Genomic DNA, 57,462 nt, shown 5'->3' on the forward strand with positions numbered 1-57,462 from the left:
TCCATCAAGTGCTCCGGTGCCACTCCGAGTCGTTCGGCGGTACCGGGCTTCTGCAGTGGTTCGGTGCGCAGCCGGCCGGTGCGATTCATCCGCAACAACTGATTGCGGGCGCGGGTACACATCCCGCACTTGCCGTCGAAGAACAGCACACCGTCCATGACTTCATCATGCGCCGCCAGGCGCGGCCGGAAACCGTGAGTCGCCACACATCAGGGCTAGTTGCGCATGATTCGCGGGCGCGATCCCTCGTCGATGATCGCGAGATGGACCCTGCGGGTCAGGATTTGCAGTCCTGTCGGCATCGGCGGCGCGGCGGAGGTGTAGACCGCACCGGTAGGTGTGGTCAGTGTGACGGTGTGGCGGCCGTGCCGGTCGTAGGTTGTGGCCGCGTGCCAGCCGGGTTCTTCTTTGACGTAGTTGCAGTGCGCACATTGGCCTTGACCGTTGTGCACGCTGGTCGGGCCATGCTGCGCGCGCGGCCAGATGTGGTCGGTGTGCCGAATCCTGGCGTTGCAGTACGGGGTCCGGCAGATCTGATCCCGCAACGCGATGAACCGGGCCAGGGCTTTCGGGAACGCCCGGGATTTCGACTCCATCGCCACCAGCTTGTCGGTACCCGGCTGGGCGTACAGGCGCCGCACCGCGGCCGCGCCCTGCGCATCGAGCGCGCCGACCACGACGAGATCCCGCGCTATTTCGGCCGGGATCGGCCCGTACCCCTCCAGATGCGCCGGTTCTGAGCCACCGCCGAGCAGGGTCTCATCCGAGAGCACCAGGTTCGCCGTCACCGGCACCGGCGACTGCACCGGGTTGCGGCCCGTGACCCGCTGCACCATCACGTCGGCCATGATCTGGTCGTGGGTGCGGCCCAACCCGGCCGGTACCGTCCTGCCCGGCAGTGTCGAGGCCAGCGTGCTCGCCGCCTCATCGGACAGCGCGGTATGCATGGCGCGGCCTTCGGCAGCCGGCAGCCGCACGCTCACGGTGGCCATGCCGTCACCAGCAGGCCGGAACCGGACATGACGCCCGGCCGGCGCGCGGCGCACCCGCTGCACGATCGCCTCCTGATCGAGCCGGTAGGCGATCCGCTTGGCCTCGGCGGTGATCTCGGCATCACCCTTACCGTCGAGGGTGGCAGGGTCCGAGCACAATTCGGCATCCAGCAGCCGGCGACCCAACACCGACAGGCACTCGGCCTCTTTGGTGATCAGCTCGGCCCGGTGCTCGGAGAGGACACCCGACTCCAACGCGGCCAGCGTGCGCGGCATGTCCGCGACCAGGATGCGGGCCATCGCCATCAACCGCTCACCCCGATGCGGCGACTCGCGCCGCGCCAACCCGATCTCCGAACCCAGCGCGGCCCGCGACACCCGTGGCCCACCCGCCGCGGCCGCCGCCACCCGCCGCGCCTCAAGTGCGGCCGCCAGCCGCGCCTGCTGGGCCGCCGCACGCGCTTTGACCCGTTCGAGCTCCGCCATACGACCCGACAACGCCGCCTCATCGGCCTCAGGGTCCATCAACGGCGTTTCGAACATATGTGCGATTCTATCGGATACCTGTGATGCACGCCAGACCCCAGATAAATGAATTTGCCCCGCTGTAACACGAGGAAATCTGCCCGTACCCTGCAGATTCGATGATGTCTATGTGTTGATGCATCAGGGAATCGGTCTCGACGCGTTCAACGCCATGCCGAAGCAGCGGGCGGTGCACGCACTGTACGAATGCTGCTACAGCGTGCCCCTGGCCGGCAGCCTCGCCGACGGACGCGCCTACAAAGACCACGACCACCTGTTCCGGCGGGCGGACGACCTCCTCTTCGCGCTCGGCGACTCCTCGGTGGACGCGATCCTGCAGGCCTATCCGCAGCTCGGCCGCCGCCCCGGCAGCGCCCGCTCACAGTTCGAACAGTGCGCGGTGTGCGACCGCGACCCCGATCTCATGGCAACCCTGACCGCGCACGCCGCGACCTACCGTGACCACTTCGGCTTCGACTTCGTGATGTTCGTCGGCGCCATGAGCGCCAACGAAGTGCTGACCCACATGGCCGACCGCATGCACAACGACCACGAGACCGAGCGCAAGGTGGTCCGCAACGAGCTGGCCCGCATCAACCGGACGCGACTGGAGCGCATGCTCGGGCCTGAAGGCGGCTACAACAACTGGTAACGAAGCCGCCACGGCATGCCCGCCGCCAGGAAGCGTTCGCCAAGCCTTAGTAGTTTGTACCCGTGCATCAGGAGATCCCCCCGCAGTACGTGCGTTCGGCGAACGCACCGCAGGCCCGGACCCTCATCGACATCCTCTACGCCACGGCCGACCAATATCCCGATGCACCCGCCATCGACGACGGCACCGTCCAGCTCACCTATGCCGAGCTGATCGCCGACGTCGAGGAGAGCGTCGCCTGGCTGGCCGCGCGCGGCATCGGCCGAGGTGACCGCATCGGCATCCGCATGCCGTCGGGCAGCTACGCGCTGTACGTGTCGATCCTGGCGACCCTCGCCACCGGCGCCGCATACGTCCCCGTCGACGCCGACGATCCCGAGGAACGCGCCGCGCTGGTCTTCGGCGAGGCCGGCGTCGTCGGCATCATCACCGAGGCGGGCCTGGTCCGCGGGCCCGGCTCGACCCGCGGCTGGCAGGCCGGCCGCCCGCTGACCCGCGACGACGCCTGGATCATCTTCACCTCCGGCTCCACCGGCACCCCGAAGGGCGTCGCGGTGACGCACCGCAACGCCGCCGCGTTCGTCGACGCCGAGGCCGAAATCTTCCTGAAGGACAACCCGCTGGGCCCGGGCGACCGGGTGCTGGCCGGGCTGTCGGTGGCCTTCGACGCGTCCTGCGAAGAGATGTGGCTGGCCTGGCGCCACGGCGCCTGCCTCGTCCCGGCCCCGCGCTCGCTGGTGCGCAGCGGCATGGACCTGGGCCCGTGGCTGGTATCCCGCGACATCACCGTCGTCTCGACGGTCCCGACGCTGGCCTCGCTGTGGCCCGCCGAGGCCCTGGAGGCCGTGCGCCTGCTGATCTTCGGCGGCGAGGCCTGCCCACCCGAGCTCGCCGAGCGCCTGGCGGTCGAGGGCCGCGAGGTGTGGAACACCTACGGACCGACCGAGGCCACGGTCGTCGCGTGCCTCGCGCCACTCGGCGGCGGCCCGGTCAGCATCGGCCTGCCGCTGCCCGGCTGGGATCTGGCGGTCGTCGACAAGGACGGCCTGCAGGTCGGCTACGGCGACGTCGGCGAGCTGGTGATCGGCGGCGTCGGCCTGGCCCGCTACCTGGATCCGGAAAAGGACGCCGAGAAGTACGCGCCGATGGAGACCCTCGGTTGGGGCCGCGCGTACCGCAGCGGTGACCTGGTCCGGCTCGAGGCGGACGGCCTCTACTTCCAGGGCCGCGCCGACGATCAGGTCAAGGTCGGCGGCCGCCGCATCGAGCTCGGCGAGGTCGACGCCGCACTGGTCAACCTGCCCGGTGTCAGCGGTGGTGCCGCCGCGGTGCGCAAGACCGCCACCGGCACTCCCCTGCTGGTCGGCTACATCGCCAGCGCCGACCCCGAATTCGATATCACCAAGGCCCGCAAGACACTTGCCGAGTCGCTGCCCGCCGCGCTGGTGCCGCGCCTCGTCCTGGTCGACGAATTGCCCACGCGCACATCAGGAAAAGTCGACCGCAACGCACTGCCGTGGCCCATCGAAGGGGCGGGCGCGGCGGGCGACGACAGTCCCGACCTCGACGGCACCATGGGCTGGCTCGCCGGGCTGTGGCGCGACGTGCTGGCCTCCCCGATCGACGGACCCGGCGCCGACTTCTTCGCACTCGGCGGCGGCTCACTGTCCGCCGCGCAGCTCGTCTCGCTACTGCGGGAGAAGTACCCACAGGTCACCGTCGCCGACCTGTACGACCACCCGCGCCTGGGCTCTCTGGCCGGCTACCTCGATGAACTCGACCCGCCGCCGCTCGTCGAAACCCGAAGCGTCACACCGGTTCCGCTGACGACGCAGCTCATCCAGACCGCTGCCGCGATCCCGCTCGCGACGCTGGCCGGCATGCAGTGGGTCGTGTGGCTGGCCATCCTGAACAACGTCGCCGCGGCGCTGCACCTGCTGCCCTGGGCCCACACCGTGAACTGGTGGGTGGTCCTCGTCGGATTCCTGGTGTTCGTCACGCCGATCGGCCGCATGGGTATCGCCGTGTTCGCCGCCCGCGCCCTGCTGTCCGGCCTGGAACCGGGCACCTACAAACGCGGCGGCTCCGAGCACCTGCGGGTCTGGCTCGCCGAACGGCTCGGCGAGGCCAGCGGCGCCGAAAACCAGGCCGGTGCACCGTGGTTGGTGTACTACGCCCGCGCACTGGGCAACCGCGTCGGCGAGGGCGTCGACCTGCACTCGACGCCACCGGTCACCGGCATGCTCACGCTCGGTGACCGCTGCTCGGTCGAGCCGGAGGTCGACCTCACCGGCCACTGGATCGACGGCGACCTGTTCCACGTCGGCCCCATCAGCATCGGCAACGACGCCACCATCGGTGCCCGGACGACGCTGCTGCCGGGTGCGGTGGTCGGCAAGAACGCCGACGTCGCACCGGGTTCCGGCGTGATCGGCAAGGTCAAGGCCAAGCAATACTGGAAGGGTTCGCCGGCGGTGAAGTCGGGCAAGGCCCACCACCCGTGGCCCGACGAGAGGCCGGGCCGCGCGCCCATCTGGGTCGCGATGTACGGACTGACGTCGGTGCTGCTCGGCGGACTGCCGATCCTGGCCCTCGCGGCCGGGCTCGCGGTGCTGATTCCGCCGGTGCGCCATACGGATTCGCTGCCGGAGGCGGTCCTGCCGGTCGCGTTGTGGACGCCCGTCGCCGCGGTGGTCGCCATGGCGGTGTACGCCGCGCTGACCGTGATCGGGGTGCGCCTGCTGGCCCTCGGCCTGACCGAGGGCTACCACCCGGTGCGCAGCCGGGTGGGCTGGCAGCTGTGGGCCACCGAGCGCCTGATGGACGCCGCCCGCAACTACCTGTTCCCCATCTACGCCAGCCTGCTGACGCCGTGGTGGCTGCGAATCCTCGGCGCGAAAGTCGGTAAGGACACCGAGATTTCGACGGCCCTGCTGACCCCGAAATTCACCGAGGTGCTCGACGGCGCGTTTCTGGCCGACGACACCATGGTGGCGTCGTACGAGCTCGGCGGCGGCTGGATTCACGTGGCGAAGGCGACCGTCGGCCGGCGCGCGTTCCTCGGCAACTCGGGCATCACCCAGCCCGGCCGCCGCGTCCCCGACGACGGTCTGGTCGCCGTGCTGTCGGCGACGCCGCACAAGGCCAAGGCCGGTTCGTCGTGGCTGGGCAGTCCGCCGATCCGGTTGCGCCGCCAGCCAACCGAAGCCGACGCGGTGCGCACCTTCCATCCGTCGCTGCGCCTGAAGGTGATGCGGTCGACGGTCGAGACCCTGCGGATCGTCCCGGTGATGGTGACGTTCGGCATCGGCGTGGCGGTCCTCGGCGTCCTGCAGGCCCTGGCCGGCGAATTGGGCTGGGTGTGGGCGGCATTGGGCGCCGGCCTGGTCCTGCTGAACGCGGGCGCCATCGCCGGTGCCATCGCCGTGGTCGCGAAATGGTTGATGGTCGGACGCATCCGGGCCGTCGAGCACCCCCTGTGGTCGCCGTTCGTGTGGCGTAACGAGGTGTCCGACACATTCGTCGAGACCGTCGCCGGCCCGTGGTTCGCCCGCGCGGCCAGCGGCACCCCGGTGATGAACCTGTGGCTGCGGGCCCTCGGCGCGGCGATCGGTCGCGGCGTGTGGTGCGAAACCTATTGGCTGCCAGAGGCCGACCTGGTGACGCTGGGCCGGGGTGCGACGGTGAACCGGGGCTGCGTGGTGCAGACCCACCTGTTCCACGACCGCATCATGCAGCTCGACACCGTGGTGCTGGAGGCGGGCGCGACGCTCGGTACCCACTGCGTCGCGCTGCCCGCGGCCAGCATCGGCGCGGGCGCGACCGTCGGCCCGGCCTCCCTGGTGATGCGCGGCGACGCGGTGCCGGCCTCGACGCGCTGGCAGGGCAATCCGATTGCCCCGTGGGTCGGCAAGAAGCGCAAGTCCGGCAACCGACATAAGGCGCAGGCCGCGTGACCCGGACAAACAAGAAGGACCGCAAAAGCGTTGCACCGGTGATCGATCCGTACCTGCCCAACAACGGCAACTTCGGTTTCCGGGTGTCCCGCTACGAGCTGAGCCTCGAATACAAGGTCGAGAGCAACCGGCTGACGGGCATCGCCCACATCACCGCAGTCACCCTGGCGTCGCTGAACTGGTTCACCCTGGACCTGTCCGACGACCTGTCGGTGGCCAAGGTCGAGGTCAACGGACGGCGACCGGCCAAGTTCCGCACCGTCAACGGCAAGCTGCACATCACGCTGGCCGACCAGCTGCCCGCCGGCGCCGCGATGAAGGTGACGGTGCGCTACGGCGGTAACCCGCGGCCCATCAAATCCATCTGGGGCGCAGTCGGTTTCGAGGAACTGACCGAAGGGGCCCTGGTTGCCGGGCAACCGAACGGCGCGGCGTCCTGGTTCCCGTGCGACGACCACCCGAGCAGCAAGGCCAGCTACCGCATCGCGATCAGCACCGACAGCCCGTACCGGGTGGTCGCCAACGGTGAGCTGGTGAGCCGGAAAACCCGTGCGGCACAGACGTTGTGGGTGTACGAGCTCGCCGAGCCGACGTCGACCTATCTGATCACGCTGCAGATCGGCCGCTACGAGACGGTGCGCCTGGCCAAATCGCCGGTGCCGATGTCCGCCGCCCTGCCGCAGCGGCTGATCCGCAACTTCGAATACGACTTCGGCCGCCAGCCCCAGATGATGCAGCTGTTCACCCGGCTGTTCGGGCCGTATCCGCTGTCGACCGGCTACACCGTCGTCGTCACCGACGACGACCTGGAGATCCCGCTGGAGGCGCAAGGTATCTCGATCTTCGGCGCCAACCACTGCGACGGTCGCCGCAGCGCCGAGCGGCTCATCGCGCACGAGATGGCGCACCAGTGGTTCGGCAACTCCGTGACGGTACGACGCTGGCGCGACATCTGGCTGCACGAGGGATTTGCCTGTTACGCGGAGTGGCTGTGGGCCGAGGAGTCGGGCTGGCGCACCGCCGACCAGCTGGCCGCCCACAATCTGCAGAAACTCCGGGGCCTGCCGCAGAACCTCCTGCTGGCCGATCCCGGACCCGAGGACATGTTCGACGACCGCGTCTACAAGCGCGGCGCACTGACCCTGCACGCCCTGCGGCGCACCATCGGCGACGCGAATTTCTTTGCGCTACTGCGTGATTGGACCACCCGGTACCGGCACTCGACCGCGCTGACCGACGACTTCACCGGCCTGGCCGCCAACTACACCGACCAGTCCCTGCGTGGACTGTGGACCGCGTGGCTCTACACGACGGAGCTGCCGGCACTGTGAAACCCAGCGGTGTGGCGCGGGTCGCCGTCGCGACGGTGCTCAGCGCGCTCTGCGGCTACGCGATCCTGTACCTCGCCGCGCGCGATCTGGCCCCCGCCGGGTTCTCGGTGTTCAGCGTCTTCTGGGGCGCATTCGGGTTGTTCACCGGCGCGGCCAACGGACTGCTGCAGGAGGCCACCCGTGAGGTCCGCGTCGCGCGCATCGCCGAGCCCCAGCCGGGACCGCACCTGCAGCCGCTCCGGGTGGCCGCGCTCGTAGCCGTCGCCGCGGGCCTGCTGATCGCCGGCACCGCCCCACTGTGGGCGGCACACGTGTTCGTCGAATCCACCCCGCTGAGCGTGACACTGCTGAGCGTCGGCCTCGCCGGCTTCTGCCTGCACGCCACGCTCCTGGGCGTGCTGGCCGGGGCGGACGGTTGGACCCAGTACGGCACGCTCATGGTCACCGACGCGGGTATCCGGGTCGCCGTCGCGGTCGCGGCGTTCATCCTGGGCTGGGGCCTGGACGGCTACCTGTGGGCCACCGTCGCCGGGTCGATGTCGTGGCTGATCCTGCTGCTGGCCTCCCACGTCGCCCGGTCCGCCGCCGCCATCCCCACGCCCGGCACCCCGCGGACGTTCCTGACGGGGTCGGCGCACTCGATCGCCGCGGCGGGCGCCAGCGCCGTGCTGGTGATGGGTTTCCCGGTGCTGCTGCAGGCCACGTCCCGCGACCTAGGGGCCACCGGCGGCGTCATCATCCTGGCGGTGACGCTGACCCGCGCCCCGCTGCTGGTCCCGCTGACCGCCATGCAGGGCAACCTCATCGCGCATTTCGTCGACAACCGCAGGCTGCGCGCGCTACTCACGCCGACCCTGGTGCTCGCCGGACTGGGCGCCCTGGCAGTGGTGGCGGCCGGGCTGCTCGGGCCGTGGCTGCTGCGCACGCTGTTCGGGCCCGAGTACGCCGCGAGCGGCGCGCTGCTGGCCTGGCTGACGGCCGGCGCCGTCGCCATCGCCTTCCTGACCCTGACCGGGGCCGCGACCGTCGCCGCCGCGCTGCACCGCGCCTACGCGATCGGCTGGGTGAGCGCCACCGTGGCCGCGGCACTGTTGTTGCTGCTGCCGCTGGACCTCCAGACCCGCACCATCGTCGCGCTGATGTGCGGACCGCTGGTCGGAATCGTCGTCCACCTCGCCGCGCTGAGCGCGATCAGGCGCCCCTGAGCGTGTAGTTTCGGCAGCAACATGTCCTTCTATCACGACGTCTGGATCGTCATCCCCGCGTACAACGAGGCGAGCGTCATTGCCGACGTCGTCACGGATGTGCGCGCCGTCTTCCCCAATGTCGTCGTCGTCGACGACGGCGGCCGGGACGACACCGGCGACCGCGCCTTTGCCGCCGGCGCCCACGTGGTGCGTCATCCGGTGAACCTCGGTCAGGGGGCGGCCATCCAGACCGGCGTCGAATACGCCCGATCCCGGCCCGGGGCACAGTTTTTCGCCACGTTCGACGCCGACGGCCAGCACCAGGTCAAGGACGTCGTGCGGATGCTCGACCGGCTGCGGGCCGAGGATCTGGACATCGTCATAGGCACGCGGTTCGCCGACCGGCCGCCCGACCGCATGCCGATGCTCAAGCGGCTGCTGCTGCCGATCGTCGCCAAACTCAGCCGGTCCAGCCGCCAGCTGCACCTGACCGATGCGCACAACGGGCTGCGGGTGTTCAACAAGACGGTGGCCGACGGACTGAACCTGACCATGAACGGCATGAGCCACGCCAGCGAATTCGTCGCGCTGATCGTGGAGAACCAGTGGCGGATCGCCGAACAACCGGTGCACATCCTGTACACCGACTATTCGATGTCCAAGGGTCAGCCGCTGGTCAACGGCGTCAACATCATCGTCGACGGGTTGCTGCGCGGGAGGTTGCGCCGATGATCTGGACCAAGGCATTACTGATCGGCGCGGTGGTCCTGCTGCTGGCCTACCTGTTCTCGTCGCGGCGCAACGCGCAATCCCGGGCCTGGGTCAAGGTCGGCTACGTGTTCTTCGTGCTCGGCGCCATCTACGCGATCCTGCGCCCCAACGACACCACGGTGGTGGCGCACTGGCTCGGCATCGGCCGCGGCGCCGACCTGCTGTTGTACGCGCTGGTCATCGCGTTCCTGTTCACGACCATCAGCGCCTACATGCGGTTCAAGGACCTCGAACTGCGCTACGCCCAACTGGCCCGCGCGGTGGCGCTGGAAGGCGCGCGGGTGCCCGATCCCGAGCCGCCGATCCGTCAGGTCTGAACGCCCAGACTCCCCAGCATCGTGGCCAGCAGTTGGATGCGGCCATCCTCGAGTTCCGGCTGCGGCAGCACGGCGCGGATCAGCGCCGCGCCGTCGAACGTATTGACCATGACGGCGACGATCAGCATGAGCAGTTCCGGCGGCAACTGATCGGCGCCGGGCATCTCCTGCGCGGTCTCGTAGATGTTGCGGCCGTATTCCACGAGGGCGCCCTGCAGCGTCGTCCGCAGCTTCTCGTCGGTGCGCGCCGCCACCATGAGCTCGTACATCACGGCGTTGGTGGCGTTGCCGCTGATGTCGCGCAGCGCGATCAACGCGCCCTCCAGAGCCGGCCGGTCCGAAGGGATTTCGGCGATCTGCTTACTGAACTGCTCCAGCTGCCGGCGCATGACCTCCAGCGCCGTGGCGGCCATGAAATCACCCATGGTGGCGAAATGCTTGAACAGCGCGCCGTCGGAGACCTCGGCCCGGCGCGCGATCACCGCCGCCGAGGCGCGGGCATAGCCCACCTCGACGATGGTGGCGATCGCGGCGTCGAGAAGCCGGGCCCGGGTCTCCTCCCGGCGCTGCTGTTGCGTTCTGGCCACGTCAGACCGCTTGTGCCACCGGCAGTTTCGCGCCGCGCGCTGGCAGGTAGTGGCCGGACTTCACGGTCTGCCCATAGCCCTCGACGAATTCGCCGTCGCGGAACACCACCTGGCCACCCACACCGGTCGCCACCACGGCGGCGTCACTGCGGTTGACCATGCGGCTCAGGCCGCCGTAGAACTCCACCGAATCCTCGTGGTACGCCTCGAGTCCGGCGTCGAGGCCGGCAGGATCGATCACCACGAAGTCGGCGCGCTCACCCTGACGCAGCGTGCCGGCCTCGAGACCGAACCAGTCGGCGACCTCACCAGTGAGCCGGTGCACGGCGTGCTCGGTGGTCATGAACGGGCGGCCGGCCTTGTCGGCGTCCTGCACGCGGCGCAGCATCCGCAGCGCGTAGTTGTAGAACGCCATGTTCCGAAGGTGCGCACCGGCATCCGAGAAGCCCATGTGCACCGACGGTTCGACGGCCAGCTTGTCGAGCTGCTTGGGACGGTGGTTGGCCACGATCGTGGTCCAGCGGGTGTTGCGTTCGCCGTGCTCGACCAGGACGTCGAGGAACGCGTCGAGCGGGTGGATGCCGCGCTCGTCGGCGATCTGGCCAAAGCTCTTGCCGATCAACGACTTATCGGGGCATTCGACGATGGTCGAGTCGTGGAAGTCACGGTGCCACAGGGTCGGGCCCAGCACCTTCTTGTCGAACGACTTACGGAACCGGCGCCGGTACTCCGGGTCGGCCATCAGCTTGTTGCGCTCCAGCTGGTCACGCAGATGCAGCGCGGCGGTGCCCGCACCGAACTCCTCGAAAACCGGGAGATCGATTCCGTCCGAATACAATTCGAACGGCACTGGCAGGTGCTGGAAGCGGACCTTCGAGTTCAGTACCTTGTTGGCCAGGCGGGTCACCGGGCCCAGCAGGTACACCGCGCCGGGCGACGACTTGGCGTCGGCGGCCACCAGGAGGCTCATCCGCACGCCGCGGCGACGGCCGAACCAGCCGCTGCTCTCGAGGAAGAAGTTCAGTGCCTCTTGCAGTTTGGCGACGTTGGGCGCGCTCTGCAGGATGCGGCCGCGCTTGCGCAGCACCTTGATCAGGCGGCGGCGCTCCCGCCAGGTGGCGAAGGTCGACGGCAGGGCGCGGGACCGGAAGCGGTCACCGTCGAGCTTGTCGATGGCGGCGTCCATGCCGGACATGCCGAGCATGCCGGCGTCCAGGGCCGCCTCGAGCCGCGACGCCATAGTCTCGAGCTCGGCGTTGGTCGGGGTGACGTTCGGGGTCGTCGCGCGGTCCAGGCCCAGCACCGAGGTGCGCAGATCGGAGTGACCCAGCAGCGAGCTGACATTCGGGCCGAGCGGCAGCGCCTCGAGCGCCTGCACATACTCGGCGGGACCGGACCACGACCGGTTCTGCTCGAGCGCACCGACGACGAACTTGCGCGGCACTGCCTCGACGCGGCTGAACAGATCGGCGGCGTCGTCGTTCTCGGCGTAGACGGTCGACAGCGAACACATGCCCAGCAGCACCGTCGTCACGCCGTGGCGGACGGACTCCCGCAGGCCCGGATCGAGGAGCACCTCGGCGTCGTAGTGGGTGTGCACGTCGATGAAGCCCGGCGTCACCCACTTGCCCTTGGCGTCGATGACGTCGGGGCAGCCCGTCTCATCAAGTGGTTGTGCCGACACCGTCGCGACGACGCCGTCGCGGATACCCAGGTTGCGCAGTTGCGGCGTGCGGCCGGTGCCGTCGAACCACAAGCCGTCTTTGACGATCACGTCGTAGGTCATGACGTGAGACTAGGACAGAAAGTGAGTGCTTACAATCTTTTTCTGCGTAATCGCAGGTCAGGGGCGGAAGAAGTCCACCGTCCGGGCCACGCCCTCGGCCAGCGCCACCTTGGGACTCCACCCCAGCACGGCACCGGCGCGGCTGATGTCCAGGCACGATTTCCGCAGGTCACCCAGGCGCGGCGGGTGGAACTCAGGAGCGTCCGGCACGCCGACGGCCGCGGCGATCGCGGTATGCAGCTGCGCCACCGACGTCTCGACCCCGGTACCGACGTTGAACCGCTGCCCGCCGCCGGCTTCCCCGCCGGCGCGGACGAAGGCGTCCACGACGTCGTCGACGAAGACGTAGTCGCGGGTGTCGGTGCCGTCACCGAAGATCTTGGTGGGCCGCCCGGCCAGCAGCGCCTGGCTGAAGATCGCGACCACGCCGGCTTCACCGTGCGGGTCCTGGCGCGGGCCGTAGACGTTGGCGGGCGCGATGTGCGAGCAGTCCAGCCCGTACAGGTTGCGGAACATGTTGAGGTAGACCTCGCCGCACACCTTGCTGGCCGCGTACGGGGACGACGGATCGACCGGCATGTCCTCGTTGGTCGGGTAGCCCGGCGGGACGCCGTAGATCGACCCGCCCGACGAGGTGTGGACGACCTTGCGCACGCCGTTGCTGCGCGCCGCCTCGGCCAGCCGCACGGTGCCGACGACGTTGACCCCGGCGTCGAACGGCGAGTCGGTCACCGACCGTGCGACGGAGATCTGCGCGGCCAGGTGGAAGATCACCTCGGGCTGCTCTTCGGCCACGATGGCGTGCAGATCGGCGTCGACGATGTCGGCCTTCACGAACTCGAATCGCTCGTTCTGCTCGGCCTGGGCGAGGTTGTCGACCTTGCCGCTGCTCAAGTCGTCGAGCCCGACGACGTCGTGTCCTTCGGACAGGAGCCGGTCGACGAGCGTCGATCCGATGAACCCGGCAGCACCAGTGACAAGTGTTCGCACGGCGCAACCATACCGACGGTTGCTGCGTGACGCCCCGTACAGTCGACAAGAGTGAACTGGGTCGCCCGAACCGCCGCCGCGCTGGTGGCGCTGCAGCTGATACTGCGGGCGGTCCTCGCATTCGGCGGCTACTTCTACTGGGACGACCTGATCCTGATCGGCCAGGCCGGCACCCATTCGCTCCTGTCGCCGGACTTCCTCTTCAATGACCACGACGGGCACGTAATGCCCGCCGGATTCCTGCTCGCCGGGGTGCTGACACGACTGGCCCCGCTGACGTGGTTCTGGCCGGCCGTGAGCCTGGTGGTGCTGCAACTCGTCGCGTCCGTGGCGCTGCTGCGCGCCCTGCGCGTCATCCTCGGGTGGCGGCCGGTACTGCTGGTGCCACTGACGTTCGCACTGTTCACGCCGCTGGGGGTGCCGGCGTTCGCCTGGTGGTCGGCGGGGCTCAACGCGCTACCGATGGCGGCGGCCATGGCCTGGGTCTGCGCCGACGCCATTCTCCTGGTCCGCACCGGAAATCCGCGGTATGTGTGGACCGGCTGCCTGGCCTACTTGGGCGGGCTGCTGTTCTTCGAGAAGTCCGCGGTGATCCCGTTCACCGCGTTCGCGGTGTGCTGGCTGCTGATGTACGTGACGGGGGCCGGCTCGCTCAAGACGGTGTGGCGTACCGGCCTGCGGCTGTGGCTGGGGCTGCTGACCATCACGATCGGCTGGGTCAGCGTCTACCTGCTGGTGGTCAACCAGAAACGCTGGACGCTGGACCTGGCGATGACGTGGGAACTGCTGGCGCGGTCCGTCACGCACGGCCTGGTGCCCACGCTGGCCGGTGGTCCGTGGGACTGGCAGCGCTGGGCGCCGGCGTCCCCGTGGGCGACGCCCGGCCCGGTAGTAATGGTCCTCGGCTGGCTGGTTCTCGCCGCCGTGGTTGCGGTGTCGCTGCTGCGGAAGCGGCGACTGGGCCCGGTGTGGCTGGCGGCCGTGGGCTACGTGGTGGCGTGCCAGGTACCGATCTATCTGATGCGGTCGTCGAAGTTCACCGCCCTCGAGCTGGCACAGACGCTGCGTTATCTGTCCGATCTCGTCGTGGTGCTGGCGCTGCTGGCCGCCGTCGCGTTCTGCGCACCCAACCGGAGTACGCGGTTCGACGACTCCCCGCGGCGCCGCGTCGTTGTCGCTTGTGCCGCAACAGCATTCGTGGCCAGCAGCCTGTACTCGTGGGCGACGTTCCTGCCCAGCTGGCGCGACAACCCGACGCGCGCCTACCTCGTCAACGCCGAGGCAGCGCTGGGCCATGCGCCCCGCGGCGTGCCACTGCTGGACCAGGAGGTCGATCCCCTGGTGCTGCAACGCGTGGCATGGCCGCAGAACCTGGCCAGCCACATGTTCGCCTTGCTGCGCGACCGCCCCGAATTCGCTTCCAGCACAACCTCTTTACAGATGTTCACCGCGACCGGCCAGCTGGTACCGGCCCAGGTGACCTGGACCCGCACGATCGCCCCGGGACCGGCACCGAACTGCGGCTACCTGGTGCAGACCGACGCGCCGGTCACCATGCCGCTCGACGGCCCGCTGCTGCCGGCCGACTGGACCGCCGAGATCAACTACCTCGCCAACAGCGACGGGTCCCTGACCATGTCCCTGCCCGAGGGCCGCGAGGCCCGGGTGCCGGTACACCCCGGCCTGAACCGGGTGTTCGTCCGGCTACCCGGCGCCGGGGCCGCGATCCAGGTGAAGGCCAACACGTCGGCGCTGTCGGTGTGCGTCGCCTCCGGGCCGGTGGGATTCCTGGCGCCCAAATAGCCGCGCAAAAAACTGTCCCCTTCCGGGACGGTGCCCACTCCTACCTGTGTCAGCAAGTCCACAAGGGCCTGTGACCACAGGAAAAGGAGAACTCCCATGACCACCACCACCGGGACCGCAAACGGCAAGCGCATCGCACTGGCCGCGCTCATCGGCACGGCTGCGCTGTACGTGGCCCCGCTGGCGCTGACGACGCCCATCGCAAGCGCAGATTCCCTGGCCGAGCGCTGCACAAAAGGCAACGGCACCTTCGCCCTCGGGACGCGGTCGGACGGGTCGATCGTCGCGAGCTGCACCACGACCAACTCGGACGGCGTCAAAACCCAGTGCTCCGAAATCAATCACAAACCGCAGGGCTGCATCACCGTGCCGCGGACGGCTGTGAAAGGCCCCCACATCCCGACCGGTGACCTCGTCCCGGTTCAGGTCGATCGCTCCTGACCCCCGTCGTCCACCACCCCGAAAAGGAATCCAGCAATGAACACGAACTCGATGATCAAGCCGACATTGGCCGCCCTGCTGAGTGCTGCCGCGCTGTACGCCGTTCCGGCGATCCTGTCCGCGCCCGGCGCCAACGCCACGGTCGGCAGCGATTGCATGGGTTCGAACCAGACCTACGAATCCAAAGTCGCGGGCGGGCACTCCTACGAGGCCTGCACGACGACCGACAAGAACGGCGACAAGACGAAGTGCTCGTACGTCGACGGAAAAGCTCAGGGCTGCATCGCCGTCCCGATGCGCAAGCCGAAGTTCAACCTGGACCCGAGCGTGTTGACGCCGGTTACGGAGACGCCGTCCGCGGGCCCGCACGTGCAGCCCGAACAGCGCCGGTAGCGCAAAAAGTTGTGGAGCCACCCAGGGGAATCGAACCCCTGACCTATTCATTACGAGTGAATTGCTCTACCGACTGAGCTAGGGTGGCGCGCCCCACCGAGGCGGGGCGGGACGAGTCTACGGGACGCGTCCGGCGCAACCAAAGTCAGTTCCGTTGTCCGGCCCGCAGAGCCTGACCCATGGTCGCCACCATGGCGTCGACGGCGAACTTCGGCTTGACGTTGGTGGCCAGTGCCTCGCGGCAGGCCAGCACCGCCTCGATGCACCGCAGCAGCTGGTCGGCGGGCACGTGAGCGGCCATCGCGGCGGCCTTGTCACTCATGTCCGGATGGTTGGCGGCGGCCACGCCCGTCGCGCCCGACGACACCAGCAGCGCATCACGGAAATAGGTGGCCAGGTCGATCAGCGCGCGGTCCAGCGCGTCGCGCGACGCCCGGGTCTGCCGCGACTTCTGCCGCTTCTCGAGGTCCTTCAGAGCGCCCGCGGCGCCCCGCAGTGCCCCCGCCGCGCCCTTACCGGTACCACCGGCGCCCAGCGCGGTCTTGAGCTCCTCGGTCTCGGCCTCGTTGCGGCCGGCCGTCAACGCGACGGCCTCGGTCTCGGCGGCCGCGACCAGCTCCTCCACGGCCGCGTACGCGCGCGCCGGCGTCGCGGCATCGCGGGCGAGGCCCAGGGCCCGCTCCCGGCGTGATCGCGCGTCCGGATCGGTCGCAAGGCGGCGCGCCCGGCCGACGTGTCCCCCGCTGACCGACGCCGCCCAGCGCGCGTCGGCCTCGGACAGCCCGTCGTTGTCCATGAGTACCTGCGCGATGGCGTCGGCCCGCGGCGTCGTCAACGCCACGTGCCGGCACCGCGACCGCAGCGTCACCGCGATGTCCTCGGGATCGACCGACGGCGCGCACAGCAGGAACACCGTCGACGGCGGCGGCTCCTCGACGACCTTCAGCAGCGCGTTGGCGGCGCCCTCGGTGAGCCGGTCGGCGTCTTCGACGACGACGATCTGCCAGCGGCCGGTGCCGGGCCGCCGGGACGCGGTCTGCACGATGGCGCGCATCTCGTCGACACCGATCGACAGCCCCTCGGGAATCACGCGCCGGACGTCGGCGTGCGTGCCCGCCATGGTCGTCGTACACGCGCGGCAGGCGCCGCACCCCGGACCGCCTTCGGCGGCCTCCGCAGTGCACTGCAGCGCCGCCGCAAAGCACACCGCGGCGATGGACCGGCCCGAACCGGGCGGCCCCGTGATCAACCACGCATGCGTCATGCTGCCGGTTGTGAGCCCGCTGTGAGCCGAATCACCCCGGGCCGCCCGCGCTGCGGCCACCAACTCGGCTTCCACGGCATCCTGGCCGACCAAACGCGAGAAAACTCCGCTCATCGCGCCCCACAGTAACCGGCGCGGACGACACGAACCTGCGCGCAGCGGCAATATCCGTCGCCCTGGCCGGATACGGTTAGCGGGTGGCCACCGATGTAGAGCGCATCGGGCGAATCAGGGGGTTCGTCCGATGGGTGGCGCGCACCCCGTGGCCGGTGTTCACGCTGAGCCTGCTGCAGGCCGACATCATCGGCGCCCTGTTCGTTCTGGGCTTCCTGCGGTTCGGTCTGCCGGCCGAAGATCGCATCCAGCTGCAGGACCTGCCGGCGGTGAACCTGGCGGTGTTCCTGGCCGTCCTGTTCGTCTCGTTCGTGGTGGCGGCCTGGCTGAGTCTGCGGCTGCTGATCCCCGTGATCCGCTGGCAACGGCGCGACACGCTGCACGGCGACGCCGACGACCCCGCATTCACCGAGCTGGCCCGCACCCGGGCGCTCAAGATGCCGTACTACCGGACGCTGATCAGCGTCGGGAACTGGTTCCTCGGCTCGGTGGTGTTCATCATCGCCAGCTGGCCGGTGGCGAGCCGCTCGGCGCCGTTCGTCGCCGTGGCCAGCGCGCTCGGCGCCACCGCCACCGCGATCATCGGCTACCTGCAGTCCGAGCGCGTGCTGCGCCCCGTCGCGGTCGCGGCGCTGCGCGACGGCGTGCCCGAGAACTTCCGGGCCCCCGGCGTCATCCAGCGCCAGGTCCTGACCTGGGTGCTGTCGACGGGCGTGCCGCTGCTGGCCATCATCGTGGCCCGGCTGGCCGGCCAGTACACGACCTTCATCGCCCAGAACGACCAGCTCAACACCCCCATCCTGCTGCTGGCGATCACCGCGCTGGCCGTCGGCCTGGCCGGCAACGTCCTGGTCGCCATGTCCATCGCCGACCCGCTGCGCCAGCTGCGCTGGGCCCTGGGTGAGGTGCAGCGCGGTAACTACAACGCGCACATGCAGATCTACGACGCCAGCGAGCTGGGCCTGCTGCAGGCCGGGTTCAACGACATGGTGCGCGACCTGTCCGAGCGGCAGCGCCTGCGCGACCTGTTCGGCCGCTACGTCGGCGAGGACGTCGCGCGCCGCGCCCTGGAGCGCGGCACCGAGCTGGGCGGCCAGGAACGCGACGTCGCGGTGCTGTTCATCGACCTGATCGGGTCGACGCAGCTGGCGTCGACGCGGCCCGCCGCCGAGGTGGTGTCGATCCTCAACGAGTTCTTCCGGATCATCGTCGACACCGTGAACCGGCACGGCGGGTTCGTCAACAAGTTCCAGGGTGACGCGGCGCTGGCCATCTTCGGCGCCCCCATCGAGCACCCGGACGCCTCCGGTGCCGCGCTGGCCGCGTCCCGTGATCTGCACGACGAACTGGTGACGGTGCTGGGCACCACGGAGTTCGGTATCGGCGTATCGGCGGGCCGCGCCATCGCCGGCCACATCGGCGCGCTGGCCCGCTTCGAGTACACCGTGATCGGCGACCCGGTGAACGAGGCCGCCCGCCTGACCGAGCTCGCCAAGCTCGAAGAGGGCCACGTGTTGGCATCGGCGATCGCGGTCAGCGGTGCGCTGGACGCCGAGGCACTGTGCTGGGACGTCGGCGAGACCGTCGAGCTGCGCGGCCGGTCCGCGCCCACACAGCTGGCGCGGCCGCTGTCGCTGGCGTCGCCGCGGCCGGCTCCCGAAACCGAAGCCGCCAGCTAGGCCGGACGCCGATCAAGCAGCGAGGTACGAGCTGCGTTGAGAAGTCCGGCAAATGTGCCTAGGCCTTCTTCGCGGCGGCCTTCTTCGCCGGCGCCTTCTTGGCGGCCGTCTTCTTCGCCGCCGTCTTCTTGGCAGCGGTCTTCTTCGCCGCCTTCTTCACCGGACCACGAGCGCGCCTGTCCGACAACAACTCCGAGGCCCGCTCGTCGGTGATCGACATGACGTCGTCGCCCTTGCGCAGGCTGGCGTTGGTCTCACCGTCGGTGACGTACGGACCGAAGCGGCCGTCCTTGATGACCATCGGCTTGCCCGACACCGGATCGGTGCCCAGCTCACGCAGCGGCGGCGTGGCAGCGCCCTGGCGCCCACGGCGTTTCGGCTCGGCGTAGATCTTCAGCGCCTCTTCGAGCGTGACGGTGAACATCTGCTCTTCGGTGGCCAGTGAGCGAGAATCGCTGCCGCGCTTGAGGTATGGGCCGTAGCGGCCGTTCTGCGCGGTGATCTCCTCGTTGCTCTCCGGATCGACACCGACGACGCGAGGCAACGACAGCAGCTTCAGCGCGTCCTCGAGCGTGACGGTCTCCAGATCCATTGAGCGCAACAGAGATCCGGTCCGCGGCTTGGGGCCGACGGGCTTCTTGGTCTTCTTCGCACCGGTGCCGGCATCCGGCTCCTCCGGCGGCGCCGGCAGCACCTCGGTGACGTACGGGCCGTAACGCCCGTCCTTGGCGACGATCTCGTGCCCGGTCTCCGGGTCGACACCGAGCACCCGGCCCTCTTGCGGTGTGGCGAAGAGCTTTTCGGCCAGCTCGAGGGTCAGCTCGTCGGGCGTCAGATCGTCATTGAGGTTGGCGCGCTGCGGTTTCAGCTCACCGGGGTTCTCCTCATCGGCGATCATGCGCTCGAGGTACGGCCCGTTGCGACCGACGCGGACGTTGATGGCTCGGCCTTCGGCGTCGTCGAACAGCTTGATGGAGTTGACTTCTCGCGCGTCGATGCCTTCGAGGTTGACGCCGACGAGCTTCTTCAGGCCACCCTCGCGGGCCACCGAGCCCTCGACGCCGTGGTCGCCGCCGAAGTAGAAGTTGGTCAGCCAGTTGGTGCGCTGCTCGTTGCCGGCGGCGATCTCGTCGAGTTCGTCCTCCATGGCGGCGGTGAAGTCGTAGTCGACCAGGCGCCCGAAGTGCTGCTCGAGCAGCCCGACGACCGCGAACGCCACCCAGGCCGGCACCAGGGCGCTGCCCTTCTTATAGATATAGCCGCGGTCCTGGATGGTCTTGATGATCGACGAGTACGTCGACGGGCGACCGATGCCCAGGTCTTCCAGCGCCTTGATCAGCGAGGCCTCGGTGTACCGGGCCGGCGGATTGGTGGTGTGCCCGTCGGCGGTGAGCTCGGCGGCATCCACGCGCTGACCCTGGGTCAGATTGGGCAGGCGGCTCTCGGCGTCGTCGGCCTCGCCCCCGGCCTGTTCGTCGAGGCTCTCGACGTAGGCCTTGAGGAAGCCGGCGAAGGTGATGGTGCGGCCGGAAGCGCTGAACACCACCTGTTCGCCCGTGCGGGCCTGGCCGGAAATACGGAGAGAAAGCGTCGTGCCGCGGGCGTCGGCCATCTGTGAGGCGACGGTGCGCTGCCAGATCAGCTCGTACAGCCGGAACTCGTCGGTGTCCAGGGCGCCGTGCAACTGGCCCGGCGTCTGGAACACGTCACCGGCGGGCCGGATGGCCTCGTGTGCCTCTTGGGCGTTCTTGACCTTGCGGGTGTACTGCCGCGGCGTCGGATGCACGTACTCGGGGCCGTACAGCTGCCCGGCCTGGGTGCGCGCGGCGTTGATCGCCGACTCCGACAACGTCGTGGAGTCGGTACGCATGTAGGTGATGTAGCCGTTCTCGTACAGCCGCTGCGCGATGCTCATGGTGCGCTCGGAGGAGAACCGCAGCTTGCGGCCGGCTTCCTGCTGCAGCGTCGAGGTCATGAACGGGGCGTAGGGCTTGCGCGTGTACGGCTTCTGCTCCACCGAGCTGACGGTCAGCGACTCGCCGCGCAGTCCGGCGGCCAGGGCGCCCGCCGCGGCCTCGTCGAGCACCAGCACCTCGTCGGGCTTCTTGACCGCGCCGAGCGAGTCGAAATCGCGGCCCGTGGCGACGCGCCGGCCGTCGACGGTGTTGAGCTTGGCGGTGAACTTGGGCGGGGACGCCTCGGGGTCGGAGACGCTGGCGTCCAGTTCCGCCGTGACGTCCCAGTAGCCGGCGCTGCGGAACGCCATACGTTCCCGCTCGCGCTGCACGATGATCCGGGTCGCGACCGACTGCACACGGCCGGCCGACAGCTTCGGCGCGACCTTCTTCCACAGCACGGGACTGACCTCGTAGCCGTAGAGCCGGTCGAGGATACGACGGGTCTCCTGCGCGTCGACCAGGGCGATGTCCAGGTCGCGCGGGTTCTCGGCGGCGGCCAGGATGGCGGGCTCGGTGATCTCATGGAACACCATGCGCCGGACCGGCACCTTGGGCTTGAGCGTCTCGAGCAGGTGCCACGCGATGGCCTCCCCCTCGCGGTCACCGTCCGTCGCGAGGTAGAGCTCGTCGACACCCTTGAGCAGGTCCTTGAGCTCGGTGACCGTGGCCTTCTTGTCGGGGCTGACGATGTAGAGCGGCTCGAAGTTGTCGTCGACGTTCACGCCGAGGCGCGCCCAGGGCTCACCTTTATATTTGGCCGGCACGTCCGCGGCGTTGCGCGGGAGGTCGCGAATGTGTCCGCGCGACGATTCGACGACATAGTTGGAGCCGAGGTAACCGGCAATCTTGCGCGCCTTGGTAGGCGACTCGACTATGACGAGTCGCCGGACCCGGCTGCCGCTACCGGCACCATCGAGGTCAGCCACCGTATCTATACGCTCCACTTCTTGGTCGGCACTAGGACACCGAATGAATGCCTAACGGTCATCCGGTTCCAAGGCAAGTCACAATTTGACACTCCGCGCGAGCCTACGCAAACCGGATGCGGCCAAAATATACGGGCTGCATCCCCTAAATCCGGGGCCATTGGAGAAACGCCTCCGTGAACCCGGGCGGCTCGCCCACGTTCTCTACCAGGCGCAACAACCTCCGACGGCCGCTGATCCGCAGGGCCGGATGGTGACCCCGCGTCCCGATCAGGGTCGGCGCGATACCGACTCGCATAAGTGCCGACGCCAACGTCGAATGGGTATCCGGTGCGTGCGGATCCAAACCCAACAGGTAGCCGTTCGGTTCCGCGGTACCCGCGGCCAGCACCCACGCGCGCAGCTCCCGGGGGCCCGGCAACCACCCGTCGGGCACGGTTTTGACCGCACCGCGCGTCCAGTCCTGCGCCATCCGGGCCAGCCGGGCGTCGGCCTCGGTGCGCACCAGCGGCGTCTTCTCGTCGGTGTGGGTGATCTCGGGCTTCAGGCCCGCCTCGGCGATCATCTCGGCCAGCGCCTCGGCCCGCCACAACGCGTCGACGACGACGGAGAGCCGGACTCTGGCTTCCCCAGCCATCACCACCTGTCCCGGCGCGGCGAGCAACCCGGTCAGGTCGGCGACCGCAGGCGGCACCGACTCGGCCGAGAAGAAGGACAGCTGACTCACCCTGCCGACAGTAGGCCAGCTCACACCAAAAGGCAGGGAGGCCGGGCGCGACCTACCCGGCGATGCGAAACGCCCCCACTTCGTCGCTGACGATGCGGGGGCGTTCGACGGAGTCTGTGAACCTCAGACGGTGCGGACGTTCAGAGCCTGCGGACCCTTGGGGCTCTGCTCGATCTCGAAGTCGACCTTCTGATTCTCCTCAAGGGTGCGGAACCCGTTGGATTGAATCTGCTTGTAGTGGACGAAGACGTCGCCTCCGCCGCCTTCCTGCTCAATGAAGCCGTAACCCTTCTCCGGGTTGAACCACTTCACAGTCCCCTGTGGCATTTGTCCTTCATTTCCTTCTGTTACTGCGGGTGCGGTCCACCGAGTCTTCCGGCGTACCGGGAACGCAGGCGACGTTCCCGGGTGCGGACACACGAACACAGAAGCTGCGACCAAGATCAGTCAACCATGTTCCACGCTGCCGCAACAGTCGCACAGCGAACTGTGGTTAACAATTCATCTTGTGACGCAGGGACAGTCGAACTTCGGCCGCACGCTGTTGTCGGCTGCGCTGGACGGCACGCCGGCCGGCGAGCAGCCGCTGCGGCACGTCGCCGACCTGCCGCCGCGACAGGCGCGCCGAATGCCCTGGCCCACTTGGGTTGGCGCCGAGGTGGCGCAGGCCTTCACCGATCGTGGTGTGGCACAGCCGTGGTCGCACCAGGTGGCCGCGGCCGAGTTGGCACATGCCGGGCGGCATGTGGTGATCGCGACGGGCACGGCGTCCGGTAAATCCCTGGCCTACCAACTGCCGATCCTGCATGCGTTGCAAACCGATGCGCACGCCCGCGCCCTGTACCTGTCCCCCACCAAGGCGCTGGGCCACGACCAGTTGCGGGCCGCGCAGTCGCTGTGCGCCACGATTCCCGGCCTCAGCAACACCGCACCGTCCGCCTACGACGGCGACAGCTCAACCGAGGCAAGGCAATTCGCCCGGGAGCGATCCCGATGGATCTTCTCGAATCCCGACATGGTGCACCTGTCCCTGCTGCGCAACCATTCCCGGTGGGCGGTGTTCCTGCGGCAGCTCGAGTACGTCGTGATCGACGAATGCCACTACTACCGCGGCATTTTCGGTTCCAATGTCGCGATGGTGCTGCGCCGGCTGCTACGGCTGTGCGACCGGTACGGGTCCGCACCCACGGTGGTGTTCGCCAGCGCGACCACGGCCGCCCCGGCGCAGACGGCGTCCGAGCTGCTCGGCCAGACCGTCACCGCCATCACCGAGGACGGCTCGCCGCACGGCGGCCGCACGGTGGCGCTGTGGGAGCCCGCGCTGCTCACCGATCTGATCGGCGAGAACGGTGCCCCGGTGCGCCGGGCCGCGGGCACCGAGGCCTCGCGCGTGATGGCCGACCTGATCGCCGAAGGCGCCCGCACCCTGACCTTCGTCCGTTCGCGCATCGGCGCCGAGTTGACGGCGCTGGGCGCGCGGGCCCGGCTGGAGAACGTCGCACCCGACCTGGCCCCGCTGGTGGCGTCGTACCGCGCGGGGTATCTCGCCGAGGACCGCCGGGCGCTGGAACATGCACTGACGGAAGGCGAATTGCGTGGCCTGGCGACCACGAACGCGCTGGAACTCGGCGTCGACATCGCCGGACTGGACGCGGTGGTGCTGGCCGGGTTCCCCGGCACGGTGGCGTCCTTCTGGCAGCAGGCCGGCCGGGCCGGACGGCGCGGTCAGAGCGCGCTGATCGTGCTGATCGCGCGCGACGACCCGCTCGACACCTATCTGGTGCACCATCCCGCCGCGCTGCTCGACAAACCCATCGAGCGGATCGTCATCGATCCCGCCAATCCCTTCGTGCTGTCCCCGCAATTACTGTGCGCGGCAACCGAACTCCCACTGACCCCGGCCGAGGTGCGGATGTGGGACGCCGAAGCGGTGGCCGAATCCCTCGTCGACGACGGCCTGCTGCGCAAGCGTCCCGCCGGCTACTTCCCGGCGCCCGGCGTGGATCCGCATCCCGCCGTGGACATCCGGGGCTCGTCCGGCGGGCAGATCGCCATCCTGGAGTCCGGAACCGGACGCATGCTGGGCAGCACCGGCGCCGGGCAGGCACCGGCCTCGGTGCATCCGGGCGCCGTCCACCTGCACCAGGGTGAGACGTTCCTGGTCGACGCACTCGACTTCGAGGCCGGCGTCGCCTTCGTGCACGCCGAGGATCCCGGGTACACCACGTCGGCCCGGGAGGTCACCGATATCAGCGTGCGCGGTACCGGAGAGATCCACCGGTTCGGGCCCGTCGCCATCGGCCTGGTCCCGGTGTCGGTGTCCAACACCGTCGTGGGCTTCCTGCGCCGGGCCATGGACGGCACCGTGCTCGATTTCGTCGACCTGGACATGCCGACCCGCACGCTGGACACCATGGCGGTCATGTGCACCATGACCCCGGAGATATTGCTGGACAAGGGGATTGATCCGCTGCGCGTACCCGGTGCACTGCACGCTGCCGAGCATGCCGCGATAGGCCTGCTGCCGCTGGTGGCCAGCTGCGACCGGGGCGACATCGGTGGGGTGTCGACCGCGGCCGGCCCCGCCCCCGGCGACTTGTCCGGCCTGCCAACGATTTTCGTGTACGACGGCTATCCGGGCGGCGCCGGGTTCGCCGACCGCGGGTTCCGGCAGCTGTCCACCTGGTGGGCCGCGACGGCCGCGGCGATCGCCGCGTGTGAGTGCCGTCACGGTTGCCCCTCCTGTGTGCAATCGCCCAAGTGCGGCAACGCGAACGATCCCCTGGACAAAGCCGGTGCTGTCCAGGTACTTCGCCTGGTAGTGGACACTTTGGCAGCCCACGGCAGGTAGGCGGCAGGCCGCAGCCGGGCAGAGCAAAGAGCGCCGAAACGGATAAACTACGACCATGACGGACGACTGGCTCCTCGTCGAGACCCTCGGCGCCGAACCTGCCGTCGTCGCGTTGGGGCAGCAAACCCAGGACATGGTTCCCATCAGCACTTTCCTGCGGCGCAACGCGAGTCTGATGGCCATCCAGTCGGCGATCGGGGAAACCGTCCGCGCGGGCCTGCCACTGACGAGCATCACACCCAAGAGCGACCGGGTGATCCGGACCGAAGTGGTGCAGATGACCGACGGCCGCATCCATGGCGTCCATGTCTGGGTCGGCGCTCCCGATGCCGACCCACCGGACCGGATGATCCCCGGTCCTCTGAAGTGGGACCTGACCAACGGCATCGCGACCGACACCATGGAGTCGCTGGCCAACAGCGGCCTCAACCCGGCGGCCGAGGCCACCCACGGCCGGGCGTTCGCCGACGACCTGCAGACCCGCAAGCTCAACCCGAACGAGGCGCGGGTCATCTCGGCCGTGCTCAAACCCGAACCGGGCCAAACCTTCACCAGCACTTGGGAAATGACCGACTTCCGGGGCCGGCCCATCAGCGTCGGATTCGCCGCGCGGGTGCTCAACGAGCCCGACGAGGACGACCGAGATCGGCTGATCTGCCGGGCCATGAACTGGCGCGGCGTGCGCGACACTTCGGCGGCCACCCCGCTCGACCGGGCGCAGCAGCTCGCGGGCGGCCCGGCCGTTCCCGGCGTGTACCGGGCCTTGGTCGATCTGAACACCTGGAAGCTCATCAAGTGGGTCGACGAGCCCTGTCCGCTCTTCGACTGGAGCGCCGACGCGACGTCCGAAACCGTGGTGCACCCCAACGAGATCGCCGAGATGGCCGTCATGACGGTCGAATTCGGCAGCGGACCGACATCGCGGGTGCTCCGGTTGCGCGCCAACGACGGCGGGTGGGTGCCGATTCACGTCACCGCGCACCGGCTCCAGGTCGCCGACGACACCTTCGCCGGCCTGCTGTCCCTGCGACTGCCCACCTACGGAGAGCTGGTGGCAGCCGGGGACCGGCTGAACGACGACGTGCCGGAATCCTGACCCAGACGAGTTCTATTCGGCGCCAGCCGGATTCGACCCGTCGAACGGCAGCAGGCGCCGCGCACCCGGCCCTTCGGCGGCGAGCGTGTCGCCGGGGTTGATGACCAGACAATGGTTGAGCGAGATACACCCGCACCCGATGCACTGGTCCATCTCGGACTGCAGCCGCTCCAATTCGAGCTGCCGTTCACGCAGTTGCGCCCGCCACCGCTTGTTGAGCCTGGTCCAGTCGCGCAATGACGGCATCCGGTCGTCGGGCAGCGTCTGAAAGTGCTCGGCCACCTCACTGAGCGGAATGCCGAGCCGCTTCGCCACCTGGATGACGGCGATGCGGCGCTCGAGGTGACGCGGGTACAACCGCGTCCCGCCCGACGTGCGTTCGGGGTGGATCAGCCCCTTTCGCTCGTAGAAGTGCAACGCGGACGCGGAGACTCCCGTCCGCTTGACGATCTCCCCGATGGTCAGGAGGTCGGTCGGACCCATACGCTTGATCTCAACCATAGTTGAGATTCTACGGTAGTGACATGGCAAGTGACACAACGACCGATCGGCCCGGGTGGGGTGACCTCTTCTTCTGCGTCCTCCTGATCGTTGTGACCATCGCGCTGCCGTCAGCCTGGCCCGGCGCGGGCCCGGCCGTGCGCGTCGCCGAGGTGCCAGCGACCGAATCGCACCGGCACCTCCACGTCGACCACCACATCCAGCCGCTGCACCGCGCAGTTACCAACCCGGCTGCCCATGGCTTCGGCAACCGCGACCGCCCGGCCACAGGACTGACTGGGTCCGGCAACCAGTGCGCCCGCGGCGGCGAGTGCGGCCAGGTCGGCCGCTGACTGGGCGCGATGCCGGCCGATCACCGCGGCGCCCACGGCGGCAGCCCCCGTCATGAGCCCGATCAGCACCACGATGAGCGCGACCGCGAACACCGTCGCCGAGCCCCGTTCGTCACGCACCAGGTTCGGGTGCCGCCACGGCCTCGGCCCCCACGGTGACGCCGGGCAGCAACGGTGCGGGAACGCGGACCCGCGCGACGATTCGCCCGCCGTCGCGTCGCACCTCAACCGAGGCCCCGTCCGGGCCGGTGCGCCGGGCCGTGTCGACGGCGGCACGGTCGTCACCGCGGGCCGCGAGACGGGCCGCTTCCCGGGCCGCGTCGATGCAGCGCACCTGCGCCGAGACCGCGCCGAGCCCACCGATACCGAGCACTGCGACCGCGATGAGTGCGGCAACCGAGAACGCCGCCTCGACCGTGACGCCACCCCGGTCATCACTTGGTGGTGAGGGCACGGGCGATGATGTTGGTCAGGGCGCTGACAATCGAGTCCCCCGTGACCACCGTGTAGAGGATGGCGCCGAACGCCGCAGCCGCCACCGTCCCGATGGCATATTCGACGGTCGACATCCCGCTCTCGTCGGTGAGCAGCATGGTCACGCGGGCCTCGAGCGCGCGAAAGCTGGTCATCTTCATGGTTTTTCCTCCCCTTGTTGCGATCAGTTGTTGCGATCAGAACACCCCGGACCGGAACACGTCACCGGCCAGGCCGGCGACCACCGGCACGATGCCGAGACAGACGAATGCCGGCAGATAACAGAGCCCGAGGGGCCCGGCGATCAACACATTGGCCCGCTCGGCGGCCGCGTCCGCCGCATCACCGGCGTCGGCCCTGGCCTGCTCGGCCAGTTCGGCGACGCCCTGCGCCATCGCGGCGCCCGACGACGCCGACCGCCGCGCCAGCCGGAGCAGTGCGATCACGTGCGGGTCCGTACCACGACTCGGCTCCGCCCAGGCCGTCGCGGGGCCGGCACCCAGTGCCAGAAGTTCGGCCGCGCGGCGCAGGACGCCCGCCAGATCAGCCGGTGCCGACGCGACCGCCGCCCCGGCCGCCGCACCGGTCGCCATGCCGGCCGAAAGGCAGGCTGCCAGCACGTCCAGGCTCGACGGCACCGCCAGCGGGTCGTCCGGCGCCGCGGTCGGCGAGAACCGGTCCGGCGGACGGGGCCGGATTCGGTACACCGCTGGGCCGGGGATCAGCAGAATCGCCACGGCGAGCAGGAGAACCGGCACCGCGCTCATCGCTGTGCCCGCGCGATGATCCGGTCCGACCACAGCAGCCCGAGGCAGCACAGCACCACACCGATCGTCAGCACCGCCGCGCCGTCACCCAGCAGGAAGCGCACGGGATGCGCACCGATCAACTGTCCCAAGACAATTCCGAGTGCGGGCAGCCCGGACAGCACGGCCGCCGTCGTGCGGGCCCCGGCCATCCCCGCCCTGATCCGCGAGGAGAAACGTTCGCGCGCAACGACGTCACGTTCGGCGGCGCGCATCAGCGGGGCGATGGCCAAGCCATGGTCGAGCGCCAGTTGCCAGTACACCGCCAGCCGCTGCCAATGGGCGGGCAGCGCCGACGATCCCGCGACGGCACGCAGACCGGCAGAGACATCGGCGCCCAGGCGGGCCCGCGCCGCGACCTCGCCCAACGCCGCGGACACCGGTCCGCCGACCTCATGAGCCGCGGCATCGAACGCCGCGACCGGATGCGCCCCGGCACGCAGTTCCCCGACCAGGATGCCGAGTGCGCCCTGCAGCGTCTGAGCTTCCCGGGCGCGCAGCGCGGCCTGCCGCGAGCGCCGCCACCGGAGCCCCGCGGTGCCGACCACGGCCGAGCCGGCCAGCATCACCGGCATCGGCAGGACGACGAGCGCCACCACGGCGGCCACTGCCGCCACCGGCCAGAGCAGGCGAGGTCCAGATCGCACCAACCGTTTTCTGTGCCCGAGGCGCCCGGCGCCGCCCGCCGGTGGCGCGACCAGCACGGCCAGTGCCAGCAGCAGCGCGGGACTCACGACCGGCCCCGCGCAGTCAGCAGCTCACCCAGCGCGGGCAGGCCAGGGCCCGCGCCGCGGTCGACGTGCCAGGCGGTCACGACCGTCACGGTCCCGTCCGGGGCGCGGCGCAGCACCGCGATCTCACTCAGGTGCCGACGCCCGTCCCGGGCTCGCGCGGTGTGCAGTACCACCTGGCACGCGGCCGACAGTTGCGAATGCAGCGCCGCCCGGTCCAATCCGCCGACCGCTGCCAACGCCTCCATGCGGGCGGGCACCTCGGCGGGACTGTTCGCATGCACCGTCCCCGCCCCACCCTCGTGACCGGTGTTGAGCGCGGCAAGCAGATCCACGACTTCCGCACCGCGCACCTCGCCGACGACGATCCGGTCAGGGCGCATCCGCAGCGCCTGCCGAACCAGGTCACGCACCGTCACCTCGCCCACGCCCTCGACGTTGGCGCCGCGCGCGACCAGCCGGACCAGGTGCGGATGTTGCGGCGCCAGCTCCGCGGCGTCCTCGACGCAGACGATCCGCTCGGCGGGATCGACGGCCCCGAGGAGCGCGGACAACATGGTGGTCTTCCCGGCACCGGTGCCGCCGGAGACCAGGAACGCCAGCCGCGCCGCGACGATGTCGGTGATCAGCGGGACGGCGGGCGGCGCGATGGCGCCGGATTCGACGAGTCCGGCCAGGTCCTGCGTCGCGGGCCGCAGCACCCGCAGCGAGAGGCAGGTACCTGCGGCGGCGATCGGCGGCAGCACGGCATGCAACCGCACGGTCAGACCACCGCCGATACCGCCGAGGTGGCCGTCGACCCAGGGTTGCGAATCGTCGAGCCGGCGCCCGATCGCCAGCGCGAGCCGTTGCGCCAGGCGCTGCACCGCGTCCTCATCCGGAAATCTGATCGTGCTGCGGCGCAACCCGTTTCCGTCGTCGACCCACACCTCGTCGGGCGCGCTGACCAGCACGTCGGTGGTGCCCGGTGCCCGCAGGAGCGGTTCCAGAATCCCGGCACCGGTCAGCTCGGTCTGCAGCAGCCGCATGCCGGCCAGTACGTCGCTGTCGGCGAGTACGCCGCCGGACTCAGCTCGGATGGCCGCAGCCACCGCGTTGGGGTGCAGGGCACCGCTGGTCTGCGCGGCCAGTCGTTCCCGGACCCGATCCACCAACGACGACGTCACGCCGCCTCCCCGGGCTGTCGGCCCAGCACCGTGAGTACGCGGCGGGCGGCCACGGCCAGCGGTGACCGGCTCCGCAGACTCCGGCCGAGACCGCCCCGCTCGAGCGCGCCGTCGAGGTTGCTCTCGGCCCGCATGGCCGCCAGCAGCGGCAGCCCGAGGATCGTCGCCATCTCCGCGGCGCGCAGCCCGCCGGGCGCAGGACCCCGCACCACCAGGCCGACGTTCGGGTTGACGGCCGTCACCCAGTCGGCCACGACCCGGGTCGCGGCGCAGGCCCGCACCTCTGCCGGCGCCACCACGACCACCAGATCGGCTGCAGCCAGGACGGTCTCGGCGGCAGCGGAAGACTGTCGTGGCACATCGCAGATGACGGTTGCGCCGGCGCGGCTTCCGGCCTCGACGACCGCCGCGAGCGCCGTCGGCCTCAGCTCGACGCCGGTGCGGCCCGTCGACAGCACCACCACCCCGCGCCGGCGCGGGAGCGCATCGCGCAGGGCCGGATAGCTGAGCCGTCCCCCTGCCGCCGCCAGGTCCGGCCAGCGCAGGCCGGCATCGCACTCGGCACCGAGGGCGAGATCGATACCGCCGCTCCAGGCGTCGACGTCGACGAGCAGGCACTCATGGTCCGGTTCTCCCGCGGCCTGCGCCAAGGCGATCGCGAACACCGACGCGCCGCCGCCGCCACGTCCGCCGATGACGGCGACCACGGCGCCGCGGCGCCCGTCGGATTCGCCGGCTGCGGCATCCGCCAGGACACCGACCAGAGCCGACTCCCCGCCGGGCAGGGTGATGACCTCCTGTGCACCGATCACCATCGCGGCCTCGAACTCGCGGGAGCCGGGCGTATCGGTCGCGATCAAGAACACGGCGGGCCGTCGCGGCATCCCGAGCTCTCGGCAGCGCCGCGCTGCCGCGACGTCGAGCACCACTGCCGCGGCACCGACCCATGCCTTCCGGCCGGAGGGCTCCGCCGCGTACACCACTCTGATCCCCGCCGCCGCGGCGATGCGTTCGATCTCGTCGCGCAGTCCGGCGTCGGCGATCAACGCCAGGGCCCCGTTCGTCGTCATGGTTCCACCGTGATCCGCGGCAGGCCACGGCACCAGAGCCCGCCCCCAGAATGTGGATGAATCGCAAACTGTGGACAACTTTATTGACGCACTGGTGAGAATGTCGTTCCGCAACTTTTCACGGATGGGTCACGACTGTCGACGGGCCGGGCTCGCCAAGGCTCCGCCACAACGGGAACCGATGAATTCGGCGCTGGCGAAAATCTCGCCGAAGAGGCAACGCCTCCGGGAAAATGACCGCCCCCGAAAAAGGGACGACCCCCGCCAGGGGGGGAGGAGGCGGAGGTCGTCGTGGATCAGCCCCGGGGGGTCGGGCTGATGCACACCCGGCGCTGCCCGGGTAATGCCCACTATACACACGTCAACAGGGCTGTGCGCAACTGTTGATTGTCTGTGAAATGGGCGTGTCAGCACGTCAATCGCCACGATGGTCGACCCACCGGCGACCGACACGGCCACAGCGGCGCCCACCCGGCACCGGCGTTCCGGAGCATATGCTTGGAGCCGTGACCGCATCCGATCCGGCCGCCCAGGCCGCGGCCGCGCCGCGTCAGGAGGCCGAGTCGACCGGTCCGGTGCGCACCGCAGCCTTCTTCGATCTCGACAAAACGGTGATCGCCAAGTCCAGCACCCTCGCTTTTAGCAAACCTTTTTTCAACCAGGGACTGCTGAACCGGCAAGCCGTCCTCAAGTCCACCTATGCCCAGTTTCTGTTCCTGATGTCCGGTGCCGACCACGATCAGATGGACCGCATGCGGTCCTACCTGACGAACATGTGCACGGGCTGGGACGTCGAACAGGTCAAGTCGATCGTCGCCGAGACGCTGCACGACATCGTCGACCCCCTGGTCTTCGCCGAAGCCGCCAACCTGATCGCCGACCACAAGCTGTGCGGCCGCGACGTCGTGGTGGTCTCGGCGTCCGGTGAGGAGATCGTCGCGCCCATCGCCCGCGAACTCGGCGCCAATCATTCGATGGCCACGCGCATGGTGGTCGCCGACGGCAAGTACACGGGCGACGTCGACTTCTACTGCTTCGCCGAAGGCAAGGTCCAGGCGATCGAGGAACTCGCGGCCCGCGAGGGCTACGCACTGGAGCACTGCTACGCCTACTCGGACTCCATCACCGATCTGCCGATGCTCGCGGCCGTCGGCCACCCCGCCGTGGTCAACCCGGACCGCGCGCTGCGCAAGGAGGCCGTCGCCCGCGGCTGGCCGGTGCTGACCTTCACCCGTCCGGTCTCGCTGCGAGACCGGCTGCCGGCACCGTCGGGCGCCGCGGTGGCCACCACCCTGGCCGTCGGCGCCAGCGCCCTCGCGGCCGGCGCCGTGACGTACTCGCTGCTCCGTCGGCTGAGCTTCTGAAAGCTACTGGCGAGTTGCTGAGTGCCCTGGGATAACAATCACAAATCGCCGGTGATTGACCCTTGATGTGACTGCGGTCACGTAGTACAAAGGAAGCACGGAAGCCCCCCGAGGCCAAGACCGAACCGGAAGAGAAGGTTCGACCTCCCGAAGAGGGCATCCCAGCACGGAATACCGGCACCCACGCGGAGCACATACCGCGACAATGGTAAAAGCGTTGTGGGCCTGCGTAATTGCGAAAAGCGAACGGCTAAGAGAACTCCTTGGGTGGGGTTATAGTCGCAGCGCATTGCAGGGACGCCGAGGCCACCCACACAACCCGACAAGCACGCTTGGTAACCGGGGTTCCGTGCTAGCGGGCGGCGAGCCGAGTCAGATGCCCTCTGACGACGGAGCGCCGCCCGCTTTTATGTGTGCATGTTTGCTGGCGAGGGCCGCGAACCGAGCGCTACTTGGCCGAAGCCTGCGCAATCGACAGGGCCTCACGAGCCCCGGAATGCAGAGCGCGACTGCTGCAGATCAACCACGCCGTCAGCCCGTCGGCCGTGCCCGACGCGAAGCCCCGTGCCGCGGCACGATATTCGCCGACCTGACGCATCCAGTACATCTCGGGAACGCCGAGGCCGTGCGGGTCGAGACCACTCGACATGGTGATCAGCCGGGACACCGCGCGCGCCACCACACCGTCGGCCACCCCGAACGGAGCCAGGCTCAGGAGTTCGCCATGAGCGACGGCCGCGAGCACCGTCGCCGGCACCCGGCTCCCGCCGCCCACGATCTCGCCGAGCAGCTCCAGCCGCCGGCCCACGTCGGGATCATCGGTGCGGGGCCGGCCGAGCTGGTCCGGGTCCGTCAGATCCGCGGCCGCCAGGGAGTGCAGCCGGGCGATCGCCTGCAGCGGTGCCCGCTGCCAGACGCCGACGAGCGCCGTCGCACCACCTTCGAGCGCCTCGGCCACGCGCAGCGCGCCGGCCAGCACCGCGTCGGCGCGCTCACCTTTGGCCGGCGCCTCGCCGTCTTTACTGAAACTCAGGGATCCGCCGTCGAGCACCGACGACGCCCGGGCGGCCCGCATCGACGCCTCGGCCGCGGTGGCGGGCCAACCGCGCAAGTTCACCTTGTGCCGGTGGGCCCTGCCGAGCGCTTCACGCGCCTCGTCTCCGGCCTCGGCCACGCCGGGGAGTTCGGCCAACGGAGCCAGCGGGTCAGGTGCAGCCACGTCCGCACACGGTAGTGCCACCGGGTGGCCACCACCAACGTCCCGGTGGCGGGTCACCTCCAACGTCATTGCAACGTGCCAGTGACTACGCTCACAGCCATGACACAAGACACCGCTGTGCCACAGGCTTACCCGCCGCCTGCCGAGTTCGCCGCGCAGGCCAATGCCACCGCTGCGCTGTATCAAGAGGCCGACGCCGACCGCCTGGATTTCTGGCGCCGCCAGGGCGAGCGGTTGTCCTGGGCCACCCCGTTCACCGAGGTCCTGGACTGGTCGAATGCGCCGTTCGCCAAGTGGTTCGGCGACGGCAAGCTCAACGTCGCCTACAACTGCGTCGACCGCCACGTCGAGGCCGGCAATGGTGACCGGGTCGCGATCCACTGGGAAGGCGAGCCGGTCGGCGACGCCCGCGACATCACCTACGCCCAGCTCAAAGACGAGGTCAGCAAGGCCGCCAACGCGTTGAGCGCCCTGGGCCTGCAAGCGGGCGACCGTGTCGCCATCTACATGCCGATGGTGCCCGAGGCCATCGTGGCGATGCTGGCGTGCGCGCGCCTGGGTGTCATGCACTCGGTCGTGTTCGCCGGCTTCTCGGCCACCGCTCTGGCCGCCCGCGTCGAGGACGCCCAGGCCAAGCTGGTCATCACGACCGACGGGCAGTACCGCCGCGGCCAGGCGGCCTCGCTCAAGTCCGCGGTCGACGAAGCCGTCACCGGCCAGCCGAGCGTCGAGCACGTCCTGGTGGTCAAGCGCACCGGCATCGACGTCGACTGGACCGACGGCCGCGACGTCTGGTGGCACGAGATCGTCGACTCGCAGTCGACCGAGCACAGCCCTGAGGCCTTCGACGCCGAGCAGCCGCTGTTCCTGCTGTACACCTCCGGCACCACCGGCAAGCCCAAGGGCATCGTGCACACCAGCGGCGGCTACCTGACCCAGGCGTCCTACAGCCACCACAACGTCTTCGACATCAAGACCGACGACGTGTACTGGTGCACCGCCGACATCGGCTGGGTCACCGGGCACACCTACATCGTGTACGGCCCGCTTTCCAACGGCGTCACGCAGGTGGTCTACGAAGGCACCCCGACCTCACCCAACGAGCACCGGCACTTCGACATCATCGAAAAGTACGGCGTCACCATCTATTACACGGCGCCGACGCTGATCCGCACCTTCATGAAGCTGGGCCACCAGATCCCCGCGGCGCACGACCTGTCGAGCCTGCGGGTGCTCGGCTCGGTCGGCGAGCCCATCAACCCCGAGGCGTGGCGCTGGTACCGCGAACACATCGGCGCGGGCACCACCCCCATCGTGGACACCTGGTGGCAGACCGAGACCGGCGCCATCATGATCTCCCCGCTGCCCGGCGTCACCGCGGCCAAGCCCGGCTCGGCCATGACGCCGCTGCCCGGCATCAGCGCCAAGATCGTCGACGACGACGGCAACGAGCTGGTCCCCGGCGCCGACGAGGCAGAACACGTCACCGGCTACCTCGTGCTCGACAAGCCGTGGCCGTCGATGCTGCGCGGCATCTGGGGCGACGACGAACGGTTCAAGGACACCTACTGGTCCCGGTTCGCCGAACAGGGCTGGTACTTCGCCGGCGACGGCGCCCGCTACGACGCCGACGGCAACATCTGGGTCCTGGGCCGCATCGACGACGTCATGAACATCTCCGGGCACCGCATCTCCACCGCCGAGGTCGAATCCGCACTCGTCGGGCACGCCGGCGTGGCCGAGGCCGCCGTCGTCGGCGCCACCGACGCCACCACCGGCCAGGCCATCTGCGCGTTCGTCATCCTCAAGGAGTCGGCGCACGGCGGACCGGAGAACATGATCGAGGAACTGCGCGCCCAGGTGGCACGGGAGATCTCCCCCATCGCCAAACCCCGGGAAATCCACGTCGTGCCCGAGCTGCCCAAGACCCGTAGCGGCAAGATCATGCGCCGCCTGCTGCGCGACGTCGCCGAAGGCCGCGACCTCGGCGACACCTCCACCCTCGTCGACCCCAGCGTCTTCGAGGCCATCCGCGCCAGCAAGTAAGGCAGCACGCAGGGCCAGGCCGGCTCAGGCGATCGGCACGTAGCCGGCGCCGGGCCGGCTCTTGGCGTCGAGATCGGCGATCACCGCGTTGATCGACACCGTCACGGCCGGGGTGTGCAGCGGCACGTACTTGACGACGCATGTCGGCAGGTCGTCGCTGAACGCGCCGTGGATCATGCCGACCAGCTTGTTGTTCACCGTGACGGGCGCACCCGAGTCGCCCGGCTGGCCACACACCTGGTCCACGATGGTGCCCGGGTCCTGTCCGGGGCCCCACGTGACGCCGCACGTGTAGCCGGTGGTGCGGCCCAGCTTGCACGCCACCTGGCCGAAAGCCGGGTCCGGGCCGATGCCGTCGATCTGGAATCCGTTGACGGTGTTGAAGGGCTGCACCTTGGCCGGCTCGAACTCGATGACGGCGTAGTCCAGCGGCTGACTGCCGGCCACCATGACGCCCAGCGTGCCGCGGTTCTCGGCGCCCTCGGCCGACACCTCGTGGCCGGGCCCGCCGCAGTGCGCCGACGTGAAGCCGACCAGCTTGCCGCGGTTGTCATGACCGATCGTGGTCAGGGTGCAGAAGGTGTCACCGTCGACGACGATGCCCGAACCACCACCCAGCGGCACCGGGGCATCCGCGTGGGCCGGCACCCCGGCCGACGTGCCGAGCAGAGCAATGGCCGTCCCACACATCGCAGCAATCACGGGTGCCAAACGCATCGGGGCAGTGTATCCCTGGCCCGGATCGTTAAGCGGCGCCCCACGTGGCAACATATGCCAGGACTACACCGACGCCGGGAGGACGTGTTCGTGAGCAATGGCGATCGCAAGAATGGCCCCGTTCCAGCCACGGTGACCTCGATCCCACTGGTGGATCCGCATGCGCCCAAGGCCGATCCGTCGATCGGCGATCTGGTCAAGGAAGCCACCGCGCAGATGTCGACGCTGGTGCGGGCCGAGGTCGAGCTCGCGCGCGCCGAGATCACCGCCGACGTGAAGAAGGGCCTGACCGGCAGCGTCCTGTTCATCGCAGCCCTGGTCGTGCTCTTCTACTCGACGTTCTTTTTCTTCTTCTTCCTCGGCTCGCTGCTCGAGCTGTGGCTGCCGAGCTGGGCGTCGTACCTCATCGTCTTCGCACTGATGGTGCTGACGACGGGTGCGCTCGCGTTCCTGGGCTTCCTCAAGGTCCGCAAGATCCGCGGCCCGCGGGACACCATCGCCACGGTCAAGGAGGCCAAGGTGGCGCTGACGCCGGGGCACGACAAGCCGTCGAGTCAGATCACCGCCCGCACGGCTTCTAGCGACACCTCAGGCTGGTAGTGCCGCCACCTGATCCGTCGGTCGTCCGGATCGACGGTCCGTGGCGACACCTCCAGGTGCACGCGAACGGGATCCGCTTCCACGTCGTGGAGGCCGAGGGCTCCGAGCCCGAGGATCGGAACGCGGACGGTTCCTCCAACGCCGAGCGTCCGCTGGTCATCCTGCTGCACGGGTTCGCCTCGTTCTGGTACTCGTGGCGGCATCAGCTGCGCGACCTGCGCGGCGCCCGTGTGGTCGCGGTCGACCTGCGCGGCTACGGCGGCAGCGACAAACCACCGACCGGATACGACGGCTGGACGCTGGCCGGGGACACCGCCGGCCTGGTGCGGGCGCTGGGACACCACTCGGCCGTGCTGGTCGGACATGCTGACGGCGGCCTCGTGTGCTGGGCGACGGCGATGCTGCATCCGCGGGCGGTCCGGGGCATCGCGCTGGTCAGTTCACCGCATCCGGTGGCGCTGCGGTCCTCGACACTGACCGACAAGGGCCAGCGCGCGGCCCTGCTGCCGGCGATGCTGCGCAACCAGGTGCCGTGGTGGCCCGAGCACGTCCTGACCCGGCGCGGCGGTGCTGCCGTCGAGCAGCTGGTCCGCAGCCGCGCCGGCGCCGCCTGGCCGGCGTCGGCGGATTTCGCCCAGACCGCCGCGCACCTGCGCACCGCGATCCAGATTCCGTCGGCCGCGCACTCGGCGCTCGAGTATCAGCGGTGGGCGGCGCGCAGTCAGGTGCGCGGCGAAGGCCGGCGCTTCATGCGCGCGATGAAACAGCGCACCGCCGTGCCGGTCCTGCACCTGCACGGCACCGCCGATCCGTACGTGCTCGACGACCCGGTCCGCCGGACCCAGCGCTATGCCCCGCAGACCCGCTTCGTATCCGTGCCCGGCGCAGGCCATTTCGCGCACGAGGAGCAACCGTCGACGGTCACCTCGGAGCTGTCGACGTTCCTGCACCAGCTACCCGGCTGAGATGCACTTCCCGGTCGGCACCGCGTCCTGGTTGTCGACCTTGGCCATCTGCTTGGCCACCTCGTCGGCGGTGAGGACGAAGCCCGTGTCGGCGTCGTCGACCGCGGCGCCGAACACCACGCCGAGCACCTTCCCACTGCCGTCGATCAGCGGCCCGCCCGAATTGCCTTGGCGGACATTGCCTCTGATGGTGTAGACCTCACGCGTGACGGTCGTGGAGTGGTAGATGTCCGGACCGTTGAGCTTGATGACCTCGCGGATGCGCGCCGGAGTCGCGGCGAACTCACCGCCGCCCGGATAGCCCATCACCACGGCGCCGGTTCCGGTCGCGGCCTCCTGCATGTCGAACTTCAGCGGCGCCGCGGGCAGGTCGGGCGCGTCGAGGATCGAGATGTCGGCCTCGGGGTCGTACGACACGACCTTGGCGTCGTAGCTCTTGTCGTCGACCTGGACGGTGACGCTGTTGGAGCCGGCCACCACGTGGGCGTTGGACATCACCCGGCCGGGCGCCACCACGAAGCCGGTGCCCTCGAGCACCTTCTGGCAGCTCTGCGCGACACCGCGGATCTTCACGACGCTGCCCTTGGCCGCGGCCACCGCCGGATCGGCGACGAGCGCGGGGTCGGGTGCCGAGACGCTGACGATCGGGGTGCGGCCGAACGGCTGCAGCACCGACGGCAGGCCCGAGGTGTTCAGCAGCGCCGAGAGCCGCGTGGGTACGCGCTTGAGCCAGGCCGGTGCGAGGTCGTTGACCTCGGACAACACGCGCGAGCCGTTCACCGCGGCCGCCAGGTTCGGTTGGTCGGACGACGTCAGCGGGGTAGCCAGCAGCCAGGCGGCGACCAGGACCGCGACCAGTTGCAGGGCCATGCCGACGACCGAGTCGAACCCGCGCACCACTTCGTTGCGCATGGCGCCACGGACGGCGCGGCCCAGCACCACACCGGCGATCTCGCCGACCACGACCAGGCCCAGGATCAGGAACAGGGCGATGAAGAGCTTGCTGCGGGCGCCGTCGACGTGCGCCACGACATGCGGCGCCAGCAGCACACCGGCCACCGCGCCGAGCACCACACCGAGAAAAGACAGCAGCGAGCCCAGCGCCCCGGACCGCCAGCCCGAGACGGCGGCGACGAAGGCGACGGACAGAACGGCCAGATCCAGCCATTGTGAAGGTGTCATGGTTGATCCACACGGTAGCCGCTGGACTCGCCCAGCAGCGCCATTGCCGCGTCCAGTTCCTCGACGACGTCGGTGTTCCACGGCTTGGCCCAGCCTGCGACATCGAGCATCGCGGAGATCACCTGAGCGGTGAAGCCCCACACCAGCATCTGGTTGAGCAGAAATGCCGGGCCGGCGAACCGGCTGGTGTTCTCCTTGCGGTACACCATCAATCGGTTCTCGGGATTGACGAAGGCGCGCACCGGAACCCGCGCGACGATCGCGGTCTCCGCCGGGTCGACGGCGAGGACATGGCCGGGGTCGGGCGAGTACGCAAGCACCGGAACGACGTGAAAACCCGAGGGCGGGATGAACATTCGGTCCAGCTCCGCCAGTATGTGCAGCCGGGAGGGATCGATGCCGGTCTCCTCGTTCGCCTCCCGCAGGGCGGTGCCGATCGGACCGTCGTCCCCGGGATCGGATGCGCCTCCCGGAAAAGCCGCCTGTCCCGCATGGTGCCGCAACGTCGACGCGCGGACCGTGACCAGCAGGTCGGCGTCGGGCGGCAGGGCACCGGCCGGGGCGTCGGGCGCGCCCGAGAACAACACCAGGACGGCGGCGTCGCGTTTGGTGCCGGTCAGTGTCGCGGTGGCGCCGGCGGCGGTGATGGCCGCCAGCACGCTCTTCGGCACCCGGCGCCGGTAGGCCTGCGGCAGATCCGCCGCGTTGTCGACGAGGGGCCGCAGCCAGGCCGGGGCGGCCTGCGGGTTCAGCACACTCACCCCGACACTCCTAACTGTGGGTTCACTGCACTGGCGATCTCGTCGGCACTGGTGAACGGCCGGGGCAGGACCTGCGCCACGCTACCGTCCGGGCGCAGCAGCACGGTCGCAGGCATGACGTTCGGCACGCGCAGCGCGGCCGCGATCAGCCGCCGGCCGTCCTGCAACATCGGCAGCTTGACGCCCAGGTCGGCCAGCCGCAACAGCCCGGCGGTCTCGTTCTCGTCCTGATGCACGGTCAGCACCGTCACCTGCGCGCCCATCCGGCGCTGGTACTCGGCCAGTGCGGGCAGTTCGTCGGCGCACGGCCCGCACCAGTAGGCCCACAGGTTCAGCACGACGGCCCGGCCGGCCACGGCCTTGGCGACGTCGACGGGCACGCCGTCGGCCGCGCAGTCGACCGTGATGCCCTGCAGGGCTTGTGGTCCGGGCCCACCCTGCGGCGCCGGACAGGGCGGCAGGGCCGCCTTGGCCCGGGGCCCGGCCAGTGCCGCCGGGGTGTCGGCGTCGCGATGTGCGCGCGTGACAGTCTGCTGACCCGCCGGCCCCGACGCGGTCCGGTCGTCACCGAGTTGCCGCCACAGCGCCACACCCAGAACGACGAAAACGGCCAGCACCACGACGGTCCAGCGGACAGACCGACTCACTCGGTGATCCCGGCCAGAGCCAGCAGATGTTCGGTTTCGGGTCCCTTGACCAATGCCGCGGCGGCCGCCAGATCCGTCGGCCCGAGGCCGTACGACGGGCAGTCGCGCGCCAGCACGCACACGCCGCAGGCCGGGGTTCGGGCGTGACAGACCCGGCGCCCGTGGAAGATGACGCGGTGCGACAGCAGGGTCCATTCCTTGCGCGGGATCAGTTCGCCGACGGCGTGCTCCACCTTGACCGGGTCCTCTTCGGCGGTCCAGCGCCAGCGTCGCACCAGCCGGCCGAAATGGGTGTCGACCGTGATGCCCGGGATGTCGAAGGCGTTGCCCAGGATGACGTTGGCGGTCTTGCGCCCCACACCGGGCAGCGTGACCAGCTCATCGAGGGTGTCCGGCACCTCACCGTCGAAGCGCGCCACCAGTTCCTGGCCCAGCCCGATGATCGAGTTGGCCTTGTTCCGGTAGAAGCCGGTGGGCCGGATCAGTTCCTCGAGTTCGGTCCGGTGCGCCTGCGCGTAGTCAAGCGCAGTCGGGTATTTGGCGAACAGCGCCGGCGTGGTGAGGTTCACCCTCTTATCCGTGCACTGCGCCGACAGGATCGTGGCCACTGCCAGCTCCAGCGGATTGGTGAAATCCAGCTCGCAGTAGACGTGCGGGAACGCTTGCGCCAGTTCACGATTCATTCTCCGGGCGCGACGCACCAGACCCAGGTGGGTTTCGCGGTCGTATTTTGCGGTGGATCGTCGCGCAGGCACGCCGGTAAGCGTACTGAGAGAAGTCGGTAAGGATACTTTGACCGGCGTCGTTTCGTGATCACCCTGAGACATTCGGCGTGTTTACTTCTGCGTGTGTCCTGGTTGCTCGTGGTGTGCATTCCCGGGTTGCTGATGTTGGCAACCTTCGGGTTGAGCCGCCTCGAAGCGATGCTCGATACATCCAAGGAGACGTACACCGCGGCAGACGTCAAAGCCTTCGTCGAGAAGGTCAAGAATGCCTGGTCGGAACAGACCGCGTCCGCCGGTACGTTGCCGCACCGATCGGCGCCCCGATTCGAGGAGCCGCGCGCGCTGGCGGCCCCGTCGCCGACGCGCGACAACCCGCTCGGAGCCTTCGGTGAACCCGAATTACCCAGCCGTGCGTATGCCCACTATGCGAGCAATCCGCAATTTCGCGAGACTCGCCAGGCGAATCGTGTGTAGCGTGGCTGGTTGCGAAACGGCTTACCACTAGACTGACTTTGTTAACCAGTTCACTGGCTAGCTTGCGCGCGTTTTTTATCACTCACCAGCCTTAGGGAGCAACGTGGACGAGATCCTGGCGAGGGCCGGAATCTTCCAGGGTGTCGAGCCCACCGCGGTATCCGCACTGACCAAACAGCTGCAGCCTGTCGACTTTCCTCGCGGACACACCGTGTTCGCCGAAGGCGAGCCCGGCGACCGCCTCTACATCATCATTTCCGGCAAGGTGAAGATCGGCCGCCGGTCACCGGACGGCCGGGAGAACCTGCTGACGATCATGGGTCCGTCGGACATGTTCGGTGAGCTGTCGATCTTCGACCCGGGTCCCCGGACGTCGAGCGCCATCACCATCACCGAGGTGCGCGCGGTCTCGATGGACCGTGAGGCGCTGCGCGCCTGGATCGCGGACCGCCCGGAGATCGCCGAGCAGCTGCTGCGCGTGCTCGCCCGCCGGTTGCGCCGCACCAACAACAACCTGGCCGACCTGATCTTCACCGACGTGCCCGGTCGCGTGGCCAAGCAGCTGCTGCAGCTGGCCCAGCGCTTCGGCACGCAGGAGGGTGGCGCCCTGCGCGTCACCCACGACCTGACCCAGGAAGAGATCGCCCAGCTGGTCGGTGCCTCCCGCGAGACCGTGAACAAGGCGCTCGCCGACTTCGCACACCGCGGCTGGATCCGGCTCGAAGGCAAGAGTGTGCTGATCTCCGACTCGGAGCGGCTGGCCCGCCGAGCCCGCTAGTACTGACGAAGATGCCCCCGCACACATGGCGTGTCGGGGGCATCTTTGTCTGGTCTGGTCAAGCGGTCCGCAGGTAGTCCAACTGGGCCTGCACCGATTTCTCGGCGGCGTCCCACAGCTTCTGGTCGACGTCGGTATAGACGTGTTCGACGACCTGCCGCGCCGAGGCCTCTTCACCGAGCACTTTCAGGGCGCCGCGCACCTGGTCCAGCCGTTCCTCGCGGTGCGCGAGGTACATGGCCGTCACCTGCGACAGGTCGGCCAGATCGGGACCATGGCCGGGCAGGACGGTCCGCTGCCCGAGGCCCTGCAGCCGCCGCAGCGATTCCAGGTAGTCGCGCAAGCTGCCGTCCTCGTTGTCGATGACGGTGGTGCCGCGGCCGAGGACCGTGTCCGCGGTCAGCACGGCATCGTCGACGACGAACGACAGCGAATCCGCGGTGTGCCCCGGTGTCGCCATGACCTTGATCCGCAGGCCCGCGGCGTCGATCACCTCGCCATCGGTGAGCGGCCCGCCGAGTCCTCGCAGGAACCCGCTGCCGACCGAGCGCACCACCGCACCCGTCATGCCGACGAGCTTGTCGATGCCGCCGGTGTGGTCGTCGTGCTTGTGACTGATCAGCACCAGCGGAATCTTGCCGAGTGCTGCGATGCGCTCGAGGTGCGCATCGTCGTCAGGTCCCGGGTCGACGACGACCATCTCGTCACTACCGCGCCCGCGCAGCACCCAGGTGTTGGTGCCGTCGAGCGTCATGATCCCCGGGTTGTCGCACAGCAGTACCGAGGCGGCCTCCGTGACCGGCCACAGCACGCCATACGCGGGATGCGTCATACGACCTCGACGATCAACTCCACCTCGACCGGCGCATTCAACGGCAACTCCGAGACCCCGACGGCAGAGCGGGCGTGCGCACCGGCCGGGCCGAACACCTCGCCCATCAGTTCGGACGCGCCGTTGATCACCGCGGGCTGGCCGTTGAAGCCCGGTGCCGAGGCGACGAAACCGACGACCTTGACGATCCGCACCACCGAGTCGATACCCACCAGCGCGTGCACGGCAGCCAACGCGTTGAGGCCGCAGATCCGGGCCAGGGCCTTGCCGTCCTCGGCACTGACCTCGCCGCCGACCTTGCCCTCGGCCGGCAACTGGCCGCCCTGCATGGGCAGCTGGCCCGAGGTGTAGACGAGGTTCCCGGTACGGACGGCGGGGACGTAAGCGGCAAGGGGCGCAACGACTTCCGGCAGCTCGATGCCGAGCTCGGCCAACCGGTCGGAGACGGTCACTTCGGCCGCTTCAGGTATGCGACGTGCTGCTCACCGCTCGGGTTGGCCAGCACCGACACCAGCTCCCACCCGTCCTGGCCCCACTGGTCCAGGATCTGCTTGGTGGCGTGGATCAGCAACGGGACGGTGGCGTACTCCCACCGGGTCGGTTCGCTCATGCCGCCGAGCTTATCGGCCGAGGGGTACCGCATGGTTAACATGCTGGGGTGACCTCCGAATCGACGGGCCGAACCCACACCGGTTGGCCCGCGCGCCTGGACCAGGCGCGCCTCCATTTCGTCACCGGCAAGGGCGGTACCGGCAAAACCACCGTCGCCGCCGCGCTGGCGCTGGCGCTGGCGGCCGGCGGCCGCAGCGTCCTGCTGGTCGAGGTCGAGGGGCGGCAGGGCATCGCGCAGCTTTTCGACGTGCCGCCGCTGCCGTACGGGGAGCAGAAGATCGCCACCGCCGAAGGCGGCGGGCAGGTGAACGCGCTGGCCATCGACACCGAGGCCGCGTTCCTGGAGTACCTGGACATGTTCTACAACCTCGGCATCGCCGGCCGTGCCATGAAGCGCATCGGCGCCGTCGAGTTCGCGACCACGATCGCTCCCGGCCTGCGTGACGTCCTGCTCACCGGCAAGATCAAAGAGGTCGTGGTCCGCAACGGCAAAACCGCCAAGGAACTCAAGGGGCAGCGCCCCTACGACGCCGTCGTGGTCGACGCCCCGCCGACGGGCCGCATCTCGCGCTTCCTCGACGTCACCAAGGCCGTCTCGGATCTCGCCAAGGGCGGGCCGGTGCACTCTCAGGCCGACGGCGTGGTGAAGCTGCTGCACTCGGAGCTCACCGCCATCCACCTGGTCACCCTGCTGGAGGCGCTGCCCGTGCAGGAGACCTTGGAAGCCATAGAGGAATTACGAGAACTTCAGCTCCCGATCGGCAGCGTCATCGTCAACCGCAACATCCCGGCGTACCTGTCGCAGGAGGATCTGGCGAAGGCCGCCGAGGGCGTCGTCGACGCCGACGCCGTGCGCGCCGGCCTGGCCGACGCCGGAATCACGTTGTCCGACACCGACTTCGCCGGACTGCTCACCGAGACCATCCAGCACGCGACGCGCATGATGGCGCGCGCCGAGAGCGCCGAGGCGCTCGACGCCCTCGAAGTGCCCCGCCTGGAACTGCCCGCGCTCCCCGACGGGGTCGACCTGGGCAGCCTGTACGAACTCGCCGAAGCACTCGAGCAGCAAGGGGTTGGCACCAAATGAGCGGCAAGCCCTTGAAGTTGGACATGCACGCGATCCTGTCGGACAAAGCGAACCGTGTCGTGGTGTGCTGCGGCGCTGGCGGCGTCGGCAAGACCACCACCGCCGCCGCGATGGCGCTGCGGGCTGCCGAGTACGGCCGCACCGTCGTGGTGCTGACCATCGACCCGGCCAAGCGCCTGGCACAGGCCCTCGGCATCAAGGACCTCGGCAACACCCCACAGCGGGTGCCGCTGGCTCCCGAGGTGCCGGGCGAGCTCTACGCGATGATGCTCGACATGCGCCGCACCTTCGATGAGATGGTGCTGCAGTACTCCGGCGAGGACCGGGCCGACGCGATCTTGGAGAACCAGTTCTACCAAACTGTCGCGACGTCGCTCTCGGGCACGCAGGAGTACATGGCGATGGAGAAGCTCGGCCAGCTGCTGGCCGAGGACAAGTGGGACCTGGTCGTCGTCGACACCCCGCCGTCGCGCAACGCACTGGACTTCCTGGACGCACCGAAGCGGCTGGGCAACTTCATGGACAGCCGCCTGTGGCGCCTGCTGCTCGGTCCGGGCCGCGGCATCGGCCGGCTGGTCACCGGTGCCATGGGCCTCGCGATGAAGGCGCTGTCCACCGTGCTGGGTTCGCAGATGCTTTCCGACGCCGCGGGTTTCGTGCAGTCCCTCGACGCGACGTTCGGCGGCTTCCGCGAGAAGGCCGACCGCACCTACGAGCTACTGAAGCGCCCCGGGACCCGGTTCGTCGTCGTCTCGGCCGCCGAGCCCGACGCGCTGCGGGAGGCGTCGTTCTTCGTCGACCGGTTGTCGCAGGAGCAGATGCCGCTGGCCGGCCTGATCCTCAACCGCACCCATCCGATGTTGTGCGACCTGACCGCCGATGCGGCCGACGAGGCCGCGGGCAAGCTGGAGCAGTCCGGTCAGGACACCGATGCGCTGGCCGCGGCGACGCTGCGGATCCACGCGAACCGCACCGTGATCTCCAAGCGTGAGGTGCGGCTGCTGTCGCGGTTCACCGGGGCCAACCCGCACGTGGCGTTGGTGGGGGTGCCGTCACTGCCGTTCGAGGTGTCCGATCTCGAGGCGCTGCGGGCCATCGCCGATCAGATCACGGGCGACGTCGTCAAAGCCTGACAGACAACGGCTTTCAAATGCTTGTGCCCGGGATTTCCTAGGAAATCCCGGGCACAGCTGTTTCTACGTCTGTCAGACCGCGTTGCGGTGCTTGCGCTGGGTCGCGAAGAACTCGGCCCAGGACACCACCTCGGGGTGCTGTTTGAGCAGGGCACGGCGCTGACGCTCGGTCATGCCGCCCCACACGCCGAACTCGACCCGGTTGTCGAGGGCGTCGGCACCGCATTCGACGATCACGGGGCAGTGCCGGCAGATGACCGCGGCCTTGCGCTGTGCGGCGCCGCGGACGAACAGTTCGTCCGGGTCGGCCTGTCGGCACCGGGCCTGGGACACCCAGGCGATGCGGGCTTCTGCTTCAGGTTGGACCACGCCCTGTATCGCGCCGTTTCCGGCCTGGGGAGCGATTGTCGTGCGAACTACTGGCTGTGTACCTGCCACCAGCGATCCCTTCGTCACACCGTCTCCCGACGGCCGAGTCCTCCCGAGTAGGTCGCTGATGCGATCTACGCCACATTGCGGCTAGTAGTGTTACCTAGATCGCATTGTGTGTTCAAGTTAGGTGTTCAGGGGCCTATTGCGCAATGGGTCTGGGGCCGCTTTTTTGGGACGTGTGTCCAAACGTTAATTTTTGCCCGTGTCGCAGCCCCCTAGATGCCCCAAGGACGTGGTAATCGACCAGCGCTCAGCCGCTGGCCACCACGGTCGCTAGGCTGTACCCCATGCCCGAGCGACCGCAGAACCGTCCGCCGACCGCGGTCACCGTCATCAAGATGACGTGGTGCGTTCTGCTCGCCAGCGTGGTGCTCGCCGCGATGATGTTCCCGCTCATCGGGGGTGTCGGCCTGATGTCCAACCGGGCATCCGACGTCGTGGCCAACGGTTCGGCCCAGCTGGTCGAAGGCGATGCACCCGCGGTGTCCACCATGGTGGACGCCAAGGGCAACCCCATCGCGTGGCTGTATTCGCAGCGCCGCTTCGAGGTGCCGAGCGATCAGATCGCCAACACCATGAAGCTGGCCATCGTCTCGATCGAGGACAAACGGTTTGCCGAGCACAACGGGGTTGACTGGAAGGGCACCCTGACGGGCCTGTCCGGCTACATGTCGGGTTCGGCCGATACCCGCGGTGGATCCACCATCGAGCAGCAGTACGTGAAGAACTACCAGCTGCTCGTGGTCGCGCAGAGTGACGCCGAACGACGGGCCGCCATCGAGACCACCCCGGCACGCAAGCTGCGCGAAATCCGCATGGCGCTGACGCTGGACAAGACGTTCACCAAGTCCGAGATCCTGACGCGCTACCTGAACCTGGTGTCGTTCGGTAACGGCGCGTTCGGCATCCAGGACGCCGCCCAGACGTACTTCGGCGTCAACGCCAACCAGCTGAACTGGCAGCAGGCCGCGCTGCTCGCCGGCATGGTGCAGTCGACGAGCGGGCTCGATCCGTACGTCAATCCCGACGGTGCCCTGGCCCGCCGAAACCTGGTGCTGGACACCATGATTCAGAACGTCCCGCAGGAGGCCGAGGCCCTGCGCGCCGCCAAGGCCGAGCCGCTCGGCATCCTGCCGCAGCCCAACCAGCTGCCCCGCGGCTGCATCGCCGCCGGTGACCGCGCCTTCTTCTGCGACTATGTGCTCGACTACCTGTCGAAGGCGGGCATCAGCAAGGACCAGGTGGCCAAGGGCGGCTACCTGATCCGCACGACGATCGACCCGGACATCCAGAACGCGGTCAAGTCGTCGATCGACGGCATCGCCTCCCCCACCATCGACGGCATCGGCAGCGTCATGAGCGTCATCCGGCCCGGTAAGGACAACCACCAGGTGGTGGCGATGGCCAGCAACCGGACGTACGGCCTGAACACCGCGGCCGGGGAAACCATGCAGCCGCAGCCGTTTTCACTGGTCGGCGACGGCGCCGGGTCCATCTTCAAGCTGTTCACCACGGCCGCCGCCCTGGACATGGGCATGGGCATCAATGCGCAGCTGGACGTGCCCGGACGGTTCGAGGCCAAGGGCCTCGGCAGCGGCGGCGCCAAGGGCTGCCCGAAGGACAAGTGGTGCGTCGAGAACGACGGCCGCTACAAGGGCAGCATGAACGTCACCGAAGCGCTGGCGTCGTCGCCGAACACCGGGTTCGCCAAGCTCATCTCGCAGATCGGCGTCCCGCGCACCGTCGACATGGCGGTCAAGCTGGGGCTGCGGTCCTACGCCGCGCCCGGCACCGCCCGCCCGTACGACCCGAACAGCAACGAGAGCCTGGCCGACTTCATCAAGCGCCAGAACATCGGCTCGTTCACCCTGGGACCGTTCGAGGTCAATGCCCTCGAGCTGTCCAACGTCGCGGCCACGCTGGCGTCGGGCGGCACGTGGTGCCCACCGAATCCCGTGGACAAGGTGTTCGACCGGCACGGCAACGAGGTCTCGGTGACCACCCAGACCTGTGAGCAGGCCGTCCCCGAGGGCCTGGCCAACACCCTCGCCAACGCGATGAACAAGGACGCCATCAGTGGCACCGGTGCGGCGGCCGCGCAGTCGGTGGGCTGGAATCTCCCGGTCTCGGGCAAGACCGGAACCACCGAGGCCCACCGGTCGTCGGCGTTCCTGGGCTTCACGAGCGCCTACGCCGCCGCCAACTACATCTACGACGACTCGCCCACACCGTCCGACCTGTGCTCGTTCCCGCTGCGCCAGTGTGGCCGTGGTGACCTCTACGGCGGCCACGAGCCGGCCCGAACCTGGTTCACCGCCATGAAGCAGTTCACCCCGCCCAACGTCGTGATGCCGCCGACCGACCCGCGCTACGTCGACGGCGGGCCAGGGTCCAGGGTGCCGAGCGTCGCGGGCATGGACCTCGACCTGGCACAGAACCGCATCAAGGAAGCCGGCTTCCAGTTGTCCGCGCAGCCGTCGTGGGTCAACAGCACCGCGCCATCTGGTCAGGTGGTCGGAACCTCGCCGTCGGGACAGACCATCCCCGGTTCGATCATCACGATCCAGGTCAGCAACGGCATCGCGCCGCCGCCTCCGCCGCCACCGCCAGTGGGGATTCCGGGCCTCGACGGCTTGCCGCCGGTGCAGATCGGGTCGACGGTCGTGGAGATTCCGGGCCTGCCGCCCATCACCGTCCCGGTTCTCGGTCCCCCGCCCCCATAGGCCGGCCGAAACCTCAGAACGACCTAAGCCAACCCTGTGGGCTTTCTAACGATGACCAGCGACAACGGGCCAATCCCCGCGCTGAGCAAGTAGGCTGCCTGCATGTCTGCCATCGCCCGCAACGCAGCCGTCACCGTCGCCGGAACCCTGGCCGCGGGCCTCGCCTACGCCTCGCTCATCGAGCGCAACGCGTTCGTGGTCCGCGAGGTCACCATGCCGGTGCTGACACCCGGATCGTCGCCGCTGCGGGTGCTGCATCTGAGTGATCTGCACATGATGCCGGCGCAGCGCCGCAAGCAGGCATGGCTGCGCGAGCTGGCCCGCTGGGAGCCCGATCTGGTGGTCAACACCGGTGACAACCTCTCGCACCCGAAGTCGGTGCCGGCGGTGGTGCAGGCGATGGGCGATCTGCTGGCGGTGCCCGGGGTGTTCGTGTTCGGCAGCAACGACTACTTCGCGCCGAAGCCGAAGAACCCCGCCAACTACCTGTTCAGCAAGCACAAGCGGATCACCGGGCGGCCGCTGCCGTGGCAGGACCTGCGCGCGGCGTTCACCGAGCGCGGCTGGCTGGACATGACGCACACCCGCCGTGAGATCGAGGTCAACGGGCAGCTCATCGCCGTCGCCGGCGTCGACGATCCGCACCTGAACCGCGACCGCTACGACACCATCGCCGGCCGGCCCAACCCGGCCGCCAACCTGTCGCTGGGCGTCACCCATGCGCCGTACACCCGCGTGCTGGACCGCTTCGCCGAGGACGGCTACCAGCTGGTGCTGGCCGGCCACACGCACGGCGGGCAGCTGTGCGTGCCGTTCTACGGCGCGCTGGTGACCAACTGCGACATCGACACCTCCCGGGTAAAGGGCCCGTCCCGCTGGGGCGCCCACACGCAGCTGCACGTGTCGGCCGGCATGGGCACCTCGCCGTACACGCCGGTGCGCTTCTGCTGCCGGCCCGAGGTGACGCTGCTGACCCTGGTGGCCGCCCCGACAGGCGGCGGGCACGCCGGTATCGGCGCCGACATGACGCAGCCGGCCGTCTCGGCGCGGTGACCGCGCCGGTGGCGGCGCGCGGCGTCGACCGCGGCTGGGTCGACAACGCCGTCCGCCTCATCGAGGCCGACGCCCGGCGCAGCGCCGACACCCATCTCCTGCGTTATCCGCTGCCCGCCGCGTGGAGCGCGAGCGTCGACGTCCAGCTGTATCTCAAGGACGAGAGCACGCACATCACCGGCAGCCTCAAGCACCGGCTGGCCCGGTCGCTGTTCCTGTACGGGTTGTGCAACGGCTGGATCGGCCCGCGCACGACGGTCATCGAGGCGTCGTCCGGATCCACCGCGGTGTCCGAGGCGTATTTCGCGGCGCTGCTGGGGCTGGAGTTCATCGCGGTGATGCCGTCGTCGACGAGCGCGGCCAAGATCGAGCTCATCGAAAACCAGGGTGGCCGTTGCCATTTCGTCGAACAGTCGTCACAGGTGTACGACGAGGCGGAGCGTCTGGCGCGCGAGACGGGCGGCCACTACCTCGACCAGTTCACCAACGCCGAGCGCGCCACCGACTGGCGGGGCAACAACAACATCGCGGAGTCGATCTTCTCGCAGCTGCGTGAAGAGGCCCACCCGATCCCGGAGTGGATCGTGGTCGGGGCGGGCACCGGCGGTACGAGCGCCACGATCGGGCGGTTCCTGCGCTACCGGCGCCATGCCACGCGGCTGTGCGTGGTGGACCCGGAGAACTCGGCGTTCTATCCGTCGTGGGCCACGGGCGACCGAGAAGTGTTCACCGGGGCGTCGTCGCGTATCGAGGGCATCGGCCGGCCGCGGGTGGAGCCGTCGTTCCTGCCGGGCGTCGTGGACGCCATGGTGTGCGTGCCGGACGCGGCGTCGGTGGCCGCCGCGCGGCACGTGAGCAAGGTGCTGGGACGACGGGTGGGTCCGTCAACGGGGACGAACATCTGGGGCGCGTTCGGACTCCTGGCCGAGATGGTGGCGCAGGGCCGTAGCGGTTCGGTGGTGACGCTCCTGGCCGACAGCGGCGACCGCTACGCCGACACCTACTTCGACGACGCGTGGGTCAACAGTCGCGGGCTCGAGTCCGCCGACGCCGTGGCGGCACTGACGGAGTTCGAGCGCTCCGGCCGCTGGGCGTGATCCTGACGGCCCAGCCAGGCCGCCCGGTAGTCAGAAGTCGCGAACAGCCACAGCGCCGCGAGACCGAAGAATCCGCAGTAGAGCAAAGCTCCCAAGCCGGTCATGTTCGTTCCTCGCTTTCTGGCGTTCGGTTGCCGTTCATCAGAGTTACCCGTTTTAACGCACGTTGCGCAAAAATCCATCCCTCGAATGGACGTGATCTTCGCCGCTGACCCGCCCACCAGCGGCTATCTCACCTGGCGAGGGCCGTTTGGCTTCTGAGGGCACCCGTGCGATAGGCTGTCGAAGCTTCACGCGGGGTGTGGCGCAGCTTGGTAGCGCGCTTCGTTCGGGACGAAGAGGTCGTGGGTTCGAATCCCGCCACCCCGACAAGTGAGCAAGGCCCTGACCAGGGAAATCTGGTCGGGGCCTTCTTCGTTTCTGGGGTCGGTGCCCCGCTGGCCCGCGGCTCCCCTGGCGTTCTCGTCGGTGCGATCAGCACCGAAATCCCCTGCAAAAAGTACGTGAGTGCAATCGTGACCGTCAGCTGCCCATGGTTACTGCTCTCAGGCACCTCTGACGCCCGAAATAGGTACCTGGGTTCAATCAGCGAAGCTGCATGCGCCTGGTGGTTGACGCTACGCACTCCTCCGGCCTAGTTCAGGCGAGTAACCCACGCCAGCTTGTCATCGCCGGCCTCCCCTGGCGACGTGATCACTCTCACCAGGCCCACATTGGGACATCAATGTCCCATTTTCGGCCAATCGTGCTATTTTTGACGCATGGCTGAGTTGAAATCGTTCGACACTGGCGTGCGGTCGCGCACCCGGAAGGCGATTCTCGATGCCGCCACCGCCGTCCTGGCGACCAACCCCGCGGCGTCCTTGACCGACATCGCCACCGCCGCGAACGTCGGCCGCAGCACGCTGCACCGGTACTTCCCCGAGCGCTCCGAGCTGATCCGCGCCGTCGCCCTATATGTGCACGACATGTGCAACGCCGCCATCGACAAGGCCGAGCCGGCCTGTGGTCCCCCACTCGCCGCGCTGCGCCGGGTGGTCGAATCCCAGCTGGACCTCGGACCCATCGTGCCCTTCGTCTACAACGAGCCGACCATCGTGGCTGATCCGGAGTTGTCCGCGATCCTCGATACCGGCGACGAGGCGATAGCCGAAGTGCTGGCGCGGGTTTCGGCACGACCGCAGACCAGCCCACCGGAGTGGCCGCGCCTGGTTTTCTGGGCCCTGCTCGACGCCGGATATGAGGCACTGCGCCGGAACATCGCGCCGCGGGTCGAGATCGTCGACGCCATCATGGCCAGCCTGACGGCCGGCACCATCACCCCGGATCAAACCTGATCCACCTGAATTTGTTTCACCGCAACATATTTCATGCTGACTTCGGCTTGGACAGCCGCCGCATGAACAGTTAAGGAGCTCTCATGTCCACCAGTCTCGTCACCAAAGAGGTGACGAACCGGACCCCACAACGTCATTGGTGGGCGCTGGCAGTGCTGATGCTGCCCGTGCTGCTCGTCTCCATCGACAACACGGTGCTGGCTTTCGCGCTGCCCCGCATCGCCGAGGACTTCCGCCCGTCGGCCGCCACCCAGTTGTGGCTCGTCGACATCTATTCGCTCGTGCTGGCAACGCTTTTGGTGACCATGGGCAGCCTCGGTGACCGGTTCGGCCGGCGCCGGCTGTTGCTCATCGGCGCCGTCGGGTTCGCCGTCATCTCGGCTGCCGCGGCGTTCGCGCCCAGCGCCGGCTTCCTGGTGGCCGCGCGTGCCGCACTCGCCGTGTTCGGCGCCATGCTGATGCCGTCGACGCTGTCGCTGATCCGCAACATCTTCACCGAGGCCACATCGCGCCGCCTCGCGATCGCCATCTGGGCGTCGTGCTTCGCGGCCGGCTCGGCCCTCGGCCCGATCGTCGGCGGCCTGCTGCTGCAGCACTTCCACTGGGGCGCGGTCTTCATGATCGCCGTGCCGATCCTGCTGCCGCTGCTCGTGTTGGCGCCCAAGCTGGTGCCGGAATCGCGGGACCCGAACCCGGGCCCGGTCGACGCGCTGAGCGTGCTGCTGTCACTGGTGGCCATGCTGCCGATCGTGTGGGCGATCAAGACCTCCGCACACGACGGCATCTCGGCGGTGACGCTGGCGGCCGTCGCCCTGGGCGTCGCTGCGGGCGTCTGGTTCGTGCGTCGGCAGAACAGCAGTGCCACACCGATTCTCGACATGCGGTTGTTCCGGAACGGCCCGTTCACGGCGTCGATCCTGGCCAACTTCCTGTCGATGGTGGGCCTCATCGGGTTCCTGTTCTTCGTGTCGCAGCACCTGCAGCTGGTACTCGGACTGGCCCCGCTGACCGCCGCGCTGGTCATGTTGCCGGGAGCGGCGGCCTCGACCATCGCGGGCATCGCCGTGGTGCGGCTGACCAAGCGGTTCGCGCCGCAGACGCTGATGGTCACCGGTCTGCTGCTGGTGGCCGCCGGCTTCCTGCTCATCGTGCTGTTCCGTCACGACCTGACGATGGTCGGCGTCATCGCGTCGTTCACCGTGCTGGAGCTGGGTGTCGGTGTGTCGCAGACGATCTCGAACGACACCATCGTGGCGTCGGTGCCGTCGGAGAAGGCCGGCGCGGCGTCCGCGGTGTCAGAGACCGCCTACGAGCTGGGCGCGGTGATCGGCACTGCCGGACTGGGCACCATGTTCACCGCGTTCTACCGCGCGAACGTCGAACTGCCGGGCGCCCTGTCGCCCGCCCAGTCGGCCGACGCCGGCGAGAGCATCGGCGGCGCCATCTCGGTGGCTCGGACCCTGCCGACCGAGCTCGGCAACCACCTGATGGAGTCGGCGCGCGTCGCCTTCGATTCGGGGATCGGCGCCACTGCGGCGACAGCCGCGACGCTGGTTCTGATCGCCGCGGCAATCGTGGCCGCCGCCTTCCGCGGCCGGCAGTAGACGCTGAATGCACTGTGGCCCCATCGCCTTTCGGCGGTGGGGCCACAGTCGCGTAGTGAGTTACTTGCTACCGGAATCGCCCTTGGACGCCTTGGGCGCCTTCGGGGCCTTCGGTGCCTTGGTGGCACCCTTGATGGCGCCTGCGATCGACTTCGCGACCTTGGACACGGGGTTCTGCGCCTTCTTGGTCTTGGGCGCGGTGTCCTTGGGCGTCGTCACGGTGTCGGCATCCGTGGTGGCACCCTTGGTGTCCGTCGCCTTGGTGTCGGCATCCTTGGTCGCACCCTTGGCGTCGGCGTCCTTCGCGTCGGCGGCCTTGGTGTCAGCGGCCTTGGTGTCAGCGGCCTTGGTATCGGCAGCCTTGGTATCCGCGGCCTTGACGTCGGCGTCCTTCGCCGCGTCGGTCGCCGGGGCGGTCTCGGTCGAAGTTGCCGCCGCCGCCTTCTTCGTCGTCGTCGCCGTGTCAGCCGCTCCCGCGGCGGAGGACTCCGTGGCCGTCTTCGAGGTCTCGGCTGCCGGCGCCGCCGCCAGGGCGGCAGTTGTCGTTGCGGCAACGGGGACGGTGACGCCGCCCGGTGCGTTCGGGTTGACGTTCAGCGCCGTGATGATCCGGTTGACGATGTACGGGACGGTGCCGGTCTCAAAATCGGTGACATTCTTCTGAATGTTCTGCACGAGGCTCACCACATTGTTGAGCACGCCGTTGTAGATGGTGCCCGGATTGAGGGTCAGCACCGACTGCAGAATGCCCGTCACGCTCTTGACCACCTGCTGCACCACCGGCGTGGTTCCGAGGCACGAGCCGCAGCCGATGCCGACGGTCGAGATGGCCAGGCCGGCGACCAGAGCGGTGACCGAATCCAGCACCGCGGGCACCATGGCCTCCGCCACGGCCAACGGTTGCTGCAGGATGTTCTGCACCGGCCCGTTGATGCCCGTGATCAACTGCAGACCGCCGGGAAGCAGCCCGCCCACCAGCGAGTCGATGGCGCCGTTGACGTTGAGCGTGCCGAGGTTCCCCAGCACGTTGGCGAGGGTTCCCGGCAACGCGCCACCGAGGGTGAACGTCGCGCCGGTGATGTTGCCGATCAACTGCATGCCCTGCTGCACGCCGTAGTTCGCATCGAGCACCACCTGGCGCACCAGCGGGTTCACGCTGGTCTCCACCATGTAGCTGGTTTGCCCGACGGTCTCGGCGAGCGCGTTGTAGATGTTGCCCAGCGCCACGATCGGGTTGACCAATGCCGTCAGATGCACATCGGAAACCTGCACGTGCGAAACCGCAGGCAAGTGAGTTTCGGTCTGCGGCACCACCGGCGCCACAGCAATCACGCTCGCTCCTGCGAGGGCAATGCCCGCAGTGACATACGGCTTCATTGTGAGCTGCATTTGAGTCCTCCCAGTTATCGCGACACCCGTGTGGCGCAGAAATTTACCCCTAGTAGATAGGCATTTTTAACGAACCTACACATTTCCCAGCTAACCAAAATCGACCCGTCAGGAAATTGTCAATTCCGTTAGATTGCTGCCCTGACGAGCAAGTTAGCTGCGCTACCGAAACAGCAAATTGGTCGGGGTGAACCGCCCAAATCGCGACTCGGGCTGTTCATCGCATGACGAGACCCACGTCACACCACGGATTGAGTGGCTTACAAAACACACTGCAAATGGAAAGCGTCGAAAAATTGCAGTTTCAGCAAATTACGCTACGCATAACTTGCGCGCGCGTCAGTCGTAGCCGCGGACGGCGCACGCGGAGCGCACTCCACCGGCCGCGCGTCCACATGGTGAGACGGTGCGTCGGGCCGGACGCGACTGCGGAATTCACGCCGTCGCAGTTTGCCGACGCCGGGCGATCCCGCCGGCCACGGACGTCGCCACGACGGTCAGCAGCGCGCCGAGAATCAGCGCCGACGGCTCGCCCGGACTCAGCAGCTGCTGTTGCGTGCCCAGCGTGGCGGCGGCCACCGGCACGCCCAATTGCGCAGCCGCCAGCACCCCGAGCGACAGCGGCTGGCCGAGGAGCCGGCCGCTGAGGTGCGCGAGCACCGCTCCCACGCCCAGTGCCACACCCAACCCGATCAAGACCGGATGCTCACCCAGCTCCCGTACCTGCAAAGAGGCGCCGAGCCAGACGAAGAACAACGGCGCGAAGAACCCCTCGGTGATGCCGAACAGCTGGCGCGCCAGTCGACGTGGCTCGCCGATCGCCGAAAGGCAAAGGCCCAGCGCAAAACCCGCGAGCATGATCGACACGTGCGTCGACTTCGCCAGCGTCGCCAACCCGAACAGCACGATCAGGCTGATCCGCAGCTCGAGCGCCAGGTGCCGACTGTGCGAGTACTTGTGCATCCGCTTGAGCCACCCACGCTTGGCCTCATACCGCAGGAAGAAGTACAGGAGGACCGTGCATGCGGCGATCGCCAGGACTCCGACCGCCGCGCGCGGGGCGCCCGCCGGATTGATGACCAACGGCAACAGGACGATCGACGCGGCGTCGGCAATCGCGATCTGGGCGGTGACCGACAGCACCGGCGGTCCCGTCAGCCCCAGCGACTGGATGACCGGCAGCGCGAGCGCCGCCGAGGACGACGCCATGAGGACTGCGTACAACGGGGCGTGGCCCGTGCCGAACAGTTGCGTGACGA

General features: G+C 68.8%; 53 protein-coding genes, 2 tRNA genes and 1 pseudogene (2 of these 56 only partly in view). 26 read left to right on the top strand and 30 right to left on the bottom strand.

Annotation, left to right across the window (positions count from 1 at the left end):
- Window positions 1–158 carry the start of a DUF393 domain-containing protein gene (locus VXD91_RS07405; protein WP_346415073.1) on the bottom strand. Its footprint begins 229 nt before the window's first position, so 158 of the gene's 387 nt are visible here — the first part of the coding sequence; its start codon is at window positions 156–158; its stop codon lies beyond the left edge, outside the window.
- Window positions 159–215: 57 nt separating this feature from the next.
- Entirely contained in the window at window positions 216–1,535 is a 1,320-nt protein-coding gene (locus VXD91_RS07410) for a DUF222 domain-containing protein (protein ID WP_346415074.1), read from the bottom strand.
- Between the two features lie 112 nt (window positions 1,536–1,647).
- On the opposite strand from VXD91_RS07410, the gene VXD91_RS07415 reads away from it, so the two are divergent.
- From VXD91_RS07415 to VXD91_RS07440, 6 genes are all read left to right on the top strand, one after another.
- Window positions 1,648–2,169: a 2-oxo-4-hydroxy-4-carboxy-5-ureidoimidazoline decarboxylase gene (locus VXD91_RS07415; RefSeq protein WP_346415075.1), complete on the top strand. Its 522-nt coding sequence runs from the start codon at window positions 1,648–1,650 to the stop codon at window positions 2,167–2,169.
- Window positions 2,170–2,231: 62 nt separating this feature from the next.
- Complete coding sequence (locus VXD91_RS07420) at window positions 2,232–6,125, top strand: Pls/PosA family non-ribosomal peptide synthetase (protein WP_346415076.1); 3,894 nt, start codon at window positions 2,232–2,234, stop codon at window positions 6,123–6,125.
- Window positions 6,122–7,456, top strand: a complete 1,335-nt coding sequence (locus VXD91_RS07425; RefSeq protein ID WP_346415077.1) for a M1 family metallopeptidase — start codon at window positions 6,122–6,124, stop codon at window positions 7,454–7,456. The genes VXD91_RS07420 and VXD91_RS07425 overlap by 4 nt, the downstream gene beginning before the upstream one ends.
- Window positions 7,453–8,661 (top strand): hypothetical protein, encoded by a 1,209-nt coding sequence (locus VXD91_RS07430; protein ID WP_346415107.1) that lies wholly within the window; start codon window positions 7,453–7,455, stop codon window positions 8,659–8,661. The genes VXD91_RS07425 and VXD91_RS07430 overlap by 4 nt, the downstream gene beginning before the upstream one ends.
- 21 nt (window positions 8,662–8,682) lie before the next feature.
- A complete protein-coding gene (locus tag VXD91_RS07435) occupies window positions 8,683–9,375 on the top strand; it encodes a glycosyltransferase family 2 protein (RefSeq protein WP_318985390.1) in 693 nt (230 codons plus the stop codon).
- On the top strand, window positions 9,372–9,731 hold the full coding sequence (locus VXD91_RS07440) for a DUF2304 domain-containing protein (RefSeq protein ID WP_212807311.1): 360 nt from the start codon (window positions 9,372–9,374) through the stop codon (window positions 9,729–9,731). The genes VXD91_RS07435 and VXD91_RS07440 overlap by 4 nt, the downstream gene beginning before the upstream one ends.
- Here the strand turns inward: VXD91_RS07440 and VXD91_RS07445 are convergent.
- Genes VXD91_RS07445 through VXD91_RS07455 form a run of 3 tightly spaced genes read right to left on the bottom strand, consistent with a single transcriptional unit; the run spans window position 9,722 to window position 13,094 of the window.
- On the bottom strand, window positions 9,722–10,318 hold the full coding sequence (locus VXD91_RS07445) for a TetR/AcrR family transcriptional regulator (RefSeq protein ID WP_020100950.1): 597 nt from the start codon (window positions 10,316–10,318) through the stop codon (window positions 9,722–9,724). The two genes, VXD91_RS07440 and VXD91_RS07445, sit on opposite strands and share 10 nt — an antisense overlap.
- Before the next feature lies 1 nt (window position 10,319).
- Window positions 10,320–12,104, bottom strand: a complete 1,785-nt coding sequence (locus VXD91_RS07450; RefSeq protein WP_212807312.1) for an amidohydrolase family protein — start codon at window positions 12,102–12,104, stop codon at window positions 10,320–10,322.
- A 57-nt stretch (window positions 12,105–12,161) separates the two neighbouring features.
- The gene (locus VXD91_RS07455; protein WP_212807313.1) at window positions 12,162–13,094 is read right to left on the bottom strand and encodes an NAD-dependent epimerase/dehydratase family protein; all 933 of its coding nucleotides are present in this window, start codon (window positions 13,092–13,094) and stop codon (window positions 12,162–12,164) included.
- Between VXD91_RS07455 and VXD91_RS07460 the strand changes: the two are divergent.
- The 3 genes and pseudogenes from VXD91_RS07460 to VXD91_RS07470 all read left to right on the top strand — a co-directional run bounded on the left by VXD91_RS07460 (window position 13,060) and on the right by VXD91_RS07470 (window position 15,731).
- Window positions 13,060–14,897, top strand: a pseudogene (locus VXD91_RS07460) (hypothetical protein). The gene VXD91_RS07455 and the pseudogene VXD91_RS07460 sit on opposite strands and share 35 nt — an antisense overlap.
- A 96-nt stretch (window positions 14,898–14,993) precedes the next feature.
- Entirely contained in the window at window positions 14,994–15,338 is a 345-nt protein-coding gene (locus VXD91_RS07465) for a hypothetical protein (RefSeq protein ID WP_029118980.1), read from the top strand.
- 36 nt (window positions 15,339–15,374) lie between these two features.
- Window positions 15,375–15,731 (top strand): hypothetical protein, encoded by a 357-nt coding sequence (locus tag VXD91_RS07470; RefSeq protein WP_212807315.1) that lies wholly within the window; start codon window positions 15,375–15,377, stop codon window positions 15,729–15,731.
- Window positions 15,732–15,743: 12 nt separating this feature from the next.
- Here the strand turns inward: VXD91_RS07470 and VXD91_RS07475 are convergent.
- Window positions 15,744–15,819, bottom strand: a tRNA-Thr gene (locus VXD91_RS07475).
- Between the two features lie 57 nt (window positions 15,820–15,876).
- Window positions 15,877–17,109, bottom strand: a complete 1,233-nt coding sequence (locus VXD91_RS07480) for a DNA polymerase III subunit delta' (protein ID WP_346415078.1) — start codon at window positions 17,107–17,109, stop codon at window positions 15,877–15,879.
- Between the two features lie 83 nt (window positions 17,110–17,192).
- On the opposite strand from VXD91_RS07480, the gene VXD91_RS07485 reads away from it, so the two are divergent.
- A complete protein-coding gene (locus VXD91_RS07485) occupies window positions 17,193–18,788 on the top strand; it encodes an adenylate/guanylate cyclase domain-containing protein (RefSeq protein ID WP_346415079.1) in 1,596 nt (531 codons plus the stop codon).
- A 58-nt stretch (window positions 18,789–18,846) separates the two neighbouring features.
- On the opposite strand, the gene topA is transcribed toward VXD91_RS07485, so the two are convergent.
- The 3 genes from topA to VXD91_RS07500 form a co-directional block, all read right to left on the bottom strand.
- Window positions 18,847–21,672, bottom strand: coding sequence for a type I DNA topoisomerase (gene topA, locus VXD91_RS07490; protein ID WP_212807318.1), 2,826 nt, complete (start codon window positions 21,670–21,672; stop codon window positions 18,847–18,849).
- Window positions 21,673–21,817: 145 nt separating this feature from the next.
- On the bottom strand, window positions 21,818–22,399 hold the full coding sequence (locus tag VXD91_RS07495) for a hypothetical protein (RefSeq protein WP_212807319.1): 582 nt from the start codon (window positions 22,397–22,399) through the stop codon (window positions 21,818–21,820).
- A 123-nt stretch (window positions 22,400–22,522) separates the two neighbouring features.
- Window positions 22,523–22,726 carry a cold-shock protein gene (locus VXD91_RS07500; protein ID WP_020100960.1) on the bottom strand — a complete coding sequence of 68 codons (204 nt, stop codon included), beginning with the start codon at window positions 22,724–22,726 and terminating at the stop codon, window positions 22,523–22,525.
- A 181-nt stretch (window positions 22,727–22,907) separates the two neighbouring features.
- Here VXD91_RS07500 and VXD91_RS07505 point away from each other — a divergent pair, with 181 nt between their 5' ends.
- Window positions 22,908–25,250: a DEAD/DEAH box helicase gene (locus VXD91_RS07505; protein ID WP_346415080.1), complete on the top strand. Its 2,343-nt coding sequence runs from the start codon at window positions 22,908–22,910 to the stop codon at window positions 25,248–25,250.
- Between the two features lie 55 nt (window positions 25,251–25,305).
- Window positions 25,306–26,346: a PAS domain-containing protein gene (locus VXD91_RS07510; RefSeq protein ID WP_346415081.1), complete on the top strand. Its 1,041-nt coding sequence runs from the start codon at window positions 25,306–25,308 to the stop codon at window positions 26,344–26,346.
- A 12-nt stretch (window positions 26,347–26,358) separates the two neighbouring features.
- Here the strand turns inward: VXD91_RS07510 and soxR are convergent, their stop codons facing one another.
- The 8 genes from soxR to ssd form a co-directional block, all read right to left on the bottom strand.
- Window positions 26,359–26,847, bottom strand: a complete 489-nt coding sequence (gene soxR, locus VXD91_RS07515) for a redox-sensitive transcriptional activator SoxR (protein ID WP_346415082.1) — start codon at window positions 26,845–26,847, stop codon at window positions 26,359–26,361.
- A gap of 110 nt (window positions 26,848–26,957) precedes the next feature.
- Complete coding sequence (locus VXD91_RS07520; RefSeq protein WP_346415083.1) at window positions 26,958–27,299, bottom strand: Rv3654c family TadE-like protein; 342 nt, start codon at window positions 27,297–27,299, stop codon at window positions 26,958–26,960.
- Window positions 27,292–27,633: a TadE family type IV pilus minor pilin gene (locus VXD91_RS07525; protein ID WP_346415084.1), complete on the bottom strand. Its 342-nt coding sequence runs from the start codon at window positions 27,631–27,633 to the stop codon at window positions 27,292–27,294. Before VXD91_RS07525 ends, VXD91_RS07520 begins: the two co-directional genes overlap by 8 nt.
- Window positions 27,614–27,814, bottom strand: coding sequence for a DUF4244 domain-containing protein (locus tag VXD91_RS07530; protein WP_346415085.1), 201 nt, complete (start codon window positions 27,812–27,814; stop codon window positions 27,614–27,616). The genes VXD91_RS07525 and VXD91_RS07530 overlap by 20 nt, the downstream gene beginning before the upstream one ends.
- 36 nt (window positions 27,815–27,850) lie before the next feature.
- Window positions 27,851–28,420 (bottom strand): type II secretion system F family protein, encoded by a 570-nt coding sequence (locus tag VXD91_RS07535; RefSeq protein WP_346415086.1) that lies wholly within the window; start codon window positions 28,418–28,420, stop codon window positions 27,851–27,853.
- Entirely contained in the window at window positions 28,417–29,193 is a 777-nt protein-coding gene (locus VXD91_RS07540; protein WP_064857695.1) for a type II secretion system F family protein, read from the bottom strand. The genes VXD91_RS07535 and VXD91_RS07540 overlap by 4 nt, the downstream gene beginning before the upstream one ends.
- Window positions 29,190–30,356 (bottom strand): TadA family conjugal transfer-associated ATPase, encoded by a 1,167-nt coding sequence (locus VXD91_RS07545; protein ID WP_133426329.1) that lies wholly within the window; start codon window positions 30,354–30,356, stop codon window positions 29,190–29,192. The genes VXD91_RS07540 and VXD91_RS07545 overlap by 4 nt, the downstream gene beginning before the upstream one ends.
- Entirely contained in the window at window positions 30,353–31,426 is a 1,074-nt protein-coding gene (gene ssd / locus VXD91_RS07550) for a septum site-determining protein Ssd (protein ID WP_133426328.1), read from the bottom strand. The genes VXD91_RS07545 and ssd overlap by 4 nt, the downstream gene beginning before the upstream one ends.
- A gap of 494 nt (window positions 31,427–31,920) precedes the next feature.
- On the opposite strand from ssd, the gene VXD91_RS07555 reads away from it, so the two are divergent.
- Window positions 31,921–32,790, top strand: coding sequence for an HAD-IB family hydrolase (locus VXD91_RS07555; RefSeq protein ID WP_293020917.1), 870 nt, complete (start codon window positions 31,921–31,923; stop codon window positions 32,788–32,790).
- 448 nt (window positions 32,791–33,238) lie between these two features.
- Here the strand turns inward: VXD91_RS07555 and VXD91_RS07560 are convergent, their stop codons facing one another.
- Complete coding sequence (locus VXD91_RS07560) at window positions 33,239–34,009, bottom strand: oxidoreductase (RefSeq protein ID WP_133426327.1); 771 nt, start codon at window positions 34,007–34,009, stop codon at window positions 33,239–33,241.
- A 99-nt stretch (window positions 34,010–34,108) separates the two neighbouring features.
- Here VXD91_RS07560 and acs point away from each other — a divergent pair, with 99 nt between their 5' ends.
- Window positions 34,109–36,055: an acetate--CoA ligase gene (gene acs, locus VXD91_RS07565; protein ID WP_346415087.1), complete on the top strand. Its 1,947-nt coding sequence runs from the start codon at window positions 34,109–34,111 to the stop codon at window positions 36,053–36,055.
- 24 nt (window positions 36,056–36,079) lie between these two features.
- Here the strand turns inward: acs and VXD91_RS07570 are convergent, their stop codons facing one another.
- Window positions 36,080–36,772, bottom strand: coding sequence for a S1 family peptidase (locus tag VXD91_RS07570; protein WP_346415088.1), 693 nt, complete (start codon window positions 36,770–36,772; stop codon window positions 36,080–36,082).
- Between the two features lie 90 nt (window positions 36,773–36,862).
- Here VXD91_RS07570 and VXD91_RS07575 point away from each other — a divergent pair, with 90 nt between their 5' ends.
- Together VXD91_RS07575 and VXD91_RS07580 are read left to right on the top strand one after the other, a co-directional pair.
- On the top strand, window positions 36,863–37,372 hold the full coding sequence (locus VXD91_RS07575; protein ID WP_061007141.1) for a phage holin family protein: 510 nt from the start codon (window positions 36,863–36,865) through the stop codon (window positions 37,370–37,372).
- Window positions 37,372–38,337, top strand: coding sequence for an alpha/beta hydrolase (locus VXD91_RS07580; protein ID WP_064857700.1), 966 nt, complete (start codon window positions 37,372–37,374; stop codon window positions 38,335–38,337). Before VXD91_RS07575 ends, VXD91_RS07580 begins: the two co-directional genes overlap by 1 nt.
- Here the strand turns inward: VXD91_RS07580 and marP are convergent.
- From marP to nth, 4 genes are read right to left on the bottom strand one after another with little or no spacing between them, the layout of a single operon-like run.
- Window positions 38,326–39,519 (bottom strand): acid resistance serine protease MarP, encoded by a 1,194-nt coding sequence (gene marP, locus VXD91_RS07585; protein ID WP_346415089.1) that lies wholly within the window; start codon window positions 39,517–39,519, stop codon window positions 38,326–38,328. The two genes, VXD91_RS07580 and marP, sit on opposite strands and share 12 nt — an antisense overlap.
- Window positions 39,516–40,280 carry a CoA pyrophosphatase gene (locus VXD91_RS07590; RefSeq protein ID WP_346415090.1) on the bottom strand — a complete coding sequence of 255 codons (765 nt, stop codon included), beginning with the start codon at window positions 40,278–40,280 and terminating at the stop codon, window positions 39,516–39,518. The genes marP and VXD91_RS07590 overlap by 4 nt, the downstream gene beginning before the upstream one ends.
- Window positions 40,277–40,927: a TlpA disulfide reductase family protein gene (locus tag VXD91_RS07595; protein ID WP_346415091.1), complete on the bottom strand. Its 651-nt coding sequence runs from the start codon at window positions 40,925–40,927 to the stop codon at window positions 40,277–40,279. Before VXD91_RS07595 ends, VXD91_RS07590 begins: the two co-directional genes overlap by 4 nt.
- Window positions 40,924–41,610, bottom strand: coding sequence for an endonuclease III (gene nth, locus VXD91_RS07600; RefSeq protein WP_064857703.1), 687 nt, complete (start codon window positions 41,608–41,610; stop codon window positions 40,924–40,926). The genes VXD91_RS07595 and nth overlap by 4 nt, the downstream gene beginning before the upstream one ends.
- A gap of 204 nt (window positions 41,611–41,814) precedes the next feature.
- Here nth and VXD91_RS07605 point away from each other — a divergent pair, with 204 nt between their 5' ends.
- Both VXD91_RS07605 and crp read left to right on the top strand, forming a co-directional pair.
- Complete coding sequence (locus VXD91_RS07605) at window positions 41,815–42,126, top strand: hypothetical protein (RefSeq protein WP_346415108.1); 312 nt, start codon at window positions 41,815–41,817, stop codon at window positions 42,124–42,126.
- A gap of 103 nt (window positions 42,127–42,229) precedes the next feature.
- Window positions 42,230–42,904, top strand: coding sequence for a cAMP-activated global transcriptional regulator CRP (gene crp / locus VXD91_RS07610; protein ID WP_020100982.1), 675 nt, complete (start codon window positions 42,230–42,232; stop codon window positions 42,902–42,904).
- Window positions 42,905–42,962: 58 nt separating this feature from the next.
- Here crp and VXD91_RS07615 read toward each other — a convergent pair whose 3' ends face one another.
- The 3 genes from VXD91_RS07615 to VXD91_RS07625 are packed head-to-tail and all read right to left on the bottom strand — an operon-like array spanning window position 42,963 to window position 44,346.
- Window positions 42,963–43,736, bottom strand: a complete 774-nt coding sequence (locus VXD91_RS07615) for an MBL fold metallo-hydrolase (protein ID WP_346415092.1) — start codon at window positions 43,734–43,736, stop codon at window positions 42,963–42,965.
- Window positions 43,733–44,188 carry a RidA family protein gene (locus VXD91_RS07620; RefSeq protein WP_061007129.1) on the bottom strand — a complete coding sequence of 152 codons (456 nt, stop codon included), beginning with the start codon at window positions 44,186–44,188 and terminating at the stop codon, window positions 43,733–43,735. The genes VXD91_RS07615 and VXD91_RS07620 overlap by 4 nt, the downstream gene beginning before the upstream one ends.
- Complete coding sequence (locus VXD91_RS07625; protein WP_090562576.1) at window positions 44,185–44,346, bottom strand: DUF4177 domain-containing protein; 162 nt, start codon at window positions 44,344–44,346, stop codon at window positions 44,185–44,187. Before VXD91_RS07625 ends, VXD91_RS07620 begins: the two co-directional genes overlap by 4 nt.
- A 48-nt stretch (window positions 44,347–44,394) precedes the next feature.
- On the opposite strand from VXD91_RS07625, the gene VXD91_RS07630 reads away from it, so the two are divergent.
- Both VXD91_RS07630 and VXD91_RS07635 read left to right on the top strand, forming a co-directional pair.
- Window positions 44,395–45,435, top strand: a complete 1,041-nt coding sequence (locus VXD91_RS07630) for an ArsA-related P-loop ATPase (protein ID WP_346415093.1) — start codon at window positions 44,395–44,397, stop codon at window positions 45,433–45,435.
- On the top strand, window positions 45,432–46,568 hold the full coding sequence (locus tag VXD91_RS07635) for an ArsA family ATPase (protein ID WP_060999408.1): 1,137 nt from the start codon (window positions 45,432–45,434) through the stop codon (window positions 46,566–46,568). Before VXD91_RS07630 ends, VXD91_RS07635 begins: the two co-directional genes overlap by 4 nt.
- 72 nt (window positions 46,569–46,640) lie before the next feature.
- On the opposite strand, the gene VXD91_RS07640 is transcribed toward VXD91_RS07635, so the two are convergent.
- Window positions 46,641–46,946: a WhiB family transcriptional regulator gene (locus VXD91_RS07640; RefSeq protein ID WP_020100988.1), complete on the bottom strand. Its 306-nt coding sequence runs from the start codon at window positions 46,944–46,946 to the stop codon at window positions 46,641–46,643.
- A gap of 341 nt (window positions 46,947–47,287) precedes the next feature.
- Between VXD91_RS07640 and ponA2 the strand changes: the two genes are divergently transcribed.
- From ponA2 to lfrA, 6 genes are all read left to right on the top strand, one after another.
- Window positions 47,288–49,723 carry a transglycosylase/D,D-transpeptidase PonA2 gene (gene ponA2 / locus VXD91_RS07645; RefSeq protein WP_346415094.1) on the top strand — a complete coding sequence of 812 codons (2,436 nt, stop codon included), beginning with the start codon at window positions 47,288–47,290 and terminating at the stop codon, window positions 49,721–49,723.
- A 102-nt stretch (window positions 49,724–49,825) separates the two neighbouring features.
- Window positions 49,826–50,776 (top strand): metallophosphoesterase, encoded by a 951-nt coding sequence (locus tag VXD91_RS07650; protein ID WP_212807341.1) that lies wholly within the window; start codon window positions 49,826–49,828, stop codon window positions 50,774–50,776.
- Window positions 50,773–51,873: a PLP-dependent cysteine synthase family protein gene (locus VXD91_RS07655; protein ID WP_318985372.1), complete on the top strand. Its 1,101-nt coding sequence runs from the start codon at window positions 50,773–50,775 to the stop codon at window positions 51,871–51,873. Before VXD91_RS07650 ends, VXD91_RS07655 begins: the two co-directional genes overlap by 4 nt.
- A 295-nt stretch (window positions 51,874–52,168) precedes the next feature.
- Window positions 52,169–52,242 (top strand) — tRNA-Pro (locus VXD91_RS07660).
- A 392-nt stretch (window positions 52,243–52,634) separates the two neighbouring features.
- A complete protein-coding gene (locus VXD91_RS07665; protein ID WP_318985371.1) occupies window positions 52,635–53,210 on the top strand; it encodes a TetR/AcrR family transcriptional regulator in 576 nt (191 codons plus the stop codon).
- An 83-nt stretch (window positions 53,211–53,293) separates the two neighbouring features.
- Complete coding sequence (gene lfrA, locus VXD91_RS07670; protein WP_346415095.1) at window positions 53,294–54,814, top strand: efflux MFS transporter LfrA; 1,521 nt, start codon at window positions 53,294–53,296, stop codon at window positions 54,812–54,814.
- Window positions 54,815–54,874: 60 nt separating this feature from the next.
- Here lfrA and VXD91_RS07675 read toward each other — a convergent pair whose 3' ends face one another.
- Together VXD91_RS07675 and VXD91_RS07680 are read right to left on the bottom strand one after the other, a co-directional pair.
- Window positions 54,875–56,146 (bottom strand): hypothetical protein, encoded by a 1,272-nt coding sequence (locus VXD91_RS07675; RefSeq protein ID WP_346415096.1) that lies wholly within the window; start codon window positions 56,144–56,146, stop codon window positions 54,875–54,877.
- Between the two features lie 492 nt (window positions 56,147–56,638).
- Window positions 56,639–57,462, bottom strand: partial view of a cation:proton antiporter gene (locus tag VXD91_RS07680; RefSeq protein ID WP_346415097.1) — the 3' portion only. It continues 325 nt past the right edge of the window; the window shows 824 of its 1,149 coding nt (coding positions 326–1,149); its start codon lies beyond the right edge, outside the window; the stop codon is at window positions 56,639–56,641.

Source organism: Mycobacterium sp. SM3041, assembly GCF_039668335.1.
Lineage (GTDB): Bacteria > Actinomycetota > Actinomycetes > Mycobacteriales > Mycobacteriaceae > Mycobacterium.

What these genes read in the sequence shown, in the direction of transcription:
- VXD91_RS07410 (WP_346415074.1), bottom strand. Translation starts at nt 1,535, where the DNA reads ATGTTCGAAACGCCGTTGATGGACCCTGAGGCCGATGAGGCGGCGTTG.
- VXD91_RS07435 (WP_318985390.1), top strand. Translation starts at nt 8,683, where the DNA reads ATGTCCTTCTATCACGACGTCTGGATCGTCATCCCCGCGTACAACGAG.
- VXD91_RS07440 (WP_212807311.1), top strand. Translation starts at nt 9,372, where the DNA reads ATGATCTGGACCAAGGCATTACTGATCGGCGCGGTGGTCCTGCTGCTG.
- VXD91_RS07450 (WP_212807312.1), bottom strand. Translation starts at nt 12,104, where the DNA reads ATGACCTACGACGTGATCGTCAAAGACGGCTTGTGGTTCGACGGCACC.
- VXD91_RS07465 (WP_029118980.1), top strand. Translation starts at nt 14,994, where the DNA reads ATGACCACCACCACCGGGACCGCAAACGGCAAGCGCATCGCACTGGCC.
- VXD91_RS07470 (WP_212807315.1), top strand. Translation starts at nt 15,375, where the DNA reads ATGAACACGAACTCGATGATCAAGCCGACATTGGCCGCCCTGCTGAGT.
- VXD91_RS07480 (WP_346415078.1), bottom strand. Translation starts at nt 17,109, where the DNA reads ATGAGCGGAGTTTTCTCGCGTTTGGTCGGCCAGGATGCCGTGGAAGCC.
- VXD91_RS07500 (WP_020100960.1), bottom strand. Translation starts at nt 22,726, where the DNA reads ATGCCACAGGGGACTGTGAAGTGGTTCAACCCGGAGAAGGGTTACGGC.
- VXD91_RS07510 (WP_346415081.1), top strand. Translation starts at nt 25,306, where the DNA reads ATGACGGACGACTGGCTCCTCGTCGAGACCCTCGGCGCCGAACCTGCC.
- soxR (WP_346415082.1), bottom strand. Translation starts at nt 26,847, where the DNA reads ATGGTTGAGATCAAGCGTATGGGTCCGACCGACCTCCTGACCATCGGG.
- VXD91_RS07530 (WP_346415085.1), bottom strand. Translation starts at nt 27,814, where the DNA reads ATGAAGATGACCAGCTTTCGCGCGCTCGAGGCCCGCGTGACCATGCTG.
- VXD91_RS07535 (WP_346415086.1), bottom strand. Translation starts at nt 28,420, where the DNA reads ATGAGCGCGGTGCCGGTTCTCCTGCTCGCCGTGGCGATTCTGCTGATC.
- ssd (WP_133426328.1), bottom strand. Translation starts at nt 31,426, where the DNA reads ATGACGACGAACGGGGCCCTGGCGTTGATCGCCGACGCCGGACTGCGC.
- VXD91_RS07555 (WP_293020917.1), top strand. Translation starts at nt 31,921, where the DNA reads ATGCTTGGAGCCGTGACCGCATCCGATCCGGCCGCCCAGGCCGCGGCC.
- acs (WP_346415087.1), top strand. Translation starts at nt 34,109, where the DNA reads ATGACACAAGACACCGCTGTGCCACAGGCTTACCCGCCGCCTGCCGAG.
- VXD91_RS07570 (WP_346415088.1), bottom strand. Translation starts at nt 36,772, where the DNA reads ATGCGTTTGGCACCCGTGATTGCTGCGATGTGTGGGACGGCCATTGCT.
- marP (WP_346415089.1), bottom strand. Translation starts at nt 39,519, where the DNA reads ATGACACCTTCACAATGGCTGGATCTGGCCGTTCTGTCCGTCGCCTTC.
- nth (WP_064857703.1), bottom strand. Translation starts at nt 41,610, where the DNA reads ATGAATCGTGAACTGGCGCAAGCGTTCCCGCACGTCTACTGCGAGCTG.
- VXD91_RS07605 (WP_346415108.1), top strand. Translation starts at nt 41,815, where the DNA reads ATGTTGGCAACCTTCGGGTTGAGCCGCCTCGAAGCGATGCTCGATACA.
- VXD91_RS07615 (WP_346415092.1), bottom strand. Translation starts at nt 43,736, where the DNA reads ATGACGCATCCCGCGTATGGCGTGCTGTGGCCGGTCACGGAGGCCGCC.
- VXD91_RS07625 (WP_090562576.1), bottom strand. Translation starts at nt 44,346, where the DNA reads ATGAGCGAACCGACCCGGTGGGAGTACGCCACCGTCCCGTTGCTGATC.
- VXD91_RS07635 (WP_060999408.1), top strand. Translation starts at nt 45,432, where the DNA reads ATGAGCGGCAAGCCCTTGAAGTTGGACATGCACGCGATCCTGTCGGAC.
- ponA2 (WP_346415094.1), top strand. Translation starts at nt 47,288, where the DNA reads ATGCCCGAGCGACCGCAGAACCGTCCGCCGACCGCGGTCACCGTCATC.
- VXD91_RS07650 (WP_212807341.1), top strand. Translation starts at nt 49,826, where the DNA reads ATGTCTGCCATCGCCCGCAACGCAGCCGTCACCGTCGCCGGAACCCTG.
- VXD91_RS07665 (WP_318985371.1), top strand. Translation starts at nt 52,635, where the DNA reads ATGGCTGAGTTGAAATCGTTCGACACTGGCGTGCGGTCGCGCACCCGG.
- lfrA (WP_346415095.1), top strand. Translation starts at nt 53,294, where the DNA reads ATGTCCACCAGTCTCGTCACCAAAGAGGTGACGAACCGGACCCCACAA.